Origin of the sequence: Arenibacter nanhaiticus (genome assembly GCF_900141935.1) — a bacterium.
In the GTDB taxonomy this organism is placed as follows: Bacteria; Bacteroidota; Bacteroidia; order Flavobacteriales; family Flavobacteriaceae; genus Arenibacter; species Arenibacter nanhaiticus.
Genome location: NZ_FQYX01000018.1, coordinates 1 through 57671 on the forward strand (window position 1 = coordinate 1; position 57671 = coordinate 57671).

At 41.0% G+C, this 57671-nt stretch carries 43 protein-coding genes and 1 pseudogene (1 of these 44 running past the window's edge); 29 read left to right on the top strand and 15 right to left on the bottom strand.

The window, feature by feature from the left end; all coding sequences use genetic code 11:
• From BUA16_RS11405 to uxaC, 4 genes and pseudogenes are all read left to right on the top strand, one after another.
• Positions 1-705, top strand: a pseudogene (locus BUA16_RS11405) (gfo/Idh/MocA family oxidoreductase); the annotation flags it as partial.
• A gap of 665 nt (positions 706-1370) precedes the next feature.
• On the top strand, positions 1371-2951 hold the full coding sequence (locus BUA16_RS11410) for an arylsulfatase (protein WP_072764882.1): 1581 nt from the start codon (positions 1371-1373) through the stop codon (positions 2949-2951).
• 296 nt (positions 2952-3247) lie between these two features.
• Positions 3248-5488 (top strand): DUF7133 domain-containing protein, encoded by a 2241-nt coding sequence (locus BUA16_RS11415; RefSeq protein WP_072764883.1) that lies wholly within the window; start codon positions 3248-3250, stop codon positions 5486-5488.
• 123 nt (positions 5489-5611) lie between these two features.
• On the top strand, positions 5612-7021 hold the full coding sequence (gene uxaC, locus BUA16_RS11420; RefSeq protein ID WP_072764884.1) for a glucuronate isomerase: 1410 nt from the start codon (positions 5612-5614) through the stop codon (positions 7019-7021).
• 102 nt (positions 7022-7123) lie between these two features.
• Here uxaC and BUA16_RS11425 read toward each other — a convergent pair whose 3' ends face one another.
• The gene (locus tag BUA16_RS11425; protein WP_072764885.1) at positions 7124-8044 is read right to left on the bottom strand and encodes a ThuA domain-containing protein; all 921 of its coding nucleotides are present in this window, start codon (positions 8042-8044) and stop codon (positions 7124-7126) included.
• A gap of 10 nt (positions 8045-8054) precedes the next feature.
• Entirely contained in the window at positions 8055-9074 is a 1020-nt protein-coding gene (locus BUA16_RS11430) for a LacI family DNA-binding transcriptional regulator (protein ID WP_072764886.1), read from the bottom strand.
• Positions 9075-9351: 277 nt separating this feature from the next.
• Between BUA16_RS11430 and BUA16_RS11435 the strand changes: the two genes are divergently transcribed.
• From BUA16_RS11435 to BUA16_RS11520, 18 genes are all read left to right on the top strand, one after another.
• Positions 9352-12462: a SusC/RagA family TonB-linked outer membrane protein gene (locus BUA16_RS11435; RefSeq protein ID WP_072764887.1), complete on the top strand. Its 3111-nt coding sequence runs from the start codon at positions 9352-9354 to the stop codon at positions 12460-12462.
• A 26-nt stretch (positions 12463-12488) separates the two neighbouring features.
• Positions 12489-14324: a RagB/SusD family nutrient uptake outer membrane protein gene (locus BUA16_RS11440; protein ID WP_072764888.1), complete on the top strand. Its 1836-nt coding sequence runs from the start codon at positions 12489-12491 to the stop codon at positions 14322-14324.
• Positions 14325-14375: 51 nt separating this feature from the next.
• Positions 14376-15602, top strand: coding sequence for a DUF6807 domain-containing protein (locus tag BUA16_RS11445; RefSeq protein ID WP_072764889.1), 1227 nt, complete (start codon positions 14376-14378; stop codon positions 15600-15602).
• A gap of 64 nt (positions 15603-15666) precedes the next feature.
• Positions 15667-17043 (top strand): Gfo/Idh/MocA family protein, encoded by a 1377-nt coding sequence (locus BUA16_RS11450; RefSeq protein WP_072764890.1) that lies wholly within the window; start codon positions 15667-15669, stop codon positions 17041-17043.
• Between the two features lie 24 nt (positions 17044-17067).
• Positions 17068-18456, top strand: coding sequence for a putative oxidoreductase C-terminal domain-containing protein (locus BUA16_RS11455; protein ID WP_072764891.1), 1389 nt, complete (start codon positions 17068-17070; stop codon positions 18454-18456).
• 121 nt (positions 18457-18577) lie between these two features.
• Positions 18578-19396 (top strand): SDR family oxidoreductase, encoded by an 819-nt coding sequence (locus BUA16_RS11460; protein ID WP_072764892.1) that lies wholly within the window; start codon positions 18578-18580, stop codon positions 19394-19396.
• A 3-nt stretch (positions 19397-19399) separates the two neighbouring features.
• On the top strand, positions 19400-20602 hold the full coding sequence (gene uxuA, locus BUA16_RS11465) for a mannonate dehydratase (RefSeq protein ID WP_072764893.1): 1203 nt from the start codon (positions 19400-19402) through the stop codon (positions 20600-20602).
• Positions 20603-20783: 181 nt separating this feature from the next.
• Positions 20784-21779, top strand: a complete 996-nt coding sequence (locus tag BUA16_RS11470) for a TRAP transporter substrate-binding protein (protein ID WP_072764941.1) — start codon at positions 20784-20786, stop codon at positions 21777-21779.
• Positions 21779-22267: a TRAP transporter small permease gene (locus tag BUA16_RS11475; RefSeq protein ID WP_072764894.1), complete on the top strand. Its 489-nt coding sequence runs from the start codon at positions 21779-21781 to the stop codon at positions 22265-22267. Before BUA16_RS11470 ends, BUA16_RS11475 begins: the two co-directional genes overlap by 1 nt.
• Positions 22257-23567, top strand: a complete 1311-nt coding sequence (locus BUA16_RS11480) for a TRAP transporter large permease (RefSeq protein WP_178338873.1) — start codon at positions 22257-22259, stop codon at positions 23565-23567. The genes BUA16_RS11475 and BUA16_RS11480 overlap by 11 nt, the downstream gene beginning before the upstream one ends.
• Positions 23568-24158: 591 nt before the next feature.
• Complete coding sequence (gene proC / locus BUA16_RS11485; protein WP_072764895.1) at positions 24159-24965, top strand: pyrroline-5-carboxylate reductase; 807 nt, start codon at positions 24159-24161, stop codon at positions 24963-24965.
• A gap of 3 nt (positions 24966-24968) precedes the next feature.
• A complete protein-coding gene (gene proB, locus BUA16_RS11490; protein WP_072764896.1) occupies positions 24969-25739 on the top strand; it encodes a glutamate 5-kinase in 771 nt (256 codons plus the stop codon).
• Positions 25740-25850: 111 nt separating this feature from the next.
• Positions 25851-27050 (top strand): glutamate-5-semialdehyde dehydrogenase, encoded by a 1200-nt coding sequence (locus BUA16_RS11495; RefSeq protein ID WP_072764897.1) that lies wholly within the window; start codon positions 25851-25853, stop codon positions 27048-27050.
• 264 nt (positions 27051-27314) lie between these two features.
• Entirely contained in the window at positions 27315-27899 is a 585-nt protein-coding gene (locus BUA16_RS11500; RefSeq protein WP_072764944.1) for a DUF4202 domain-containing protein, read from the top strand.
• An 18-nt stretch (positions 27900-27917) separates the two neighbouring features.
• Positions 27918-28502, top strand: a complete 585-nt coding sequence (locus BUA16_RS11505) for a precorrin-2 dehydrogenase/sirohydrochlorin ferrochelatase family protein (protein ID WP_072764943.1) — start codon at positions 27918-27920, stop codon at positions 28500-28502.
• Positions 28503-28876: 374 nt separating this feature from the next.
• Positions 28877-30358 carry a xylulokinase gene (locus tag BUA16_RS11510; protein ID WP_072764898.1) on the top strand — a complete coding sequence of 494 codons (1482 nt, stop codon included), beginning with the start codon at positions 28877-28879 and terminating at the stop codon, positions 30356-30358.
• 11 nt (positions 30359-30369) lie between these two features.
• Positions 30370-31695 carry a xylose isomerase gene (xylA, locus tag BUA16_RS11515; protein ID WP_072764899.1) on the top strand — a complete coding sequence of 442 codons (1326 nt, stop codon included), beginning with the start codon at positions 30370-30372 and terminating at the stop codon, positions 31693-31695.
• Positions 31696-31831: 136 nt separating this feature from the next.
• Positions 31832-32854, top strand: coding sequence for a LacI family DNA-binding transcriptional regulator (locus BUA16_RS11520; protein ID WP_072764900.1), 1023 nt, complete (start codon positions 31832-31834; stop codon positions 32852-32854).
• 64 nt (positions 32855-32918) lie between these two features.
• Here BUA16_RS11520 and BUA16_RS11525 read toward each other — a convergent pair whose 3' ends face one another.
• The gene (locus BUA16_RS11525) at positions 32919-33992 is read right to left on the bottom strand and encodes a phosphotransferase enzyme family protein (protein WP_245795555.1); all 1074 of its coding nucleotides are present in this window, start codon (positions 33990-33992) and stop codon (positions 32919-32921) included.
• 3 nt (positions 33993-33995) lie between these two features.
• The gene (locus BUA16_RS11530; RefSeq protein WP_072764901.1) at positions 33996-34895 is read right to left on the bottom strand and encodes a nucleotidyltransferase family protein; all 900 of its coding nucleotides are present in this window, start codon (positions 34893-34895) and stop codon (positions 33996-33998) included.
• 317 nt (positions 34896-35212) lie between these two features.
• On the opposite strand from BUA16_RS11530, the gene hemN reads away from it, so the two are divergent.
• Complete coding sequence (gene hemN, locus BUA16_RS11535; RefSeq protein ID WP_072764902.1) at positions 35213-36574, top strand: oxygen-independent coproporphyrinogen III oxidase; 1362 nt, start codon at positions 35213-35215, stop codon at positions 36572-36574.
• Positions 36575-36659: 85 nt separating this feature from the next.
• Positions 36660-37481: a universal stress protein gene (locus BUA16_RS11540; protein WP_072764903.1), complete on the top strand. Its 822-nt coding sequence runs from the start codon at positions 36660-36662 to the stop codon at positions 37479-37481.
• 134 nt (positions 37482-37615) lie between these two features.
• Here BUA16_RS11540 and BUA16_RS11545 read toward each other — a convergent pair whose 3' ends face one another.
• The 8 genes from BUA16_RS11545 to ccoS all read right to left on the bottom strand — a co-directional run bounded on the left by BUA16_RS11545 (position 37616) and on the right by ccoS (position 45445).
• The gene (locus tag BUA16_RS11545) at positions 37616-39091 is read right to left on the bottom strand and encodes a vanadium-dependent haloperoxidase (RefSeq protein WP_072764904.1); all 1476 of its coding nucleotides are present in this window, start codon (positions 39089-39091) and stop codon (positions 37616-37618) included.
• 83 nt (positions 39092-39174) lie between these two features.
• Entirely contained in the window at positions 39175-39879 is a 705-nt protein-coding gene (locus BUA16_RS11550; RefSeq protein WP_072764905.1) for a sulfite exporter TauE/SafE family protein, read from the bottom strand.
• 52 nt (positions 39880-39931) lie between these two features.
• Positions 39932-40378 (bottom strand): FixH family protein, encoded by a 447-nt coding sequence (locus BUA16_RS11555; protein ID WP_072764906.1) that lies wholly within the window; start codon positions 40376-40378, stop codon positions 39932-39934.
• Positions 40379-40494: 116 nt separating this feature from the next.
• Entirely contained in the window at positions 40495-41904 is a 1410-nt protein-coding gene (gene ccoG / locus BUA16_RS11560) for a cytochrome c oxidase accessory protein CcoG (RefSeq protein ID WP_072764907.1), read from the bottom strand.
• 47 nt (positions 41905-41951) lie between these two features.
• Entirely contained in the window at positions 41952-42830 is an 879-nt protein-coding gene (locus tag BUA16_RS11565) for a cbb3-type cytochrome c oxidase N-terminal domain-containing protein (RefSeq protein WP_072764908.1), read from the bottom strand.
• A 5-nt stretch (positions 42831-42835) separates the two neighbouring features.
• Entirely contained in the window at positions 42836-43021 is a 186-nt protein-coding gene (locus tag BUA16_RS11570; RefSeq protein ID WP_072764909.1) for a cytochrome C oxidase subunit IV, read from the bottom strand.
• A gap of 6 nt (positions 43022-43027) precedes the next feature.
• Positions 43028-45226 (bottom strand): cytochrome-c oxidase, cbb3-type subunit I, encoded by a 2199-nt coding sequence (gene ccoN / locus BUA16_RS11575; protein ID WP_072764910.1) that lies wholly within the window; start codon positions 45224-45226, stop codon positions 43028-43030.
• A 3-nt stretch (positions 45227-45229) separates the two neighbouring features.
• A complete protein-coding gene (gene ccoS / locus BUA16_RS11580) occupies positions 45230-45445 on the bottom strand; it encodes a cbb3-type cytochrome oxidase assembly protein CcoS (protein ID WP_072764911.1) in 216 nt (71 codons plus the stop codon).
• A gap of 388 nt (positions 45446-45833) precedes the next feature.
• Between ccoS and BUA16_RS11585 the strand changes: the two genes are divergently transcribed.
• Positions 45834-48485, top strand: a complete 2652-nt coding sequence (locus tag BUA16_RS11585) for a DUF7133 domain-containing protein (RefSeq protein ID WP_072764912.1) — start codon at positions 45834-45836, stop codon at positions 48483-48485.
• A 650-nt stretch (positions 48486-49135) separates the two neighbouring features.
• Here BUA16_RS11585 and BUA16_RS11590 read toward each other — a convergent pair.
• Positions 49136-51514 (bottom strand): heavy metal translocating P-type ATPase, encoded by a 2379-nt coding sequence (locus BUA16_RS11590; RefSeq protein ID WP_072764913.1) that lies wholly within the window; start codon positions 51512-51514, stop codon positions 49136-49138.
• Between the two features lie 117 nt (positions 51515-51631).
• Between BUA16_RS11590 and BUA16_RS11595 the strand changes: the two genes are divergently transcribed.
• From BUA16_RS11595 to BUA16_RS11610, 4 genes are all read left to right on the top strand, one after another.
• Positions 51632-52318: a Crp/Fnr family transcriptional regulator gene (locus tag BUA16_RS11595; protein ID WP_072764914.1), complete on the top strand. Its 687-nt coding sequence runs from the start codon at positions 51632-51634 to the stop codon at positions 52316-52318.
• 157 nt (positions 52319-52475) lie between these two features.
• Entirely contained in the window at positions 52476-53393 is a 918-nt protein-coding gene (locus tag BUA16_RS11600; protein ID WP_072764946.1) for a universal stress protein, read from the top strand.
• 147 nt (positions 53394-53540) lie between these two features.
• Positions 53541-54242, top strand: coding sequence for an NUDIX hydrolase (locus BUA16_RS11605; RefSeq protein ID WP_072764915.1), 702 nt, complete (start codon positions 53541-53543; stop codon positions 54240-54242).
• A gap of 515 nt (positions 54243-54757) precedes the next feature.
• A complete protein-coding gene (locus BUA16_RS11610; protein ID WP_072764916.1) occupies positions 54758-55915 on the top strand; it encodes a homogentisate 1,2-dioxygenase in 1158 nt (385 codons plus the stop codon).
• A 129-nt stretch (positions 55916-56044) separates the two neighbouring features.
• Here the strand turns inward: BUA16_RS11610 and hutG are convergent, their stop codons facing one another.
• Both hutG and tnpA read right to left on the bottom strand, forming a co-directional pair.
• Entirely contained in the window at positions 56045-57010 is a 966-nt protein-coding gene (gene hutG, locus BUA16_RS11615) for a formimidoylglutamase (protein ID WP_072764947.1), read from the bottom strand.
• Between the two features lie 264 nt (positions 57011-57274).
• A protein-coding gene (tnpA, locus tag BUA16_RS11620; protein ID WP_072764917.1) for an IS200/IS605 family transposase crosses the window boundary here: on the bottom strand, positions 57275-57671 show its 3' portion. The gene runs 38 nt beyond the window's last position; 397 of the gene's 435 nt are visible here — the last part of the coding sequence; the start codon falls outside the window, past its right edge — the gene reads right to left on this strand; it ends in the stop codon at positions 57275-57277.

The following is a 57671-nucleotide window of genomic DNA, read 5'->3' on the forward strand; positions in this document are numbered from 1 at the left end:
TCGGAAGCCAGGTGGCGTACCCAACATTCCTTGTTGCGAAATGCCGATGTATACCCTACCCATGGGTTGGGACCAATAGCCGTAATGGCCGATGTAAACCGAGGCAATAGATTTGTATCCCTTACCTCCCACGCTTCAAAACCATTGGGACTGCACAACTATATTGTGAACCACCCTAAAGGAGGGCCCGACCACCCTAATGCCAAAATTAAATGGAAACAGGGCGATGTGATTACCACTACTATTGAAACCGCAAAAGGTGAAACCATTATCGTAACCCACGATTGTAACCTGCCAAGACCTTATTCTTTAGGCTTTAGAGTACAAGGGGTAAGCGGAATTTCCGAATTTGACTACCATACCAAAAGGATTCATATCGAAGGAAAGACCGAAGGACATGGCTGGGAAGACATGGACTCCTATATCAAGGAATACGACCACCCACTTTGGAAGAAGCACGGAAGCGGCGCTACCGAAGCAGGCCATGGCGGAATTGACTTTTTCGTGATCAATGCCTTTGTGGAATCGGCCAAGGAAAATATAGCACCCCCGATGGATGCCTATGACGCGGCGGCATGGAGTGCAGTGACCCCATTGTCCGAGCTGTCTATTGAAAACAACGGGGCCCCACAGGATTTCCCGGATTTTACCAGAGGAAACTGGATCAAAAGAGCCCCCTATAATTGGATGAAAGAGACCTATTAGGAACAGGGCCTATTTTAAAATAATAGTGCAGAAGTATGTTTTCATATTGTTTTGGTTATAGTTAGTTTGCATGGGGATGTCTTTAATTAGGCATCCCTTTTTTCTAGAACGCGAAGGAATTAAAAGCTAACAATAAGTATTGTCTAGGAAATCTCGCCCGTTCCCTAAGCAGATAGGCCATGAATTGGCATGGGTAGTTGGGCGTTCCCTCCTTCGTCGGTCGGGCCCTTTGCTATATCCCTTGCGCTGCTGCGGGGATGCCGCATCGGTCCCTAACGCATAATAATGCACCGAATCCTACAGTAGATTTCTTTTTTCCAAAGTTCATCTAAGAAACCTGGTTGGGCCAGAATTATGGAAGGAGTTCTTTTAGTAGGAAGGGCGGATGGTTATTAAAAATAAGTATTTCAGGCTTGCTTAAAGTTGAAATCTGATGAAATAGATGCCGGTTTTTCTAAAAATGTGGAGGTTTCCGTATTTGGTTCTCCGTTACCATAGTTTTAGGGATAGCTATTTTATTTAACTTTATAAATTTTTTAAAAACGTTTTGGGCCAACCAAGTTATTTTCCAGGGACTCTAATAATTGAATGTCCATCAGGAACCATTATATAAAGTCGTTGGAAGGTCAGAAATAAAATATTTATTAAACATTAATTACATAAGAATGAATCGATTGTTGTCAAATTTTTATCTACTAGGGGCTTTTATAGTACTATTTTCTTCCTGTAAGGGGGAAAAAAAAGAGGTGTCTGTCCAAAACTTGGATCAAAAGCCTAATATCATTTATATTTTGGCCGATGATTTGGGGTATGCCGAATTGGGAGCGTACGGGCAGGAAAAAATAGAAACTCCCAATATAGATGCCCTAGCAAAGAACGGGATGCTTTTTACCCAGCATTATACCGGCGCGCCGGTATGTGCCCCGGCACGCTATAATTTACTGACCGGGAAACATTCTGGCCGCTCTTATGTTAGAGGAAACGATGAGTGGAGAGAACGTGGAGAAGTATGGAATTACGTGGCGGCCATAAAGGATTCTACCTTAGAAGGGCAACGCCCTATACCTATGAGTACCGTTACCGTTGCCCAAAAACTTAAAGAGGCGGGCTATGCCACGGGAATGGTCGGAAAATGGGGCTTGGGTGCACCGCATACGGAGTCGGTGCCTACGAATTTTGGCTTCGATTATTTCTTTGGATTCAACTGCCAGCGCCAAGCCCATACCTATTACCCGGTACACTTGTATGAGAACAATACCAGGGTGTATTTAAACAATGATACCATTGCTCCCAATACCAAATTGGAGAAAGGAGCCGATCCTTACAAAGAAGCTAGCTATGCCAAATACGATCTAAATGATTACGCCTCGGAGTTGATCTTCGATAAGATTACCCAATTTGTAGACGACCATAAAAAGGAACCCTTTTTTATGTATTGGGCAGATCCTATTCCGCATGCACCGCTACAGGCACCCAAGCGCTGGGTAGATTATTATATCGAAAAATTTGGGGACGAAGAACCTTATTTGGGCAACAAAAGTTATTTTCCACATAAGAATCCACGTGCTGCCTATGCGGCTATGGTTTCTTATTTAGACGAGAATGTCGGGAAACTAGTGGCGCAACTGAAAAAGGAAGGAATCTACGAAAATACCGTGATTATGTTTACTTCAGACAACGGACCTACCTATAATGGAGGAACAGACTCTCCTTGGTTTAAGAGTGCTGAACCTTTTAGAAGCGAGTATGGCTATGGAAAAGGATTTTTGTACGAAGGGGGAATCCGTATTCCTATGATTGCTTCATGGCCCGGAAAAATAAAGGCAGGCAGCACTACAGATCATATCTCGGCACATTATGATGTTATGGCCACATTAACGGAACTGACAGGACAGTCTGCGCCAGATGATACTGATGGAATTAGCTTTTTGCCAACACTTTTAGGAGCTGAGGAGAAACAAAAACAACATGAGTTTTTATTTTGGGAGTATCCAGAATACGGCGGACAAGTGGCTATCCGTATGGGCGATTGGAAAGTGCTTAGACGAAATCTGAAAAATAAAAATGAAACACCTACCCTAGAACTCTATAATCTTAAGGACGATGTGAGGGAAGAAAACAACTTGGCAGAACAACATCCGGAAATTTTGGAACAAGCTGCCGCCATATTTGCTAGGGAACACCAAAATGCAGAAGTCGAGAATTTCAGGATTCCCATGATCGAAAACGGATTGTTAGAACAATAGCAAGGAATAATTAAATATCGTACAAGCTTTGTTATATAGGGGCAACCTTAATCTTTTGGTTTAGTTACGGAAGAATAAGGTTGCCCTTAATATTTATGCGGCATTTATCGGTGATTATCCCTTAAAATTTATGTATCGTTTACATTTAACAGGGATTTTCATTTCCGTGAATGGTTTTAAAATTTTAACTTAGGGGCTGTCATTTTTCTTTCTACTTCATTAGATCGATTTGCCAATTTACTATTGAAAACCATCTTTTCTCTAGAATTATCCAATTATAAAAACCAGTATTTTTAATGAAATTACCTGCTTATTTTTTCTTTCTCCTATTAATATGTTCTTGTAAAACATCCTATGACGAACCCATTATTTCTTTGGAAGATTATAAGGTCGAAGAAGGATTTGAACTTCAAATGGTAGCCTCCGAACCCCTTTTGGTTGCTCCAGTGGCTATGGATTTTGATAGTAAGGGGCGAATTTGGGTGGCCGAAATGCCAGGGTTTATGAACAATATTGATGGTACAGGGGAAGAGCTTCCGACGGGATCTATAAAAATCCTGGAAGATTTGGATAATGATGGGCGCATGGACCATGTGAAAATATTTTTGGATAGCTTGGTGATGCCTAGGGCACTAGCACATGTATATGGGGGATTGTTGTATGCAGAACCTCCTTATTTGCGTTTTGTGGAGATCGAAAATGATCAGCCCGTCAATTCCATCGTAGTAGATTCCCTCTACGCAGCCGATGGAAACCCGGAGCACCAGCCAAATGGGCTGATGATGAATGTCGATAACTGGATTTACAACGCCAAATCGCATTTTAGGTACCAACGGAAAAATGGACAATGGATAAAAGAACCTACTACCTTTAGAGGACAATGGGGTATTAGCCATGATGATTTTGGTCGACTTTATTACAATGACAATTCCAGGCAGTTGTTGGGCGATTATATGTTGCCCAATAGGCTGATCCGAAACCAATATCATATTCCTACGGTAGGCCTAGGACATATGCTGACCAAGGACCAGCGGGTATATCCCCTACATGCCGCCTCGGTCAACAGGGGCTATGAAAAGGGAATTTTAGACAAGGACAGCTTATTGGTAAATGTAACGGCTGCCTGCGGTCCCTTGGTGTATCGCGGAGGACAGTTTCCTTCGGACTACCACCAAAATGTCTTTGTTTGTGCTCCCGAAGCAAACCTGATAAAAAGAAATATACTGTCCTTTAATGGCGACCGTATTTCCGCAGAACAGGCCTGGCAGGGAAAGGAGTTTGTGGCCTCATATGACGAGGGGTTTCGCCCGGTGAATTTAACCAACGGTCCCGATGGAAGCATGTATATTGTCGATATGCATAGGGGCGTCATTGGGCATCATGCCTATTTAAGCCCTTATTTAAAAGAAAAATCGCTAGAGAAACAATTAGATACCATTATAGACTTCGGAAGAATTTTAAAGGTTAAAAAACAAGGGGCCGAAACAACAAGCCTCCGTGATTTCGATAAATTATCAGCTTCGGAACTGCTAGCATTGTTAAAAAATAAAAATGGATGGATCCGTGATAGGGCACAACATTATCTGGTCTTTAAAAACAAAACAGAGGTTATAGCCGACCTAGAGAAGTTGGTCCTGGACCCCATTTTACCACTGGCGCAAATACATGCCCTCTATACCTTACAAGGCCTAGAGGCGTTGAAGTTGCCGACCCTTATAGAGGTTGCTAAGGACAGCGATCCCGATGTAAGCGCACATGCCTTGGTATTACTCGAAGATTTTGCGTCTGCGGAAAATGTGGCCGTGGCAAAAAATCTCTTTATAGACGTTTTGAAAAGAAAAGATGTAGCCTTAGATCTATACCTAAGCTCCTCCATAGGGGTATGGGCCGAGGTTTCCCAAGAAGAGTTCTTTCCCATTGTGTACCAATTGTCCAATACCTATAAAGAACATAAAATTGTTCAAGATGCCTTAATAAGTGGTATGTCGACGACAGCATCTGACTTTCAGCTGGCCATTGAAAGTGGTGGCGATCTGCTGCAAGATGATATCAAAACACTGCTTGCAAAAAGCTTAGAGCGAAAGAAGCAACAAAAACCGAATGCTATTTTCGTAAGAAAAAGTTTGTCCGAGGACACTAGAACCAAGGGCGCTAAGTTATTTCGTCAAATATGTGCGTCTTGCCACGGAGCAGGAGGAGAAGGAATGGATGGGTTGGCACCCCCCTTGTTAAATTCTGAATATGTCGCTAACCATATGGAAAGGTTAGGCCTTATTATTCTCCATGGATTAAAAGGACCAGTGACAGTCAATGGAGAAGTGTATGAATATAACCATACCATGCCCGGTTTGGCCAGTAATGAGGCTATTTCCGACAAGGATATTACAGATCTTGTTTCTTATATCACCAATGCGTTTTCTGATGTGCCAAGTCAATTGGCACCGGAAAAAGTGAAAGAACTTAGGGGTAAAAAGCCAAAAGAAGGGATGGAGTATACAGAGGGAGAATTGTTGGAGTATGTAAAACAATTGCAATAAGAAACTTTATTGGAGTTCTCTGAGCTGCTAAGGTCAGGGAGAAAATAGTCTTAAAGTACCAAATAAGACGACCAAAAATGAAGGACGATAAAGCCATAAATAATAAACTTACCAAATAGTAATATGAAGACTTTTATCAGCGACGATTTTCTGTTGCAAAACGATTTTTCCAAACGCCTATTTCACGATTATGCCAAGGAATTACCGATAATAGATTACCATAACCACCTGCCTGCCGAAGAAATTGCCAGAAATAGGGGTTTTGAGAACATCAGTCAGGCTTGGTTGGCAGGGGACCATTATAAGTGGCGGGCTATGCGTGCCTTAGGAATCAATGAGAAATACATCACTGGGAAGGCCTCCGATAAGGACAAGTTTTTAAAATGGGCGGAAACGGTGCCCTATACCTTAAGGAACCCTTTGTACCATTGGACACATTTGGAACTACAACGTTATTTTGGTATTCAGGAGTTGTTGGGACCAAATAATGCAGAGGACATTTATGAAAAAACCTCGGCAATGCTTCAGCAGCCTTCACATACCTCCATTGGTTTGTTACAACAGCAAAAGGTGGAGTCCTTGTGTACAACCGATGATCCTACAGATTCATTACAACATCATGCAAGTATAGGGCAGCAGGGCATTAGCCCAAAAACATTTCCCACTTTTAGACCGGACAAGGCCTTTGCCGTCGATGGGGGAGCTACCTATCTAAACTATTTAGAAAAGCTGTCAGAAGTGTCTAAGAAGGAGATCGGAACCTATGAAGACCTCCTGCAAGCATTAAAAGAACGAATAGCGTATTTTCACGACCACGGCTGTCGTTTGGCAGACCATGGATTGGAACAGTTATACCACTTTAAAGAAGGAGCCTACTCCATAACAAATATTTTTGCCAAGGCCAAGGAAGGGAAGCCCGTTACTACGGAAGAAGTACATTACTTTAAGGCTCAGGTGCTTTTGTTTTTAGGGAAATGCTACCATGAAAAAGGTTGGGTGCAACAATGGCATTTAGGGGCAATTCGCGATAATAACAAAAGGCTGTTGACACAATTAGGACCCGACACCGGATTCGATTCTATCGGCGACTTTTCGCAGGCAAGAGCATTAAGCGGATTTTTGAACGAATTGGATAGCAGTGATCAATTGGCAAAAACAATAGTTTATAATCTAAACCCGGCAGACAACGAAGTAATGGCAGCTATGGTGGGGAATTTTAATGACGGAAGCGTTAAAGGGAAGGTGCAATTTGGTTCTGGTTGGTGGTTTTTAGATCAAAAGGACGGGATGGAAAAACAAATGAATGCGCTTTCCAATATTGGACTTCTAAGTTGTTTTGTAGGGATGCTGACCGATTCTAGGAGCTTCTTGTCTTTTACAAGGCACGAATATTTTAGAAGGATACTATGTAACCTTATAGGGAAAGATGTGGCCAATGGGGAATTGCCGGCCGATGAAAAATGGTTGGGGAAAATTGTACAGGATATTTCCTATTACAATGCAAAAAATTATTTCGATTTTAATAAAGGGTAATACTATTTATAACGGCTCCTGTTATGGCATGAATGGAATTAAAAAAGCGCATCTTAAATGAGATGCGCTTTTTTATTCATCAAGTTTTTAAAAAGTTAAAGCTTATTGTATACCAATAGGGCTGTCGTCACATTCTAAATCCCCGACAACATATTGCATGCCGTCTAATAGAAACTGAAGGAATTGTGGGTTTTCTAAACTTTGGGCGTTATGGGAAGCCGAACTGTAGAATACCCTTCCCTTTCCATGGCGTTTGATCCAAGAAACGTAAATTTTATTGTTGCTAACTGCTTTTCTAACATCCTCCAATTGGTCTGCTTCTATATATAATAGTGGTCTGAAATTGTAGTCAAAATAGGCGTTGTTAAAAAAGTAAGGTTCGTCTACATGGGTAAATCCTTTTCCGCCAAAGGCCTGTACCAAGGGATGGTTGGCATCAACTTCTTTTAAATGCATTTGTTGTTGTTTAGGATGGTAGTCAAAGCTTCCTCCTACCATCTTGCTAAATTCAGAAGAATTGTTCTGAACGGTAATGGCGCCATGCAAGATCAGTAACCCTCCGCCCTTAGATACATAAGACATTAAGTTTTGTTGGTATTGGGCAGCTCGTTTAGCAATGGCTTCGTCGCTAAGACTGGTGTTCTTCTTTAAAAGATCCCAGAACAGATCCCGTTTTGGGCCGGCCGGATTAGAATTGTTTAAGATTACTGCATCGTATTGCTGCAAGTTTTTTTTATCAAAACTATCGATGTCGTAGGCTATAGTTACTTCAAAAGCGCCCGATTTTTTAGCCAGTATCTTAAGCATTTCAGCATTGTGGGGTATGGTCCAATGGTAAAAACCAGTGTGTTGGGAAAATACCAGAACCTTTTTGGTATCAGACTTCACCCTTGGAGCCGAGGGGGCCAAAGATTCTATTTTGGAAAGCCATTGGTGGGTAAGCTCAATAGGTTCTTTGTTTTGGCCTATAAGCGTTGATGAAAGGGCTAGAAAAAGGCATATAAGCCAATGTTGATTTTTCATGAGGTAATTTTTATTTAATGGTTGATGATTCTCTGATTATAAGCTCGTGTCGCAGGCTAATGGCATTTGTTGCTTGCATATCGATGTTCCCTTTTAGTTGGTTGATGACACTTTGGCCTGCCAATACTCCCATTTCGTAGCCAGGGTAATTGATGGTAGTCAGGGAAGGGCTGATAAGTTCTGATATAGGGTCGTTGTTAAAACCTACAACCTTTATGTCTTCAGGGATCTTAAAGGAGACTTTTTTTAATTCCTTTATACAGTGGGCAGCAAACGAATCACTGGCCACAAAAAGGCCATCTATGGGGGTAGGATGGTTTTTTATATAGGTGATGACTTCGTCAATGTTCCTTGGGTCTAGGTCAGTTTCCAAAAGTTCATCAAAACTATAGTCCAGACCGTGTTTTTTAAGAGCGGCCCTGTATCCTTTAAAACGTTCGAGGTATACATTTCGGTTTTGGTTTCCTCCTATATATAAAATGTTCTTGCACCCTTGTTCAATTAAATGCTCGGTAGCTTCAAAGCCCGCCAAATAGTTGTCAATGATAAGGGTTAAGCACTCGGGAAGATTAGGGACCCTGTCTAAAAAAATAAGTGGAATTTTATGTTTTATAAAGGGGGTGAAATGCTCGTAGTCAGTAGTGTCGTAGGCAAGAGAAACTAATATGGCATCAACGCCACTATTAAAAAGGGTCATGGAATTTATCTTTTCCTTTTCCATTGATTCTAAGGACTGGCTAATGATGAGGCTGTATCCCGCTTCATTGACTACCTTTTCTATGCCCGCTAAAATAGTGGACATGAAATTTGAATTTAGTTTGGGAACAATAACCCCTATGGTATTCGATTTCTGACTGCTTAGATTGGAGGCAAATTTATTGATCTTGTAGCCTAATTCATTCGCTTTTGCAATGACCCTTTGTTTTGTTTTATCGCTTATCGACGGATGATTGTTAAGGCTTCTGCTTACCGTTCCAGGGGAAACCTTGAGTGTTTTGGCTAAATCATATATAGTAATTCTTTTATTCATCCTGAGTTTTAATGCAAAAATATATCGCAATAATACGAAATATTAGTGCAACAATTAGTGTTGGTGTTTAAAAAGCTAGTAATATCTGTATATTAAGTAATATACGATGTGTTTGTCGTAAGTATTGTCAATAAAGTATATAAAATTTTGCACAATAAATATGCAATCGGTTGCGTAATTAGTTGTGTTTATATAGATTTGTGAAGACCAAAAGCTTAGGAGTAGAGCTCCTTGAGTAAAAAACAACTAAAACCAACCAAACTTTAAATCATGATGTATGAAAAATTCAATTAGCAAAAACAACAGCCCAATAGCTTTTCTTTTTGTGCTGTGGTGCTTGTTTCTTTCCACGGCCATCTATGGGCAAAATAATATTATGGTGTCGGGTACCGTAGTAGATGAAGAGGGGATTCCTTTGCCAGGAGCTTCGGTAATAGAAAAAGGTACCCTCAATGGTACGGTAGCCGATTTTGATGGGAAATTCAGTATATCCGTTGCCAATTCAAATATTGAATTGTTGGTCACCTTTATCGGGTTTCAGGAGCAACAAGTTTCACTCAATGGAAGGACTGCGGTCAATGTTATCATGCAAACTTCAACAGCAGCCCTAGATGAAGTGGTGGTCGTGGGCTATGGGACGACTAAAAAGTCCGATTTAACAGGTGCTGTGAGCCAGATCTCTACAAAGAATTTGGAAATTGAAAAACCTAATGACGTTTCCGATTTGCTCCGAGGGAATATCGCTGGATTATCAGTAGGGTTTAGCACCTCGGCCAAAGGAGTTAGCGGATTTCAGGTCAGAGGAAATACAACTTTAACCGCAGGGTCGAGTCCTTTGATAGTTTTGGACGGGACTATTTACAATGGGGATATATCCGATATCAACCCTATGGATATAGAATCTGTAAGTGTTCTCAAAGATGCCAGTTCTGCGGCAGTCTTTGGAGCCCGAGCTGCAAACGGAGTCATCACTATTACTACAAAAAAGGGAAGCGGGGGTAAGCCCACTATCAATATTAGTTCTAATCTCGGATTTACCTCATTGAGTAAAGATCAGCCTGTTTATGGGCCAGATGGATATATAAACTGGAGAAAAGATGTGGCAAGAAGTACAAATGTTAATTTCTCACCCGAAGAATATTCGGATCCAAGGAATTTGTCAGGAGTATCCGTGGAAGATTGGTTGGCATATGACGGTTCAACAGGTGATCCCGTAGAAGTATGGTTGAGAAGGTTAAACCTGCAGCCGGTGGAAATTCAAAATTACCTCGAAGGGAAGTCAATAGACTGGTATGATAAAACCTTCCAAACGGGCATACGACAAGATTATAACCTTAGTCTTTCGGGAAATTCTGAGGCTGTAAAGTATTATTGGTCCATCGGTTCAACCACCAATGAAGGAATAGTGGTCGGTGATAAGTTTACGACCATTAGAAGTCGCTTAAACCTTGAAGCCAAGGTGAACGATTTTATCACGGTAGGTTTAAATACACAGTTTGCCGAGCGTGATGAAGGTTCGGTCCCAGTGAGTCAAAACTTTACCGCGAATTCGCCGTGGGGTTCTTTTTACGAGGACGATGGAGTTACTATAAGGCTTAGCCCGCAGGATGACGCTGGTGCAGGAGGGGTTAACCCGTACCTAGGAAGAGTGTTTACCGATCGTGAAACAAAATACAATACCTTGAATGCCAATTTGTTTGCAAAGGTCAAACTGCCTTTAGGGATTAATTACCAGGTGAATTATACCAATAGATATACTTTCTTGGATGTATTTAACCACAGATCCAGTAAACATCCGGAATGGCAGTTTTTTGGGGGAGATGCCAGTAGGAGAAATGCTAAATCTTATGAATGGCAGCTCGATAATATTTTTACCTACAACACTACTATAGAGGAACATCATGCCATAGATCTTACCTTTTTGGTCAATGCCGAAAAGTATCAATCGTGGGATAATACCATGTCTAATAAAGGTTTTGATCCTAATGATAATTTGGGGTACCATAATATGGGGGCAGGAATTTTGCCCGTGATTTCCAGCAACGATCAATACAGTACTGGAGATGCTCTAATGGGAAGACTTAATTATTCTTACAAGGATAAATATTTGTTAACCTCTTCGGTGCGCCGTGATGGCTACTCTGCTTTCGGAGTCAATAACCCTAGGGCTACCTTTCCCTCGTTGGCACTGGCCTGGACACTTTCCAAAGAAGATTTTTTACATGATGTAAGTTGGTTGAGTTTTTTGAAACTTAGATATTCTTGGGGAGAAAATGGAAATAGGGATATAGGAAGGTACGCGGCTCTTTCCGATTTAAACACGGGGAAATACCAATTAGTAGATAACACAAACAGTGTTTATATCGTGTCCCAGTTATATGTGAACACCATGTCTAATCCTAATTTAAAATGGGAAAGAACAGAAGCCAATAATATAGGGTTGGACTTTGGGTTTATAAACAATAGAATCTCTGGCTCCCTGGAGTTCTATAAAGCTACCACCAAAGATCTGTTGGTAAGTAGATCCTTGCCCGATATTATCGGTTTTAACAGTATTCTCGATAACCTTGGAGAGGTAGAGAATAAAGGTTTTGAGTTTTCGCTGAACACAAAAAATATAACGAACGAGAATTTTAAATGGAGCTCTTCCTTTAATTTTTCCGTTAACAGAAACAAAATCTTGCATTTATATGGTGATTTGCAAGATGTATTGGATGATGAGGGCAACGTCATTGGCCAAAGAGAGGCCGATGATATCTCGAACGGCTGGTTCATAGGCCAATCTACGGACCGTTATTACGGTTTAAAAACAGACGGGGTCTATTCTACGGACGAGGCCGATGAAGCCAAAAAGTATGGCGTGCAGCCTGGCGATTTTAAGGTGGTCGATGTCAATGGGGACGAATTGTATACCAATGCAGATAAGCAGTTTTTAGGGTATTCTACGCCTAGGTTTAGATGGACCTTAAGAAACCAATTTGAGGTTTTCCAGAACTGGGACTTTTCATTCATGATGTACTCCTATTGGGGGCATGAAGGAAGTTATAACCAAGCAAAAAATCAAGGATTCGGAGATCGAACTAGTTCGTATGTTCTGCCATATTGGACTGTGGATAACCAAATTAATAACGCAGCCCGATTATTCTCTAGCAACGGTTCAGCGAGTTATAATGTTTATGTCGATAAGTCCTTTATTAGACTTCAAAACGTTTCCTTGGGATATACCTTGCCAAAACGTCTTACCGAAAAGTTTCAGATTTCTTCTCTTAGGTTATCCGGAAATATTAAAAACGCCGCCGTGTGGACCAAGGAATGGAATTTTTGGGACCCGGAAAATAGCGGCCCTACACCAAGAACCTTTACCCTAGGACTAAATATTACATTGTAAAAGCCTTACATAAAAACATTGGAATCATGAAAATACATAGCAATATAACCAAATCTATACTAGCGGGAGTGATAGCCGCAATGGGGGCAATTAGCTGTTCCGAAGATTTTTTAGAACCAAAACCCCTTTCCTTTTATGCCCCTGAAAATACATTTATCGATGAAGACGGTATGCGTGCGGCAAATATAACCAACCTTAGAAACTTAAGATATGAATGGTATGGGGATGGCGCCCCTATAATTACCCAACATATTTTCTCGGAGGTAGCCGTAGAAGGTACAACGGATAAGTCTGGTCCTGCCCAAGATCTTAATTTGATGATCCTACCGGATAAGAATTTGAACAGTGCGAATACCAATAGAATAGGATGGTACTGGTACGAAGGCTTTAAGGGAATAAAATATGCGAATACAGTGATCACAAGAATAGATGACGCTACCTATCCCTCCGAAGCCGTAAGAAATGAAATTTTAGGGACAGCCTATTTTCATAGGGCCTATAGATATTACAACCTAACGCAATGTTTTGGAGATGTTCCCTTTATTCCTGGAGAGGCTACAAAGCCGAAATTAGATTTTTATAGCAATTCAAGGGAAAGTATTTTGCTCGAACTTAAAAAGAATTTGGAATTTGCCGCCCAATGGGTGCCGGCAGTGAAGGATAAGGGCGAGGTCAATGTGGCCGCCGTTAACCATTTGTTGACCAAGGTGAATTTGGCCCTTGGCGAATTTGACGATGCCATAGCCTCGGCAAGCGCGGTTATTAATGGCGGTGTGCATACATTAATGACAGAAAGGTTTGGGGTCGATGCCAACGACCCGACCAAGAATGTAGTGTGGGATTTGCACCAAGCCGAAAATAAAAGTCTGCCACAAAATACAGAAGCTATTTTATTGGTCATAGATCGTATCGATATAGAAGGAAACATCGATGGGGGAACCAATGTACAAAGGAATGCCGTGCCGCTTTGGTGGGCAGGGTTTAATACCCCAGAAGGCAATAGAGGAACCTTTGATTCTCCTACGGACGACCCTTTTAAGTTGATTCAAAAATACGGAAGAGGAATAGGGCGCTGTAGGGGTACCTCCTATAGTACCAAACATATTTGGAAAGATGAGAACGATTTGCGACATGCTCCCGGGAACTGGGTGAACATGGAAGATATAGTGTATAACAATCCGGCATTGGTCGGGCAAGGTGATTCTTATTATGGTAAAAACTTACAGTTATATTCCAATGATGGGGTAAATATATTGTGCAACGATACCATTAGAAACTACTATGGATGGCCCCATTACAAATTTGCCATCGATGATCCGGATCGCCTAAAACCGCAAGGAGGCCATTCTGATTGGTATGTGTTTCGATTGGCCGAAACTTATTTGTTAAGGGCAGAGGCTTATTTTTGGAAAGGCCAGACGGGGTTAGCTGCAGACGATATCAATGCTGTAAGAAATAGGGCAGGAGCAGCCGATGTGGCCGAGGTTACTATAGCGACTATTTTGGATGAAAGGGCAAGAGAGCTTTATTATGAGGAGCCTAGAAAAGCAGAATTAAACCGTATTTCCTATCTTTTCGCTAAAACAGGGAAAGCTGCCTATAACGGTAAGGTATACAGTATGGATAATTTTAGCCAGGATAACTTCTTTTACGATCGGATAATGGAAACTACCGATTTCTATAACAAGAATGTTTTTACCCGCCATGGGGATGAATATACGATGAGTCCATATCATGTTTTATGGCCTATCCCTCAAGGAGCAATAGATTCCAATACAGGCGGGGTCATCAATCAAAACGAAGGATATCCAGGGGCTGAGAACAATGTACCGCCTTTAACGACCATTCCTGAAGAATTTTAGCTGAAAAGAGGTTGTTGTTTTTTTGTAAATTCCATCATTCAAGCCGTTTAAATGAAGTATATATTATTGAGTTTTATAATAGGTGTGTTTTTGTCGTGCAACGAGAAGGTACCATATAAGTTTAAAATTGTAACGGGTGATGGTGTTGCTGTTTCTCGGCCAATTTCCTTGAATATTGAAGCTTTAGGACTAGGAGAAATGGAAGACCTTGATAATTTGGTCCTAATAAATGACGGTAAACAGCTTCCCTTGCAAATTGATCATGACCAAAAAAACATTTGGTTTGTCCATGCCGCCATGAATAACAGTTCATATAAATTAGTAAAGAAAGAAGGTCGTGGCCATGCTTTGGAAAAAATTAGAATGATTAAGGACAATGGAAACCTTCAATTGGTGAAAGGTTCCACCCCCCTACTAACGTATAGGTATGGAATGAGCTTTCCTCCGAAAGGGGTGGATAGCATATATAAAAAATCAGGTTATATCCATCCGCTACTTTCTCCTTATGGAGATACGATTAGCCGTATACAGCCACCAGATCATTACCATCACTATGGTATTTGGGGGCCATGGACACATGTACAGATCGATGGTGAGCGAGTCGATTTTTGGAATCTTGTAAAAGGAGAAGGCACTGTTCTTTTTGACGATTTTAATTGGGCGAGTTCAGGAAAGGCGTATGGCGGGTTTAGTGTACGGCAAAAACATATTAACTTAAAGGCTGCTCAGGATAAGCAAATAGCCCTGAACGAAGATTTGGAAGTCAAAGTCTGGGATTTGGAGCGTGCCGATAGATATATGGTAGATTACACCACTAGCTTTAGTTCTCCTTTGGAAAATGGCGTTCTCTTTGAGGCCTATCGTTATGGCGGTGGACTTGGTATGCGTTTTACGGAACGCTGGAATAAAGATAATTGTTCGGTGCTTACCTCCGAGGGCAAGGATCGTCTCACTGCAGATGGTAGCAACGCTCGGTGGTGCATGGTAAGCGGAGAATCAGCCGATGGTAAGGGCACGAACGGTGTTTTGTTTCTAAGCAAGCCCGAAAATAAGTCCCATCCCGAGCCCATGCGCGTTTGGCCTATTGATGGTAACGAGGGAAGGGGAGATATGTTTTTTGAATTTTGCCCGATTCGCCACCAAGAGTGGCAAATAGAACCCTCTAAAGAGTATCGATTACGGTATAGAATGGTAGTTTTTGAGGGAAAGCTTAGCGTGGAAGAAGCCGAAACTTATTGGAAACACTTTGCTGAGACACCAGAAATAATAATAGAATAGATAATAGAGCATGTTCATTGGATATGCAGCCTAACAAATTAACAACATATAAAAAAACAGAAAGATGCAAAGAAGAAAGTTTATTAATAACTCCCTGTTGACCACGGCCGCTGTGGTAGGGTTCCCCAGCATTGTTCCCGCAAGTGTATTTGGGAAAAATGCCCCGAGCAATAAAATTAATATAGGACAAATTGGTTGTGGACGAATTGCCCGTGATCACGATATTCGGGATACCATTCGTTTTGATCAGGCTCGTGTTGTTGGAGTTTGCGATGTAGATTCTAACCGAGCTGCCGATGCAAAGATATTGGTAGATAAATACTATAAAGAAAAGACAGGGAAAAATAAGTACATGAACACCAAGGTGTACGATGATTACCGCGAAATGTTACTGAACAAAGACATAGATGCCGTAATGATTAGTACTCCAGATCACTGGCATTCCCAACCAGCTATGGAGGCGGCTTTGGCAGGAAAGGACATCTATCTGCAGAAACCTACATCGCTCACCGTAAGAGAAGGACAACAGTTGCGTGCAGCAATACAAAAAACAGGTGCTATTTTACAGGTGGGGACACAACAAAGGGCCATGCCTCAATTCAGAATCGCCGCGGAATTGGTAAGAAATGGTCGTATAGGGAAATTACACACAGTAAAAATCGGACTGCCGGGCGATCCTGCAGGTCCCGAAGCAACACCTATGCCCGTGCCTAGTAATTTGAATTTTGATATGTGGTTGGGATCAACACCAGAGGTACCGTATACCGAGATTGGAGTACATCCGCAAAAAGGATATAGCAGGCCCGGATGGTTGCGCTCTAGAAGCTATGGCGCCGGGATGATTACTGGTTGGGGACAACACCATTACGATTCTGCTGCTTGGGGAATGGATACGGAACATACAGGGCCGATCTCCGTAGAAGCATTGGCAGAGTTTCCCAAGGCTGGATTATGGAACGTGCATGGAGATTTCTTTGTGAAACACGAATATGAAAAGGGAATTACTGTTTATACAAGTGGTGGATACACTAATGGGATTAAATATATCGGGGAAGATGGATGGATATTCGTGTCCCGTGGTGCCTATACGGCTTCAGCTTCAGATCCGGTAGATAAAGAGAAAAGTAGTCAAGCTTTAAATGCCTCCGATCCTAAAATATTGGAATCGGTGATAGGAGCAAATGAGACACATTTATACAAAATAGACGATCAGCACGGAAATTGGCTAGATTGTATCAAGACTCGAAAAGAACCTATTTCGTCCATAGAAAAAGGACACAAGGCCTGTGTAACTTGTTTGATTAGTGACATTGCCATGCAATTTGACAGGAAGTTGGAGTGGGATAACGAAAAGGAAATGTTTGTAAACGACGATGAAGCAAACGCCTTGCTAAGTAGAAAACAACGCGCTCCTTACGGAACCAATTATGTAAATGTCTAATAGAAAACAAACCGTTAATTGGTGATGAGAAAAATAACAGCAGTACTATTGGTCTCTTTGGGTTTTGCCTGTGCCGAAGGGCCTGAAAAAAAGAAGATGACGCATAAGGATGACTCGGCCAAGGTCAAATTAATGACCTTGGACCCTGGGCATTTTCATGCAGCCTTAGTTCAAAAGACCATGTACGATCGGGTAGATTCTACCATCTATGTATTTGCTCCAGATGGACCAGAAGTAGCCGATTTTTTAGATAAAATAAAATCCTATAATAACAGAGAGGAAAAACCAACGGCTTGGAAGGTTGATAAATATTTGGGGGCAGATTATTTAGAGAAGATGATAGCCCAGAAACCAGGGAACGTCATGGTTGTGGCCGGAAAAAACTCCAAGAAAATAGATTATATTTTGGAAGCCGTAAAGGCCGGACTCAATGTTTATGCCGATAAGCCATTGGTGATAAATCCGGAAGGATACCAGAAATTGGTGGAGGCTTTTAAAATAGCAGAGGAAAAGGGGGTTATTATCTATGATATTATGACCGAGCGTTTCGAAGCGACTACGTCCATGCAGAAAAAGTTCTCTTCCTTGCCAAAAATATTTGGGGAGTTATTGGAAGGAACTCCAGAAGAGCCCGCAATCAGCAAAGAAAGTGTGCATCACTTTTTTAAGCAGGTCTCTGGAAAACCTCTGGTAAGACCAGATTGGTTTTTCGATGTCAATGAGGAAGGGGAAGGAATTGTGGACGTAACCACCCACTTGGTAGATTTGGTGCAATGGGGACTTTTTCCCGAACAAGTCGTGCATCCTTCCGATATAGAAATGCTTAGTGCCAAACGTTGGCCTACTGTGCTGAGCTTGGATCAATTTACAGATGTTACCAAAAAATCGGAATTCCCGGATTTTCTTCAAAAAGATGTGAAGGACAATCGACTTAATGTTTATTGTAATGGGGAAATGTTGTATAAGATTAAAGGCAAGTATGCCAAGGTTTCCGTGATATGGAATTATCAGGCACCCGAAGGTACTGGCGATACTCACTATAGTATAATGAGGGGGTCTAAAAGCGACCTAATAATAAAGCAAGGGGAAGCAGAGAACTATAAACCTGTACTCTATGTAAGATCCAAGAACAATACAGCTTTGGAACAAGCCTTGTCAAAAGCCTTGAAAAAAGAGGTTGCTGAGGTTTTTCCAGGGACAACAGCCGAACAAATTGCCGAGAATACATGGAAAATCAATATTCCTGAAGATTTCAAAATAGGACACGAGGCTCATTTTGCTCAAGTTACTAAAAACTATTTAAGGTATTTAGAAGCTGGGGAATTGCCAGCTTGGGAAGTGCCTAATATGCTCACCAAATATTATACAACTATGGAAGGGTATAAAATGGCTAAAGAAGAAGGAAGTAATTAAACGGGCAGGCTTAGACGATACCATACAATGTCACAATTAGTAAAATATTTGAAAACTCACGGTTTAGTGAATCATATGTTTTACCTTAATCTTTTAAAAATAATTAGCATAATTTATATAAATGAATTCACTTTTTTCCATAGTTAATAAAATATACGTTTTGTCTGGCGGTACTGGATCTTTGGGAGGTTCTATCGCAACCTATTTGGTAGATAATGGCGCTACGGTACTATTATTGGGTAGGTCCGAAGATAAACTGAAGGCCAAATGCCAAGAGTTAAATGATCTTCGTCCCGACAGTGCCCACTTCTTTGTGGTCGATGTCCTGAATAAAACGGAATTAAAATTAGTCAAAGAAGCAATACTTGCCAAGTTTGGCAAATTAGATGGAATAGTGAATCTGGCCGGGGGCAATATCCCTGGGGCTACCCTAAGTCCGGAGCAGACTATCTATGATATTGAACTAGAAGACACCCATAAAGTATTGGATATAAATTTGATGGGAACCGTTATCCCTACCATTGTATTGAGTGAGATAATGGCAGAACAAGGATACGGAAGCATTGTAAATATATCCTCCATGGCTGCCAAGCAAACTATTTCTAGGGTACTAGGGTATTCCATGGCCAAAGCTGGGGTTGATATTTTTACCAAATGGATGGCCAATGAACTAGCCTCAAAATTCAGCGATAAATTAAGGGTCAATGCAATAGCTCCAGGATTTTTTATTGGGAATCAAAACAGAAAATTGTTGACCAACGAGGATGGGTCTTATACCGATAGAGGTGAAAAAATTATAGCAAATACCCCAATGGATCGCTTTGGAGACACCTCGGAACTGAATGGGATGGTTCATTATCTACTTAGCGATGCCGCTTCTTTTGTAACCGGTAGTGTGTATGAAGTAGATGGTGGTTTTAGTTCTTTTTCAGGTGTTTAGAGAATGGAGTTATTAAAGAAAACATTCCGTTGGTTTGGTCCGTCTTTTGGCGTGCCCTTACAAAATATTAAAGAGTTAGGAATTAATGGGATTGTAACCGCTTGCCACCAAGTACCTACGGGAGAAGTGTGGCCTACGGAAACCATTGCCGCCCTAAAAGCTGAGATTGAATCTCATGATATGGAGTGGGTGGTTGTAGAAAGCGTAAACATTCACAAGGCTATAAAATATGGGCTTCCAGAAAGGGACGCCTATATTCAAAATTATATTGAAACCCTTAAAAATTTAGCTGAGAATAAAATCTATACGGTCTGTTATAATTTTATGCAGCTCATAGATTGGACAAGAACAGATCTTAATTATCAACTGCCTACCGGAGCTATAAGCTTATTGTACGATCCTTTGGCCATTGCGGCCTTTGATCTGTTTATATTAAAAAGAAACAATGCGAAGGCGGTTTATGATGCCGGAATTATAAAAAGGGCCGAAGTGTATTTTAATGGTATGGATGCTCAAGGACGTCTTGACTTGGAAAAGACTATTTTGGCCGGAATGCCCGGCTCTAAAGAACCTATATCCATGGAGGTTTTTAAAAGTACCTTGGAAGAGGTAAGCCAAATTGGAAGGGAACAACTCAAGGAAAATCTTGCTTATTTTTTAAGGGCAGTTATCCCAGAAGCCGAAAAATTAGGTGTTAAAATGGCGATACACCCAGATGACCCACCTTTTTCTGTTTTCGGTATCCCCCGTATTGCTTCAACCTACGAAGATCTCCAGTTTATTATAAATTCTTATCCATCACCTTGTAACGGATTAACCTTTTGCTCGGGTTCCTTAGGAGCCATAGCGAGCAATGATCTACCTAAAATTATACAAGATTTTGGAAAGCAAATCCATTTTATTCACCTAAGAAATATTACCAGGGAAAATGAGGGCCGCTTTTATGAAGCCGCACATTTGGATGGCTCTATTCCTATGGGGAGGGTAATGCTCCAAATACTAAAGGAGCAGCTTCGAAGACATGAAAATGGATTAGAGGGGGTCGCAATTCCTATACGACCAGATCATGGACATCTTTTGCTAGATGATAAAAAGAGAAAGGATCAATTTTACCCTGGCTATTCCCTCCTTGGAAGAGCAAAAGGGATGGCAGAACTCCATGGCTTAGAAATAGGACTAAGGGAAGTGTTGCTAAAGCAGCTATAAGTTATCCTATAGGAGTAGCTATTTACAAGGGGAGGGATCTTCCTAGGGAAGAATAAAAAAGAAAAGGGAGCAATTGGATGTTTAAAGAGGGGGTAACAGGTCTAATTGAGGGGGAGTGTGGTGAAGTGTAATGATTAATATGCTAGGGTTGTTATATTTAGCAAAGAAGAAAATGAACTATATGCAAAATTGTAAGGCCATAAAGAGAAAAATAATAGGTGTCCTTTTTGGGGTTTTTATATTGGGACTATCCGCTTGTTCGAATATAAAAGAGCATAAAACGCTCTTTTTTGCCCATTCCCTACCTGTTACCCATCCGGTACATAAGGGTATTTTGGAAATGCAAAAATTATTGAACGAAAAGTCGGGAGGGAAACTACAGATAAAAATATTTCCCGACGGGCAGTTGGGATCCGAACGAGAGATGTTAGAACTTTTGCAAATTGGCAGTGTGGCCATGACAAAAGTGAGTGCTGCTTCCATGTCTAATTTTGCCCCGGAATATCGCGTTTTTGGCGTTCCCTATTTGTTTCGCGATAGCGAACATTTATTCAGTGTCCTTGAAGGGGAATTGGGAAAAAAAATATTGGAGGGAGGAAGCGAGTTCTTATTGAGAGGACTATGTTTTTACGACGCCGGTAGTAGAAGCTTTTATACCTTGGATGGATTTGTAAAAACACCAGAGGATTTAAAAGGAAAAAAAATACGGGTGATGAACGATCAGATGTCCGTGCAAATGGTAAATACATTAGGAGGGTCGGCAACCCCCATGGCTTATGGCGAATTGTATACGGCCCTACAACAACGGGTGGTCGATGGGGCCGAAAATAATGTGCCCTCCTTTGTTACTTCCAACCATTACGAAATATGCAAGTATTATACCATAGACGAACACAGTATGATTCCTGATGTAGTGGTGGTAGGGACCAAATTTTGGGATACCCTAAGCGAAACCGAAAAAGGATGGCTGCAAGCTGCGGCAGACGAAAGTGTGGCCAAAGAAAAGGCCTATTGGAAAGAAACAGTGAAGGAAAATATGGAGGTGCTTAAAAAAGCAAATGTTCAAATTCATTACCCCGATAAATCCCTCTTTTCCGAGAAGAGCAAACCTATTATGGAAGAGCTGATGAAGGATCCTAAAATGAATACATTAATCCAAAAAATAAATACCTACTAATGCACATATTGTTTCGAATTATAAATAAGGCCATAGAGGCCCTGTTGGTGTTGATATTTGGTCTGTTGGTAATAGATGTTGTTTGGCAAGTGGTTTCAAGATACCTTATCGGCCAGTCTAGTTCTTTTACTGAAGAGTTTGCCCGTTTTGCGCTTATATGGTTGACGGTTTTGGGAGCTGCTTATATCAACGGTAGTAAGGAAGGACACCTGTCCATGGATTTTTTATTGGCGAAACTCAGTCCAGAAAAACAACGGAAAAGATTAAAAGTGATACAGGTGTTAATGGCCCTGTTTGCCTTGGTAGTGATGGTTATTGGTGGCGGTAATTTGATGTATACCGTTTTAAAGTTAGGGCAGATCTCACCAGCACTCTTGGTACCCCTTGGATATGTGTATGCGATTGTTCCCATAAGCGGATTACTGATCATATTTTTTTCTATTTATCACCTGACAATAACCCTAAATCCCAACCGAAATGAGCATTGAAACCCTAAGTATAATAGTGTTGTTTGTTAGCTTTATGGGCCTATTGGCCTATGGGGTGCCAGTGGCCTATGCCATTGGTATTTCTACGACCATCACCTTACTGATGAATATTTCTTATATGCCTGCTACGACGACCGTAAGTCAACGTATGACTACAGGGATCGATAATTTTGCCCTTTTGGCCATTCCCTTTTTTATTTTAGCAGGTGAAATCATGAATCGGGGAGGCATAGCAAACCGATTAATCGCCTTTGCCAAATCGCTTATTGGTAGTTTCCCAGGTGGACTGGCCTACGTTAATATTATTTCGGCCATGCTGTTCGGGGCTATTTCTGGTTCGGCCATTGCCGCGGCATCGGCCATAGGGAGTACACTGACCGATAAAATGGAAAAAGATGGGTATCCTAGAGAGTTCAGTGCGGCGGTAAATATTAGTTCCTCTACCACCGGACTGCTAATTCCTCCAAGTAATGTGCTAATTATTTTTGCCCTGGCAAGTGGCGGAACGGCTTCCGTGGCCGCATTGTTTATTGCCGGTTATATTCCAGGTCTGTTGGTAGGAATTACGCTGATGACAATGGTCTATTTTTATGCCAAAAAGAAAGGCTTGCCAAGAGAAGAAAAAGTGGGGCTTAAGCAGCTGCTGCTCGACTTTAAGAATGCTGTTTTAAGCCTTACCTTGTTAGTAATAGTGGTAGGAGGTATCGTAGCTGGTGTCTTTACGGCAACCGAAGCAGCAGCTATAGCAGTGGTATATGCCATATTGCTCGGTTTTATAAACAAAGAACTGTCGGTAAAAGATTTTCGACCTATAATATTAAGAAGTGCTAAAACGACGGCCATCGTGATGTTTTTGATTGCTACCTCTATGGCCATGTCTTGGTTGTTTTCCTTTGAATCTATCCCTCAATCCTTAACCGGATTTCTTATAGAGGTTGTTCACAATCCTTTTTTAGTGCTGTTGTTTATCAATATTACCCTGCTGGTAGTAGGGACTTTTATGGATATGACGCCAGCAGTGCTGATTTTTACCCCTATTTTTTTACCGGTAGTGATGACAATGGGGGTACATCCGGTGCAGTTTGGAATGATAATGGTTCTCAATTTATGTATTGGGGTCTGTACTCCGCCCGTTGGTACCCTTCTTTTTGTGGGTAGTGGCGTGGCCAAGGTACCCGTGACCAAAGTAATTAAACCATTATTGCCACTATTGGGGGGAATGGCCCTGGTATTGTTGCTCCTTACCTATATCCCAGAACTTTCCTTATGGCTTCCCAGAGTATTTGGATTGATAGATTAAGGGATAAAAATAAAAGGAAGGACTGCTTGGGGGCTTCTAGAAACCTACTTGTTCCAAGAAAGGCTAATGAGGTCTTGTTGTAGAATACTTTTCTGAAATAATACCTCATGAGCCTATTTTATTGCAGGTAAATTTTCTCCTGAAATGAGCATGACCATATTCCGGTCGCAAATGCGAATGAGGTTATACGGTTTACATCCGTCCTTGAAAAAAACAATAAATATCTTCCTATGAATTGCGGTTGCTCTATAGCCTTATATCTGTTACTTATTTCTATGACCGCAATAGAAAGTTCAATACTAGCTGTAATTCTTCGTCAAAAGTTGGTTTGTATTTATGGCAGTAATTCTGCCAATACTATGGTTGACTAGGAGAGATGGTTTCTGTATTGTTAAATTTTTAACATATTTAACAAATTAGTCTAAAAACACTAGAATCCCTCAGGGCAAGTATAATGGTCTCTAACACGGTTGTATTGGTTTTATCTATAGTAATAGCGTCTATACAGTTAAACTCTATGGGTATAATTTGGGATTCGCATCATTTTTGTGCATTATGGAGTGTAAATTAAGTATAAACTAAAAATTTTACATGAAAGTATTAGTAATAGGTGCAGGAAACATGGGCTTAACATATGCACAAGCAATGTCCAAATCAAAACTTTTAAAAAAGAGAAATTTAATGATATTGGACAGTTCCCATGAAAAAACCTTATCCTTAAAAAAGATTTCACATTTTGATGTTTATGAAAACCTGGAAGATTGTCTTCCTTTAGCAGATTTAATTTTCATCGCAGTAAAGCCTTATCACAGTGATGAATTGTTCAAAAAGATAAATGATTTGGGAAAACCAGGTCAGATTATCATCTCTATTATGGCCGGGGTAACTATTAAAACCATGCAGGAAGCTACCGGAATTCCAAAAGTAGTGCGGGCCATGCCTAATTTGCCGGCACAGATAGGAAAAGGGGTTACCTCCTATACCGCTGCCGATGAAGTAAGTCGGATTGAGTTATTGACCATAGAAAACTTATTGGACACCACGGGAAAATCCCTATTGGTTAGCAACGAAAATTTTATCGATGCCTCCACGGGAATCTCCGGTAGTGGACCGGCATACGTCTTTTATTTTATGCAAAGTATGATGGAAGCGGCTTTAAAAATGGGCTTCTCTCCAAACGATAGTAAGGTGTTGGTGAGCCATACCTTTGAAGGAGCTGTTGAATTGTTTAACCAATCCGATCTCTCACCAAACTCGTGGATGGAGAAAGTAGCTTCTAAAGGAGGTACTACCCGGGCCGCATTGGATTCTATGGAAGACAATAATGTAAAGGAGTTAATTAAAGAAGCTGCTTATTCAGCATTTAACAGGGCAGTTGAACTAGGTAAAGACAAATAAAACATGTACAAACAAAGAATAGTTATAAAGGTTGGTACCAATGTAATGACCAACAAGGACAACAGAATTGTAAAACCAGTTTTAGATCACCTCGTACAACAAATTGCCGAACTCTATGATAAGGATATTATGTCTATCCTGGTGTCTTCGGGTTCTGTGATCGCAGGAATGGAGGTCATGGGAGAAAGTACCCTTACCGATCAGGCAACACGGAGACAGGTGTATTCCGCCATAGGACAACCACGAATGATGCGTCATTATTACAATATATTCCAGGACTATGGAATGAAATGTGCTCAGGTACTGGCGACCAAGAGGGACTTTAATCCCGGAATTCACCGAGAAAATATGATCAATTGTTATGAAGGGCTACTGTCTCAAGGGGTAGTGCCTATTGTGAATGAGGACGATGCCGTTACGCTGACAAAATCTATGTTTTCTGATAACGATGAGCTGGCCAGTTTGGTAGCCGAGTTGACCAATGCCGATAAACTGATAATTTTAACGGATACTGACGGACTTTTTACCGGGCATCCAGATGATGCCGATACCGAAGTCATAAGCAACGTAACGGTGGATCAAAATGTAGAGAAGTATATTAAAACCATTGAAAAAGGAGAAGCCGAAGGAAGAGGCGGAATGGAATCTAAATTAAAGATCGCCAAGAAGACCGCTTCCAAAAATATTCCTACTTATATTGCGAATGGTAAATGGAAGAGAGTTATTCTCGATATTGTAGAAGGAAAAGACGTAGGAACTAAGGTTACGGTTTAATTATTAAATTAAAGAATGAAATGAACACTTCTCAAAATTTGTCGCAATGACAAATGAAGATGTATCCATTACATTTGACCGTTAAAAAACAATAATTATCCACATACACATATGAAATTAATAAGTACAGCAATAAAAAATAAAGTGTTGCAGTCTATGATCGATATCCTAGATCGCAGACGTGACGATATTATAAAAGCGAACAAAAAAGATTTGGAGCTTTTTGATAAGAGCGATCGTGCTATGTACGATAGGCTTATCGTCGATGATAAAAAAGTAGACGGAATGATCAAATCTGTCCAGGAAGTCATGCAACAAGAAGATCCGGTAGGGAAGGTCAAGTCCGAGAAAAACTTGGACAATGGCCTAAAAATCCAGAACAAGACAGCGCCTTTCGGAACTATCATGATCATTTATGAGTCCAGACCCGATGTGACCATAGAAGCTGCCGTGTTGGCCTTTAAAGCCAACAATAAAATTCTTTTAAAAGGAGGAAAAGAAGCCATTCACAGCAATATAATATTGGAAGAGTGCTGGCATCAGGCCTTGGAAGAAAATAATCTAGATAGCGATTGGATAAAGTTGCTTCACTTAAACAGGGAAGAAACCCAAGCGTTCTTAAAAAAACCTACAGAGAAATTAGACCTGATCGTACCCCGAGGAGGAGAACGTCTTATCGCATTTGTAAAGGAACACGCCCAATGTGCAGTACTCATCAGCGGTAGGGGGAATAATTTTTTATATGTAGCCAAAGATGCCAACTGGGAACAGAGCATCAAGGTAATCCTCAATGCTAAAACCGATAAAATATCGGCTTGTAATGCGCTCGATAAAATTTTGGTCGATACTAGGATTCCAGAATATGAAAACAAAATAAAGGAACTAGCAAGTATATTGAAAGACCAAGGGGTTTCCCTAGTAGTGGACGAAACCATAGGCCAAGTGTTGACCACTGAAGCTAAAATAGTAGAAGAATCCCTGTGGTACCAAGAGTTCTTGGAAATGAAATGCCTTATTGGGGCGGTAGCGAGTATTGAAGAGGCTATAGCCAAGATTAATCAGTATTCTGGTGGTCACTCTGCAACCATTATGACCCAAGATCAGGAGTTGGCCATGGAATTTATGGACCAAGTAGATAGTGCCGCTGTATATCACAATGCCTCTACAAGGTTTACCGATGGTGGACAAATGGGCGTGGGCGCAGAATTGGCCATTAGTACCGACAAATTACACCATAGAGGTCCCCTTGGCTTAGAGCAATTGGTGACCAATAAATACTATGTTTTTGGAGATGGACAAATAAGGGTGTAACCCAAACTTAGTGTCTTTAAAATTAACATACAGCATGGTACTAGTACCATATAAGAGCGGGGCCGTTGCCCCGCTTTTATTTTTTAGAAACTAAAGTTTTCAATGATTTTATCATTAATATGCTAGCAGTTGGTAAAATTTGCAGATAACATAACAATATCGAAGCTTATTTTTTACTTCGGTAACCTAGATTTTAGCGCTATTTTGTACCTTGCCATTGTATGGTTTGTATAGGATATACCATCAGAGATTTAACCAATGATTATGGAAAACGACAAATTAAAAAAGGCAATTCAACTTTTTGACCAGGCCAATGCATTAGACCCTAATAGCGAGACGTATCAGGGCAAGGAGTACCCCAAAGAACTCCTATATGCCATGCGTATGACCGATAGATTAAATGCCTTTGCTCCTAATGCCAGTGAGGCCCTGCAGCTAACTGCCCGTTGCCAGCATATTTGTCGTTGGGAAATTGCTAGAGAATCCTATGAAATGAACCGGGAAGGGTATTTGCGATGGAGACAGGATCTTAAAAAGTTTCACGCAAAAAAAGCCAGTGACATCTTAACAAAAGTAGGGTATGACCAGACAACCATAGATAAGGTTGTTTTCTTGCTAGAAAAGAAACAATTAAAGAAAAATGAAGACACCCAGACCCTGGAAGATGTGATTTGTCTGGTGTTTTTAGAGTTTTATTTTGATGCTTTCACCAAAAAACATCCAGAAGAAAAGTTAGTGGATATCCTTCAAAAAACATGGCGCAAAATGTCGGATCAAGGCCATGAGGCGGCAATGAAACTACCGCTTCCCGATACAAGTGTGAGGTTGATAAAGAAAGCATTGGCATAACCCCCAAAGACAATGAAGATGGAGCGGAACGAACTATACCCTATTTTTTTAAAAGTATCCCAATTGAATGTTTTAATTGTGGGAGGGGGCAATGTTGGATTAGAGAAACTTACCTTTATGCTTAAATCTAGTCCCCATGCCAAGGTAGAGATGGTGGCTCCGGATTATTTGGAAGAAACCTTGGAATTGGCAAGGAAACACGATGTCGTAATTACCAAGGACAGCTATTCTCCTGCCTATTTGGAAGGAAGGCATATGGTCATTGCTACTACCGATAAGGTAGAAATTAACGAACAGGTATACCACGATTGTAGGGCCAGGCATATATTGGTCAATGTCGCCGACAATCCTCCCTTATGCGATTTTTACATGGGGGGTATTGTAACCAAAGGTAACGTAAAAGTGGCCATTTCCACCAATGGAAAATCGCCTACTACCGCGAAACGTTTACGACAATTTTTTGAGGACGTTATTCCAGAGAATATTGACGACTTGGTTAAAAACCTGAATGAATTCCGAAAAACAATAAAAGGCGATTTTGAAGAAAAAGTAGAGACTTTGAATGAATTTACCAAAGGCTTGGTGAACAAGAAAAAAGAGTAAAGATAGTGGCCTCTTTTAATGGCCATATTCTAGGTGATCAAAGCCATTCTTCCCAAGACATTCTATTGTGTCAAACTATAGGCTAAGGTAAACGATGCTTGTATAGTCAAATAATTAGTGCCCTTTTCTTTCCTATAAAAAATGCTTTTACGAAAGCGTTTTCGTTACCCTTTCTTTATGGACGAGGCAGTTGTAATTGTCTTAAATACAGTATGGTAGCCCTGTTCTGTAGGATGCTGTTAATAATATAGAATACCGTCCCGAGCTTTTCTATTTATCCTAAAAGCGGTATATGAGCCGGATTGTAATATATTTGAGAGAGGGGTAACATTCTTTTTATTCCCACCAAATAGAGAGTTGTATAAAATAAGGGTATGTATTATTTAGGATTAGATATTGGGAGTTCTTCCATTAAAGTGGCTTTGGTAGCTATGGCTACTGGAAAACCCGTCGGGGTAATTCAACAACCTGAAGAAGAAATGGGCATGCTGGCCCTTAAAAGAGGCTGGGCAGAACAGGACCCTAAGGAATGGTGGCAACATTGTTGTAAGGGGATACAAAGAATAAAACAGCAATTTGGAATTTCCGAAACTCAAATTAAAGGAATCGGTATTGCGTATCAAATGCACGGTTTGGTCATGCTCGATAGCGAAGGAGAACCTTTGAGAAAATCCATTATTTGGTGCGATAGCAGGGCCGTTGAAATTGGTCATCAGGCCTATGCGGCACTAGGGGAAGATCGTTGCAAGACCCATTTGCTAAATTCGCCCGCAAATTTTACGGCTTCAAAATTAAAATGGGTTAAAGAAAATGAACCCGATATTTATAAGAAGACCCATAAAATAATGTTGCCGGGCGATTATATAGCCTATCGCTTTAGTCATATCATGAACACTACCATTTCCGGACTCTCCGAAGGTGTTTTTTGGGATTTTAAGGAGAATGATATTGCAGCTATGTTGATGGAGTACTTTGGAATTTCTTCCGATCTTATCCCCGACATCGTTCCGACCTTTGGATTACAGGCAAAGGTAGATGCCCAAGGCGCGCGGGAAAGCGGCTTGGAAATAGGGACCCCTATTTTTTATAGGGCCGGGGACCAACCCAATAATGCCCTGTCCTTAAATGTATTTAACCCTGGAGAAGTAGCGGCAAACGGAGGTACCTCGGGGGTTGTGTATGCCGTCAGTCAGGCGATAAGCGGAAAGGAAAGTACACGGGTAAATAATTTTGCCCATGTAAACTACAGTAAGGAAACCCCTAGAATTGGAAAATTGTTAAATATAAATGGCGCCGGAATTCAGTACCGTTGGTTGCTGAACAATTTGGATGTGGATTCTTATGAAGAGATGAATGCCCTGGCGGCCAAAGTTCCGGTAGGGGCCGAAGGTGTTTGTATGATCCCCTTTGGGAACGGCGCAGAACGGATGTTGAACAATAGGGAAGTGGGTACCCGATTGCTGAATGTAAACCTAAACATCCATAACAAGGCACATATCTGTAGGGCGGCATTAGAAGGGATAGCCTTTTCTTTTGCCTATGGGATGGAAATTTTAATGTCCGATGGTATATCGATCGATGTGATGCGTGCAGGAAATGATAATCTTTTCCGCTCAGAAATATTCGCCAATACCTTGGCAACCTTGGTGTCTCAAGACATTGAAATTTACAACACCACCGGAGCAATAGGAGCCGCTAGGGCAGCCGGAATTTACGAAGGCGGGTTTGAGGAGTTTAGTGCCTATACCCTCAAAAATGACCACGTAAAGACTTATGGGCCGCTAAAGGATAAGGGAACTTACCTAAAGGCCTATGACATTTGGAAGAGAGAATTGGAACTAATTATTAATAGTTAAAAAAAAGAAAGATGGCTTTACTAGGCGATAAGGAATACTTTAAAGGTATTGGCGAAATTAAGTACGAAGGGAAGGATTCGGACAACCCCTTGGCTTTTAAATACTACAATCCAGAGCAATTAGTGGCGGGGAAGACCATGCGGGAGCATTTTAAATTTGCCATTGCGTATTGGCATAGCTTCTGTGGACAAGGTTCGGATCCATTTGGACCTGGAACACAAAATTTTGAATGGGATCAATCTTCAGATCCAATTCAAGCGGCCAAGGATAAGGCAGATGCCGCCTTTGAATTTATTAGTAAAATGGGCTTCGATTATTTTTGTTTTCACGATTTCGACCTTATTCAAGAAGCAGCAAGTTTTGCCGAATCGGAAAAACGTTTGCTGACGATTACCGATTATATCAAGGAAAAAAAAGCGGCCTCGGGCATTAAGTTGCTTTGGGGAACCGCCAATTGTTTTTCCAATCCACGATATATGAACGGAGCAGCCACGAATCCGGATTTTAATGTAGTGGCCAGGGCAGGCGGACAAATTAAATTGGCCTTGGATGCCACCATGGCCCTGGGAGGGGAGAATTATGTCTTCTGGGGTGGCCGTGAAGGTTATATGTCCCTATTGAATACCGATATGGGCCGCGAACTAGACCATATGGGACAGTTTTTGGCAATGGCCAGGGATTATGCGAGGGCACAAGGGTTTAAAGGAACCTTCTTTATAGAACCTAAACCTATGGAGCCTTCCAAACACCAATACGATTTTGATACCGCAACGGCCATAGGATTCCTAAGGGAATATGGTTTGGAAAAGGATTTTAAGATCAATGTAGAAGTCAACCACGCTACGCTGGCACAACATACTTTTCAACACGAACTGGCCGTAGCGGCAAAAGCCGGAATGTTGGGAAGTATCGACGCCAATAGGGGCGATTATCAGAACGGATGGGATACCGACCAGTTTCCTAACAATATTCAGGAGACCACAGAAGCCATGCTAGTCTTTTTAAAGGCAGGTGGGTTACAGGGGGGAGGCGTTAATTTTGATGCCAAAATAAGAAGGAACTCTACCGATATGGACGATCTTTTTCATGCCCATATCGGAGGGGCAGATACCTTTGCCCGTGCTTTGATAACAGCAGATAAAATCATAAGCTCTTCGGCCTACGAGAGTATGCGTAAAAATAGATATAGCTCCTTTGATACGGGCAAAGGTAAAGATTTTGAGAATGGAGCCTTACAATTACAAGACCTTTATAAGATCGCACAGGAGAATGGCGAGTTAAAGCTACAAAGCGGAAAACAAGAATTATTCGAGAATATCATCAATCAATATATTTAGGTGGCGAAACTGTAATTTTCTTGTCAATGAGCCCTAATGCTTTTCAGGAAAATGGTAAATTAGTAGCGCTTTGATTCCATAGGAAGCTGTTTAAAAATCTTTTTTAAACAGCTTTTTGTTGTAAAGCGATGTTGATATGAGAAAAATTGCCTTAAAAGATATTGCCGAACATTTTAATGTTTCTGTTTCTACAGTTTCTAAGGCCATTAACGATAGCCACGAGGTGAGTAGGGACCTGAAAACAAAAATCCGTGCGTATGCTACGGAAAACAATTATAGGCCCAATAAGATAGCCCTAAGCTTATTGAACAAAAAGACCAAAACAATTGGGGTAGTCGTACCCAATATTTTAAATTATTTCTTCACCCAAGTGTTTTCGGGCATAGAAAAAATAGCCACAGAGAAAGGGTATAATTTGCTGAGTTGTATTAGTGACGAATCTTATGACAAAGAAGTAAGAACCCTAGAGTTTTTGGGTGCAGGGACCGTAGATGGATTGATCATTTCGATGGCCGAAGAAACCCAGTTTAAAAACGACCTGAGCCATTTTAAAGACCTGTTGGGAATGCAAATTCCGTTGGTAATGTTCGATAGGGTTTCAGAAGATATCTGCTGTGATAAGGTGGTGGTCGATGATTTTGAGGCGGGATATAAAACAACCAACTATTTTTTAAATACGGCCTGTAAAACCATAGCGGTGGTTTCTGCCATAGATCATTCTAGTGTTGGTCGCCTTAGGGTTGCAGGATATCGGAAAGCTTTGGAAGAGGCACATATTGATTATGACGATAAATTGGTGGTAAGGGTAGGGAAGAATGACGATCTGGACCTTCTAATGGCTTTTCTGCTTAATTATAAACCCGTTGACGGGATTATGGCCATGGATGAAATTACGGCCGTTGAGGTAATGAAATTATTGAAATCTAGGGGGTATAGGATTCCAGGGGATATTGCTATGATCGGGTTTACCAATGGCAAATTATCAAAGTATGTTAGCCCGGCATTAACTTCGGTCAGTCAGCATGGAGCCTATATTGGAGAAACAGCAGCGAAGATCCTGATCGATAGGATAGAAGCTTCTTCGCCCTCGGAAGCGTATACCACCAAAGTGATAAAAACAAGCCTAATTGTACGCGATTCTACTAAAAAGTTGGAATAAGAATATGAAAAAAGAGGCCGTTTTAAATAGTAAAACAGCCTCTTTTTCAATAAAATTTGTACAGTTACTGTATAGGAACTAGTTTGTTCTCAACAACTTCCTGCATATAATCAATTTGTAACAAGGCTTTTTTAGTGAAATCGAACAGGCTTAAACACCTGTCCAAGTTCTGGTTCTCGTAAGAAACCTTGTAATAGATATTATTGTTAAGGTAATCTGTAAGTGCCCTTAGACCGTGGATAAACGGCATAAAAACGGCTCCCCAGGGTAAAAGAGATATTTCATCCTTAGTTAAAAAAGCACCATTTACGGACAAACCTTCCACAAAGGCCTCGAACAAGTTTTTCTCAAAAGTTATTTTTGAATGGTCTTGTTCATCCTCATTGGCAGTATTTGCGATAGTCCTAATGGCATCACCAAAATCATAGTAAAAATACCCCTTCATCACCGTATCCAAATCAATAAGGCAAAGGGCCTTGTTTTCTTCTTTTGAAAAAAGAATATTATTTAATTTGGTATCGTTATGACAAACTCTTAAAGGCAATTCGGCACTGTTAAGGGCTTTTAGTTTTTCCAAGGTATTCTTGGCAAAAACAATAGCATCCTTTGAGATGTCGAGTTTTTTAGGATCGGCATTTCCCAAAGCCTCCTCAAACTGTTGCTGTCTAAGAGACAGGTCGTGAAAACGAGGAATGGTATCTACATAGTTTTCTATACTGGCATCGGCCAACAATTGATGAAACTTCCCAACAATACGTCCTGCCTCTTGGGCAATTTTCGTATCTGTGGTCGTGTTGTGGGCCGTTGAGTTGCCTATATAGGTCATTAACCTCCAATAGCCTCCTTCTTCCTCATTAAAATAGGTAGCGCCCGATTTGGTTTTTACCAATTCTATAGTGCTATAGCTAGGATCGACTAAATAAGAAAAGGCATCTTCTATATTATCCATAATGCCTTTCACATCCTGAAAAACATTTTGGTTTATTCGTTGAAAGATATACAAAGGGGTAGTGCCGTCCATCACCAAATAGGTGTCGTTGATATACCCTTGGTTAATGGTTTGTAATTGATATTCTTTTGGTTCAATTCTAAAATTGCCCAAAACCCCATTTATAGTGTCGTTTTTTGTAGCCATCATTGCTTATACCTTCTGAGCAGCTTCCCAAATCGGTGATGGGTAACCATTAGTGTCGGTCATTTTCTGTAATTCGCTTACCGCCATATCTTTATCGTTAGCATAAGTAACTCCAAACCACTTACTGTCCGATGGAATAACAGCTGCATCGATCATATCGCGACTGATCATTTCCTTTATGGCAAAAGGAAGGTAAATCTCGCCCTTGGCAATATTTTTTTCGTCGGCAATAAATTCTTTAAGGTATTCCGTAGTGAAATCGAAAATAGAAGGATGGCATACCCAGAAGTTCATACTTACCAATTCTTCGCCTGTAAACTCTACATTGGCATCAGTATCTATAATCGTTCCGTCATTGATTTCTATTTTTGTGTGCTCGTTGATAGAAGTCAGTTTTCCATTCTCTGCCGTACAAACCCCTCTAGAAACCGATCCGTGTTCGGATAAAGTGTTCTTAAGGGTATAGGCTACCAATCCAAAAGTCTTATCAGTGGTATTCGATTTCATAAAATCGGCAGCACTTTTAAAGGCTTCCTTACCGTAGTAATCATCGGCATTGATAATGGCAAATGGCCCTTTAACCACGTTTCTGGCGGTCCAAACGGCATGGGCAGTTCCCCATGGTTTAGCACGCTCCCCACTAAAGGTAACTCCTTCTGGAAGGTCGGAAACTTCTTGGGCAACTACATCCAACTGAATGTTTTCTGGTAATCTAGCGGAAAGGTAATCTTGTAAAAAAGTTACATTTTCTTTTTTGGTAACGGCAACAATATGGTTAAACCCGTTATTTAGTGCATCATGAAGACTAAATTCCATTAAGAATTCGCCCTTAGGACCAAGTTCATCAAATTGTTTTAGTTTTCCATATCGGCTTCCATTTCCGGCTGCCATTAAAAGTAATGTCATAATTGCTAGTTTTTATTTTGCAAAAATATGGTTTTTATGGTAAAGGTCTCCTGAAATCACATGATTTCCAAATTTTTATCATTATCTAAGATTTGTTTTAGGAATTGTGAATATTTTAAAATAAGCCGATTTTATAGATTCAAATCCTTAGAAAGCACTCAAGATGCCATGGTAAATACATGAAATTTAATGGGCTGCAATAGGTAATTTGGCCTTTTACTTTTAATGCTGCAATTATAATCGAGACGGTAACCTGACAGTTGTCATGTTTTATCCCCAACTGCTGCGGTAAATTTGTTGGGAACTAAAAATAAGATATGCGCAACCTAGTACAAAAGTATAATGTTCCCGGACCTCGTTACACCAGTTACCCTACCGTTCCCTATTGGAATTTGAATACTTTCTCCGGTCAAGATTGGAAAACGAGCGTACGAGAAAGTTTTAATGAAACCAACGAAAAAGAGGGGATTAGTCTTTACATCCATTTGCCTTTCTGTGAAAGCCTGTGTACTTTTTGTGGTTGCCATAAACGGATAACGAAGCGGCACGAAGTAGAAAACCCATATATATCCCATGTGTTAAAAGAATGGGAACTGTACTGTAATCTATTCCCTAACAAACCAAAAATAAAGGAACTGCATTTAGGAGGCGGTACCCCGACCTTCTTTTCGCCAGAAAATTTAACGCGATTGATCAAAGGAATTTTTAAGGGTGCCGAAAGGGCAGAGGGCTATGAGTTTAGTTTTGAAGGACATCCTAATAATACGACTAAGGAGCATTTACAGACCTTATTCGATCTGGGCTTTAGGCGCGTGAGTTATGGGGTGCAAGATTATAATGGGAAAGTGCAAAAGGCCATTCACAGGATTCAGCCTTTTGAAAATGTGCAAAAAGTGACGCAATGGGCACGAGAAATTGGCTATACTTCGGTAAGCCATGATATTATTTTCGGTTTGCCATTCCAAAATGTAGCAGATGTAGCCCACACCATATTAAAAACAAAGGAATTAAAACCAGACCGATTGGCCTTCTATAGCTATGCCCATGTGCCTTGGTTAAAGGGGAATGGTCAAAGAGGATACCAGGATGCAGATTTGCCAACAGCAGAAGAGAAACGCATCCAATATGAAAAAGGGAAAGAATTACTGGTGGAAGTAGGATATCGGGAAATAGGAATGGATCACTTTGCAGTAACAGAAGACAGCCTTTATAAGGCCATGGAAAAAGGTAGCTTACACCGGAACTTTATGGGGTATACGGCTTCAAAAACTCAATTGATGTTGGGCTTAGGCGTATCTGCCATTAGCGATAGCTGGTCTGGGTTTGCCCAAAATGTAAAAAGCTTGGAAGAGTATGGCCACCTGATCGATAATAATATTATACCTATTTATAGAGGACACATGTTGTCGGAGGAGGATAAAATCATCAGAAAACATATTTTGGATATAATGTGTACCTTCAAAACAAACTGGGGCAGGGAACCCGAAATTTTAGCTGAATTGCCACTGATAAAGGAAAAACTTAGGGAAATGTCTCTGGATGGTTTGGTGACTCTGTCAGATACAGGGGTGTCGGTAACGGATAAAGGAAGGCCGTTTGTACGGAATATAGCCATGGCCTTCGATCTTTTATTGCATAGAAAGGAACCCAATACCAGATTGTTTTCCATGACTATTTAATTCTCGGAGCTGAGAAAAACAACATAATAGCAAGGGGCAGCGTTTTATAAGAGATGGATAGTAGTAAACGTAAAAATATAATAAGATGAAAAAAATTATTGTACCGGTAGATTTTTCAAAACAATCAGAAATTGCGTTAAAAGCGGCAGCTTCCTTAGCTAGAAAAAAAGGTTCGGAAATCTTTGTGCTGCACATGTTAGAATTGTCGGCCGCCCTGATGACTTATAATGAACATGCCCAATACGAGCATGCTACTTTTTTAATTAAATTGGCAGAAAAGAAGTTTGCTGCTTTTTTAAACAAACCATATTTGAAGGGACTAAAAATCACCCCTATCGTCAAGCATCACAAAGTGTATAGTGAGGTCAATGAAGTAGTCGAAAAGCATAATGTCGATTTAATAGTAATGGGGTCTCATGGGACCGACGGAATTAAGGAAATATTTGTAGGTTCTAACGCTGAAAAAATGGTTAGAAACTCCGAAATTCCCGTATTGGTCATTAAGGACGAAATTGAGGACTTTGACGTAAAGCGTGTTGTTTTTGCCTGTGATTTCAAGGAAGAAAATATAGAGGCCTTCCAAAAGGCAATAGAATTCACCGATAAACTTTCTGCAAGCCTGTTTTTGGTGTTTATAAATACCCCGGGAGACAATTTTTTAAGCACATCCGATGCCTATACCAGAATATCTAAGTTTTTACAAAAGGCCTCGTCTGGACTAAAAGTAGAGATTTATAATGATTATAGTGTAGAAAGGGGAATTCATAACTTCAGTAATAGCATCAATGCAGATCTAATAGGAATGCCTACCCATGGGAGAAAAGGGTTAACCCACTTCTTTATGGGCAGTATTGGTGAAGATGTTGTGAACCATTCAAAAATACCGGTAATCACTTTTAAAATATAGCAAAATAACCGCTAATGAAAGCAGGGTTTAATCCTGATAAGATAAAAAGCCTCCTTAGGAAAACAACTTCCTGACGAGGCTTTTTTTGTGATGTATAAAACCAAAAAATAATTGGCTTTTATTTTTTGAACAAATTAAAGAGGGTTTTTGGGGTCGGTTTTTCCAATATGGTTTAGGTAAAACTTCCAGGCTTGATGGGCTACATCCCTTCCGAGTTGCAGGCCGGCCACATTGTCTGCCTGAATATGGTAACCTCCCATCACTCTCGATATACCCGCCAAATTAGCGGTTTCGGTAAAACTAGGGAATTTAATGGTTACGGTATCTCCGACATTTTCGGGTTCGGTAAGTGCCCCAGGAACTAGCTGTACTTCTTCTCCGAAGAAATCGTCCCCCGTAAATAATCGTAAGGCTTCTGCACACCCGCCGCTAATAGTACTATGACCGGAGACATAACTGGGAAAGGGAGGACAAAGAAATTCTTCGGGCGAATAGGGCTGCCATTCGCTTCCCTTAAGTTCTCCCCACCCTTGCTCGCGGCCTTTCCAGCCATTAATGACCATATCGGGGTAATACGCATGTACCAAGGCATATGGCCTGGCCGAATCATAATACATTTTAGCGTCCCAAGAAGCAATAAAGGCATCCATGGCCGTTATTTGTGTCAGGAAATACATTTTTACGTCCATGTCCAAAGTGTTGGCGTCCCTTCTAGAAACGTCTTGGGCAAACTTAAGCCAATGTCCCGCTTGTTGAACAGATTGGGGACCGTCTCTCATAAACTCTACCAGGGCTTTTTCTTCTGGACTTAGGTTTGTCTGAAGGCTGATGACTTCTTTCACCTCTTTTTCCATTTGTTCAGAACCCACTAGTGGTGGTGGGCCAGGTCTAAACTGATCCGCTGATTGAAGGGCAATTGGTTGTACCTTGTTCCAAAAGGGAGTTAAACAACTAGGGGCAAATTTACCGCCCTTGCCATCGGAGAAATATTTTGGCTGCCAGCGATCTATATCCACATTAACATCTGGGCTGTTTATAGGTTGGTAGTTCGAATAATCGTAATAAGGGGTGCCATCAGACCCTGGCTCTTCTCCATGTTGGTTGGATCCATCAAATTTTCGAGCCTCTATTACTGCTTTCGCGGCAAGGTTGCCAATACCTTCGGGTGTTTTGGGGTCTAAGGAAGTATTATCGGGGTCCAGCCCTAATTCTACCATAAAGCTTCGGAATAAATCCTGGTCCGAATAGTAGTATTCGCTCAAAGTTCGGAAAGCGGCATAACTGATTGCTATTTCCTTTTGTTTTAAAGTCCGCTCAGATTCAGCCTGCCTTTTTACGTCCTTTAAGTATACGGGAACCGCAGTATCGTCATAGACAGACCAAGCGTCGAAAATAGAAATAAAAATAAGTCCCAAATAACGCGAAGTTACTGTAGGTCTTGGCTTAAATCTTTCCGTATCATTGGCGGTGGCCGTTAGAGCTATTTCTCCCCATTTATAGGCAAGGTTTTCGGCCCCTACAGGTTCAAGGGAACTTTCCGTTTTTGGGTAGTTTTTGCAGCTCAACATAATAAATAGTGCACTGCAGAGTACTAATAATTTATTTGTCATTGGTTATATAAAGAATAAATGTTAACAAAATGTAAATATATGGGATTGTGCAAAACTGGAAAAGAAGGTTTTTGTGAAATATTTTAAGTGTGGCATTCCAGAGTACTGGAAATTATTTGTCGCACTGGTTCGGGAGAAATATAGGGGATCCCCAACCCTAGGCCTCTTAGAATAAAAAGGATGCCGACAAGGACGACAAATACAGGAATTAATCGCTGTATATTTCTTTTGGCACTCCCCTTTAGTAGGTTGCTAAAATAGATGGCTGCCGTCATTAAGGGAATGGTTCCCACGCCAAAAAGGAACATAAAAAGCGTCCCCAGCCATGGGTTTCCCATCCCAATAGCACCGAATATAGCCATGTATACCATGCCACAAGGAAGAAAGCCATTTAAGAAACCTATGGTAAAAAAGGTGTCTAGGGTTTTCTTTTTTAGCGCTTGGCCTAGGTTGGTTTTTAAGTTGGCCAAAAGCCCGTAGATCGGTTTGGAAAAATTATACTTATTGAAGGTCTTGTAGGGGAGTAGTACCACAATTATCATTAACACACCTATGATAATCGATAGCTTTTGTTGTTGCCCAAAAATATAGACACCTTTTCCCAATAGCCCAAAGACCAATCCTAAAAAGCTATAGGCAGTTAGTCTTCCAAAGTGGTATAAAAATACTTGAAGGAATTTTTTAAAGGGGTCTTGGCGATCTACCGGAAGCATAAAAGCAATGGGGCCACACATTCCGACACAGTGGAAACTCCCCATTAAGCCCAGTATGAAAGCAGGTAATAACATAGTTGTAATTAAAAGAGACGGGAAAAACCCAAAATAAATAGCGTTTTAAACATCAGTAGGTTATTTTTTCCTTGTGCATAAATACTTCTCCTTTATGCTCCCAAGCAATTTTAATATCCCACCGTCCCTCTACCATTCGCTTGTTGGGGATGAGTACTTTTGCCTCGGATAAACGTAAAGGGAAATTATAATCTAAATGCTTGTTAGAAGGCCGGTACAGAAAAACCTTTCCCGTGACCTCCGAAGGGTTTATAGTGTTGGGGAATTGTAACAAAAGACCTTCGGTCGTTTTTACAATTCTTATGGTTTGTTTATGCTTATTGGCATTGTTTTCGGCATCGATCTCTTTTTGGAACCCAAGTTCGGTCTTGTAATATTCCTCGGTGACCAAATCGTGGTTGGTCCTATCGTCCATGCTCATGCGTACTACAAAAAATAAGATGAAACTTATAAATGCTATAAATGCCAGTACTATGGATGTTCCCCAATTAATTTTCATCGTCTTTGTTTTATTGGGAGGTTTTAAATACTCCCTGTGTTTGTTTTATGTTGCTATATTATTTGTCACCTCTTTATGCGATCCTTTAAATAGGGGGGCTAAGATGTGTCAAAACATTACTTATAACTTCTCGGTGCCAAAAACCGGGCCGTGGTAGTTTCAATTAAATCCTCACCACTGTACACGCCTATCCTAAGCTTGTCCTTGTCGCCATTTAAGGCCGAATTGTTTATTTCTATAAATAGGGTTCCTTCAGAAAGCCCTTGGGCCGGTACATTAAAATTTTCATGGGTAACCACTTCTATCTTTCCATTGTGGGAAAGTAGTTTAAAACTAACATCGTCAATAGTTCTGGTGGTTTTATTCAGTAATTTATAGGTGAACACATTACTGATAATGTTATTTTCTTTATGCTCGTACAATTGGCCTGGTAGGCGAAGAATATTAGCTTCCAGATCGTTCCTTAAAAAAAGCATTCCCGCTAAAATTCCTGTCAGTATAAGCAGTACAGCACTGTATCCTTTTAATCTAGGGGTAAATGTAAAGGGCGTTTTCTTCTCTATGTTTTCCTCACTGGCGTACCTAATTAACCCTTTTGGTAAATGAACGTTCTCCATGATGGTATCACATTCATCTATACAAGCGGTGCAGTTAACACACTCTAATTGAGTTCCGTTTCTAATATCAATCCCGGTAGGACATACGTTGACACATTGGAAACAATCGATACAATCGCCATGGCCAAGGGCCTGTCTGTCTTCTCCTTTTTTAAATTTCTTGCGACCATTCTTACCTTCTCCACGTTTGTGGTCATAGGCAACGACGATAGATTTGTTGTCGAGCAATACTCCTTGCATTCTTCCATAGGGACAGGCAATGATACAGACCTGTTCGCGAAACCAGGCAAAAACAAAAAAGAATACTGCGGTAAATATCAATAGGGACACCAAGGTGCTTATATGCTGAAACGGTCCCTGGCTTATATATAGTAACAACCTATCGCTTCCAATAAGGTACGCTAGGAAAACATTGGCTATTAGGAACGAAATGAAAAAGAAAACGGTCCATTTTAGGGCTCTTTTTTTGATTTTTTCGGCATTCCACCCCTGTCTATCCAATCGTTTTTGTGCTCCTCGGTCGCCATCTATCCAATATTCAACACGTCTAAAGACCATCTCCATAAAGATGGTTTGAGGACATAGCCATCCGCAAAAAATTCTTCCAAAAGCTACGGTGAACAGCGCTATAAAAACAACCCCTATGATCATAGAAAGCACAAAGAGGTAGAAGTCCTGTGGCCAAAACGGCAGGCCAAAGATGTTAAAACGTCTTTCTAAAACGTTGAACATTAAAAATTGATTGCCATTTATTTTTATAAACGGAGAGGCCAGTAGAAAAAGCAATAACGCATAACTAACATATTTTCGATACTCGTACAGTGGGCCGCTTGGCTTTTTGGGAAAAACCCAAGCTCTTTTTCCCTCCTTATTGATCGTTCCTATTGAGTCCCTAAAATTTTCTTCCATGGCTAGTTGTTATCGCGCTGCTAAACGTGCTTTTAAATACTCTTTATTTATGGTTCTTCGGTCCAAATTTCTCCTTCTGGATCTTTGGGGTTTGCCGGCGTTTGACCATGAAGGGCGTATACATAACTCGCTACTTGTGCTATTTCCAATGGTTTTAAGCTCTGTTTCCAGGCGATCATTCCTTTTCCGGCCCTACCGCCTTCGGAAATAGTGCTAAAAATATTTTTGATTCCGCCCCCTATAATCCAATGGTCATCGGTAAGGTTAGGACCTATTCCACCACCGCCATCGGCCATATGGCAGGCCACGCAATTCGATTGGTAGATAGCCTCTCCAGCCTTAAGATCCGAAGCTTCGGTTAATACTTCTACGGTAGAAGCGTCGACCAACCCCTTGGCATTTTTCTTGTACTCGGCGATATCGATTTGGGCAGCAGCGACTTCTTTTTCGTATTCTACGTCCTGATTGTCACCGTTGAAGATGTGATACCTGGCCATATAAACAATACCAAAAATGATGGAGGCATAGAACATATATACCCACCATGGCGGAAGGTTGTTGTCCAATTCTTTAATACCGTCGTAATTATGGTCTAAAATTATCTCTGCTTCTTCTTCCACTGGTTTGTTACCGGTCATTTTAGCCAATAAACGTTTTGCCCAGCCCCATTGGTAGGGTTTGGAACTATTGGCCAAATACCGTTGCTGAGCCTCTTTAGAGAGGGTGTGGTACATGACATTCTCTATGGATCGTAGGATTAATTCTATCGCGATGAGAAGAAATAATACGAACAATAAAAAAAACAAGGTTATTGGATAGGCGATAAAGGCAGGTTGGTCTCCAGATTCAATCGCGAATTCCATCAGTCCAAAGATGAGGAAGAAGATTACGGGAATTCTAATCCACCATGGCATATTATTTTTCATCTGTATTAGTTTAATGGGTTATTATCATCTTCTAGTGGAATGGCACTTACTTCAGAAATATGCTGTTTAGAAGCAGTAAACACCCACCAAAAAAGGACTGTAAAAAAAACAAAGAAGATTAATAATGAGATCATCGGATAGGTTGCTATCCCTTCAATGCTCTCCATATGATTTTTAATGAACTTTAGCATAGTCTGTTAGTTTTGTGAGATTATTTCGTCGGTTTCTTTTATTTTGATATCCGTTCCCAAACGCTGTAGGTAGGCGATCAGGGATACGATCTCCCTATTTCTCATTTCTACAAATTCCTCCCCGTTCTCAAGGGCATATTTTTTGTCGGCCTCGTATGTTTTGGCAAAATCTGGATCGGCATACAGGTTCTTTTCGATCTGGGTAGCCTGTTCGTCCATCCAATTTTCGGCATTGGCAATTTCTTCTTCGGTATAAGGAACCCCAAGGTTAACCATGGCTTCCATTTTTCCTTGAATATTACTGCGGTCGTGTTCGTTGTGCACCAACCATTGGTAGGCCGGCATTATAGATCCAGAGGAGGTACTCTGTGGGTCGTACATATGGTTTAGGTGCCAGTTGTCCGAATACTTTCCGCCGACCCTTAATAAATCGGGACCTGTACGTTTGCTACCCCATAAAAAAGGATGGTCGTATACAAATTCTCCGGCCTTGGAGTACTCTCCGTAACGTTCTACCTCGCTTCTAAAAGGTCTAACCATTTGTGAGTGACAACCAACACAACCCTCACGGATATATAAATCCCTGCCCTCTAATTCTAATGGAGTATATGGCTTTACACTGGTAATGGTCGGAATGTTCGATTTTACCAAGATGGTCGGAACAATTTGTATGACCCCGCCTATTAATATAGCAATGGTTGCAAAAATGGTCAATTGAATAGGCTTACGTTCTATCCAAGTATGCCAAGTTTCTCCGGCCGTTCTTTTCTTGGATACCCTGGTCAAGGCAGGAGCTTCTGCCAATTCGTCCGCTACTTTAGTCCCCTTTTTTATGGTCAGGGCCACGTTATAGATCATCACGATAGCCCCAAGAATATACATGCTTCCTCCAATGGCACGCATCCAGTACATAGGTATTATTTCGGTAACGGTTTCTAAAAAGTTTCCATAAACCAAGGTGCCGTCCGGATTAAATTCCTTCCACATAAGAGCCTGCATAAACCCGGCAACGTACATAGGCAAGGCGTATAAAATAATCCCTAGGGTGCCTATCCAAAAGTGAAAATTGGAAAGTGCGGTAGAATACATTTTTGTCTTAAACATTTTCGGAACCAACCAATAGATCATTCCAAAGGTCATAAAGCCGTTCCATGCCAAAGCCCCAACGTGTACGTGGGCAATAATCCAATCACTGAAATGCGCAATCGCGTTCACGTTTTTAAGAGAAAGCATAGGGCCTTCAAAAGTGGCCATTCCATAACCGGTAATCGCAACTACCATAAATTTTAAAACAGGATCGGTCCGCACTTTGTCCCATGCGCCCCGCAGGGTCAATAAACCGTTGATCATCCCTCCCCAAGACGGAGCAAGCAGCATAATAGAAAACGCTACGCCTAAGTTTTGCGCCCAATCCGGTAAAGAAGAATACAATAAATGATGCGGTCCGGCCCAGATATAAATAAAAATCAAGGACCAAAAGTGTACAATAGATAAACGATAAGAATATATAGGTCTGTTGGCCGCTTTAGGAACAAAATAGTACATCAGGCCCAAGAACGGCGTGGTAAGGAAAAATGCGACCGCATTATGGCCGTACCACCATTGTACCAAAGCATCTTGTACCCCGGCATACACAGAGTAACTTTTAAAAGCACTTACCGGTAAGGACAAGCTATTAAAGATGTGAAGTACCGCTACCGTGACAAAAGTAGCCAGGTAAAACCAAATGGCGACATATAAATGTCGCTGTCTCCTCCTTAACATGGTACCAATAAGGTTCCAGCCAAAGGCTACCCAAACCACAGTAATAGCAATGTCTATAGGCCATTCTAGTTCTGCGTACTCCTTGGAAGAGGTATAACCAAGAGGTAGGGTAATGGCCGCGGCAACAATAATGGCCTGCCAGCCCCAAAAATTAAAGTTGCTCAGGGCATCACTGAACATTCTTGCCTTTAACAAGCGCTGAGTAGAATAATATACCCCGGCAAAAATGGCATTTCCGATGAAAGCAAAAATTACGGCATTGGTATGCAAGGGCCTAAGACGACCAAAACTTAACCATGAAATACCATCGGTGATATTTGGAAATAGAAACATAAAGGCAAGCAGCAAGCCTACCGACATTCCTATAATTCCCCAGAACATTGTTGCATAGAGGAACTTTTTTACGATCTTATTATCGTAATAAAACTGCTGTACTTCCATAAATTACAATTTTTGACTTTCTTTTATTTGGATTGATTTGTTTTTGGGTGTTGGTAGCTTTTTGTCGGGATTAACAACTAATTCATCTTCAAAAAGCATGCGGACCGATGGAGTGTAGGCGTCATCGTATTGTCCGTTTTTTACGGAGAGCAAAAAAGCGGCAAAAAAAACTATGGCCACAATAATACTTAAGGTCAATAATAAATAAATAGCACTCATCCTTTTTTTTATTTCGGGGTAAAACTACCATGGCCATTTCTAGGAAAATATGACATTTGTCAGGTTTCGATTTTTGGATCAAAAAAAAGGAGGCACCCCTTGGAGATAATGCAATGCTAAAACCACCAATATTCTCCTGATAACAGCATTTTTTGGATCGCAGAAAAAAAATAAATCCGTTTATAAACGTATTTTTTACGTGTTTTATCGCGATTTCAAGGGGGGTATGTCTAAAACACTGTTAATTTGGGGGGTAGAATGTTAATTTTATCAATAATTTATTAGAATTATTATTAGATTTGTCTCTTTTGACAAAAAAATCAACCTAGTAGGTTGGCTTTTTTTATCGTTTTGCCAATTAAATTAAATTCACAAATTGCAATAAAAAATGTTTAGAAAAACCGGTTATTTATTTTTGACAAGTTTGTTGTTGGCCAGTTGCCAGCAGAAAAAAGAAGTGGTGTGTACTCCAAGTGATACTGCTATCAATTATCCTTCGGGCGATTCCCTTGCCAATGTCCTTAAGTGGCCCGATGATTTAAAAATAACCGGTTTTTCTGGTCCCGATGTGAACCCTAGTCCAGCATGTATGGCAGTATCGCCTACAGGAGAAGTGTTTGTTGGGGTAGATATGATGGGGTCCCTAGGAAAAGATATGGGAAAAGGATTCATTAAGCGTTTGGTAGATTGTAACCATGACGGAATTATGGATTCATATACTGAGTTTGCCCGCGTAGATAACCCTCGTGGTATTTTGGCTATTGGGAACCAGGTGTTTGTGCTTCATACTACGTTTACCGAAGAAACTAAAAAAGCCAACAATATGGATTTGATTGTTTTTGAGGATGTCGATAACGATGGGGTGGCCGATGGACCAGCGAAAGTACTGATCAAAAACATCAGTAACTCCAAATACCTACAGGAAAGAGGTACAGACCATGCTACCAATGGTATCCAAATGGGTATTGATGGGTGGATTTATATCGCTGTGGGCGATTTTGGTTTCCACAATGCAACCGATGCAGAAGGAACACAGTTGACCATGTTAGGTGGTGGAATCGTACGAGTACGCCCCGATGGAACAGGAATGGAAGTGTATACCCACGGTCTTCGTAATATTTACGATGTGGCTATCGACCCGTTCATGAACATGTTCGTTAGAGGGAACACCAATGATGGTGGAGGATGGAATATCCGTTTCTCCCACCAAATTCAATCGGCAGAATATGGGTATCCTATGTTGTTCAAGCACTTTACGGAAGAAATTATTCCCGCTTTGGCCGATTTGGGTGGAGGGTCTGGAACAGGGGCTCTTTACATGAACGATGACCGTTGGCCAGAGAATTACAACAATGTGCCAATGATGGCCGATTGGGGAAGAAGCTATTTATATTTCCACAGAGTGACCAAAGACAAGGCTAGCTTTACCCAGGAAGTAGAAGATTTTATACAATTGCCACAAATTACCGATGTCGATGTCGATGGTGGTGGTGCCATGTACCTTTCTGCTTGGGATGGTGCCGGATATTCTGGTAGTCCTGACAAGGGGTATGTAGTGAGGGTAACCCCTAAAGATTTCAATTATGAGCCACTAGAAAATGTAGCCGATATTTACTGGACCAATGATGTGGTTGCCTTGTTAAAATCCGGGAATGCCAAGACTAGACAAAGCGCCCAATACGAATTGTTAAGAAGAGGGAAAGGTGCCGATGCCGTTTATAAATTGGCTAAGAATGCCGACCTGTCCCTAGAAGTACGTACAGCAAGTATCTTTACTTTTGCACAACTTACCGGAGTAGAAGGGATAGAGCGTTTGGTAGCGCTGACCGAAGATGCGGCCGTTCAGGAATTTGCCCTTAGAGCTTTGGCAGACCGAAAAGAAAATATAGCGAATGTTCCAGTAGAACCATTCTTAAAAGCACTTAAATCTGGTTCGGACCGTGTAAAAGCTGCCGCTATCGTAGGATTGGGCAGATTGGGAAGACAAGAAGCTGTCAATGACTTATTAGAAGTTGCCGTTCCCGATTCTTTTGTGGCACCTGAATTAAATACAGAAGGTCCGCATGCCACCCCGAATTCTGATATCGTGCTACCTCATTTGGCAGTAAAAGCCTTGGTAAGCTTAAACGCTGTAGATGCTGCTGTGAAGGCCTTGGATACGGATAGGAAAGATTTGGCCCTATGGACACTTAGATACATGCATAGCCCTGTAGCTGTCGATGGCTTGATAAACGCCTACGAAAACACTACAAATCCAACGTATAAAAGAGCGTTGTTGAATACGCTTGCGCGACTTTATTTCCAAGAAGCTGATTATGATACTTCATGGTGGTGGAGTACCCGTCCAGATACCCATGGTCCATACTACAAAACTGTAGAATGGGATGAGACGGCTAAAATCCGCGATTTTATGATGGCCGAGTGGGAGAAGGCTAGTGATAACGAAAAATTATTCTATTCTGAGCTAAACGTTAAATATCGTTTGGGAATCGATGATTTTGGAACGATTGAACAGTCAGCGCCAAAAGTAGATTTACCGGTGATGGATCTTGAGAAAATCAAGAACAAAAAAGGCCAGGTAGGAGAATCTTCTATCGAAGATATTATGTTAGCCCTTCAAGAGGTGAAAGGCGATGCCTCTAAAGGAGAAGCCATATTTAAATCTCAAGCTTGTTTTACTTGCCACAGCTTAAAGAGTAGCGAGACAATGAAAGGGCCGTTTATGGGACAGATTGGTTCTATTATGAACAGAGAGCAGATAGCCGAATCGATAATTAAACCTAATGCGTCTATTTCTCAAGGCTTCTCTACCGTACAGATAGAGACCAAGGCAGACGACTTCTATGTAGGGTTTATTACCCAGGAATCTGCCAGCGATCTAACGATCACGAATATCGCTGGAGTGCCAACCAAATTAAAGAAATCGGACATCGCTTCTAGGAAGGAATTGGAAACTTCCATGATGCCTGCCGGATTGGTGAATGCCTTGAGCTTCGAAGAATTAGCCTCTTTAATTGCCTTCTTGGAAAATCAGAAATAGGACTTTCCTAAGCCAATACATTTTATAAAATCACCCGCTTTTCTTAGGTTAGAAAGGCGGGTGATTTTTTTTGTCCTATCTGTTCTAATTTATAAATCTGCGAAGCCTTATCATTATAATAAGGGCGTTCCCTCCTTCGTCGGGCGGGCTATTGGCTATATCCCTTGCTCCGCTGCGGGGATGCCGCCGCTATCCCTAACGCTGTTTCAGTGAACCATTAGCAACTAACCATAAAAAAGTTGAATTTTCCTGACGAGCCTTGTCCGGTTTGAGCCATTAATTTCAGTATTGACGAACAGTTTTTATGAATTATTGTTTAAAGACACCCCTCCTAAAGGGGTGTTCTTAACCACAACCACAATACAGTCCTGCCTGCCTTCTAAGAAGTTTTTTATTGGTTTTTAGTAGCTGTTAAATATTGTTTTCGGTCTCCATCGCTAGCGGGAGTGTCGCGCTCGTGCCCGTTTTAAAAAGAATAGGAAGACAGCAATAATTTTGAAAGCTCCTATCTTTTAAATACCGGCAAGTGGCTTTGTGCAGTGCGTTTACTTTCCGAATAGGACGGCAATAGAGGTTTAGTCATAGGATCGCGAAGTACTTTGTCTATCCATTCGCAACCACCACGATTTTTTCTAGCCCTAGGGAGCCTTTTACGAGGGTAGTTTTTTGGCCAACAAATTGGTGGCTACCGTGGTAAACAAGACAATGCTGATAGAGCTTAGGGGCATTAATATCGCCGCTATAACAGCTTCTAACTGTCCGGTTACCGCAAAGTATAGGCCAACGGCATTGTACATGAGCGAAAGCATAAAACTAAGTCGTATAATACGAATGGCTTTTTTAGAAGCGGTAATATATTGGTACAAGTGCCTTAAGTTTTTGGCGTCTAAAATTCCGTCACAGGCAGGCGAAAAAACGTTAACATTTTCGGAAATGGCAATGCCTACATCACTTTGTGCCAAGGCCCCGGCATCGTTTAATCCGTCGCCTAGCATCAGCACCTTTTTACGGTTGTCCTGTAGCCCGCGGATAAATTCCATCTTATCATCGGGTTTTTGGTTAAAATAAAGTGGGGTGCCTTTTGGGGTTAGTTGTTCTAACCGAGCTCTTTCCCCGGCATTATCGCCCGATAAAATGGAAATATCCAAGGTTCGGGACATCTCCTTAAAGAGCTCTGAAATTCCTTTTCTATACTCATTGTGGAAAAGAAAACTTCCCTTATACCTGTCGTTGGCACTGATATGTACCGAGGTGGTCTCTAAGGAGTTGGTTGCCGTATGCCCCACATAATGGGCAGAACCTATTTTAATACGGTCCTGAGCCTTGGTGCCCATAAGGCCCTGGCCAATGTTTTCTTCATAATCGTCCAAGGTTATAATATCATGGGCATCGAGCAAATCATACAGAGAGCGGCTCAAGGGATGGTTTGACGACCGGAGGGTGTTTTTTAAAAGGGATTCTTCCGCTGCTGTTAGGGCTATGCCTTCGTAACAAATATTACTTTTTTTAGGAGCGGTGATCGTTCCGGTTTTGTCAAAAATAACAGTATCTATTTTTGCCAATTCCTCAATGGCTCGAGTGTCCTTTAAATAAAATTTCTTGCGTCCAAATATACGGAGCATGTTCCCCAGGGTAAAAGGTGCTGCCAAGGCAATGGCACAGGGACAGGCAATAATAAGGACCGCCGTAAAAACATTGATGGCCTTACTGGGGTCTTTAACCAACCAAAAGGAGGTAGCTATAACAGCAATACTTAAAACAGTAATCGTAAAGCGCTTGCCTATGCTATCGGTAATGTTCTCAAAGCCGGTCGATTTGTCCTTATCAAAAATGGCATTGCTCCACAATTGCGTCAGGTAACTTTGGGAAACAGATTTTAACGCTTCCATCTCAATGGCGCTTTGTAACTGTTTGCCTCCGGCATATACCTTATCGCCCGAAAACTTATGTACCGGGTCCGATTCTCCCGTGACAAAACTGTAATCGATTCTAGCATTTCCAGAAAGTACAACCCCATCGACCGGAATTAATTCCTCATTTCGGATAAGAAGTCGGTCGCCTTTCTTAATATCGTATACCTGTACACTTACTTCTTTGTTGTTTTTGGTTATTTTGGTGACGGCTATTGGGAAGTAGGATTTGTAATCGCGTTCAAAAGAAAGGTAGGAATAGGTTTTCTGTTGAAAAAACTTCCCCAATAATAGAAAGAACACCAGACCGGTAAGGCTATCAAAAAAACCCGCGCCCAAATCAAAGATAATTTCCATGGTACTGCGCAAAAACAAGACTATAATCCCCAAAGCTATTGGGACGTCCATATTTAAGATTCTAGAGCGCAGGCCCTTGTAGGCAGCCTTAAAATAACCCTGGGCGGCATAGAAGACCACAGGCAAAGAAAAGGCAAACATCAACCAGCGAAAAAAGCCCTTATATTGTTCAAGCCAAAATTCGCCTACTTCAAAATACTCGGGAAAAGAAAGGAACATAACATTGCCAAAGGCAAAGCCAGAAATTCCCAATTTGTATAGTAAACTACGGTCGACGCCCTTCTTTTGAGGCTCCATGTCATCTAAGGAAATATAGGGTTCATACCCTATTCTCGAGAGCAAAACCACCAGTTCTTTCAGACTTGCCTTGGTTTTATTAAAGCTAATGCGAACCGTTTTCTTGGGGAAATCGACCTGAGAACTGTTAATGGCAGGGTGTAGTTTGTTTAAATTTTCCAAGATCCAAATACAGGAACTACAATGAATGTGGGGGATGTAAAGGTTTATAATCTGTAGGGTGCCATCATTGAACTCCAATAGCTTTTCCAGGATGGGCTGGGACTCCAAAAAATCGTATTTCCCTGCTATTTCCTTTGGGGTAGCCCCCGCAGCGGATTGCAATTCGTAGTAGTAGGATAGGTCATTGGTAGCGAAAATATCATAGACCGTTTTACAACCATTACAACAAAAATGTTTGTCCTCCTGCGCAATTGGACTGTTGCCGCAATCGTCCCCGCAATGAAAACACAAAGTCTTAGCCATACCATATAAATTTAAAGTAGCAAAGATGTCATCAAAGGTTTTTAGAAAACATGACAACCGTCAGGTTTTAAAGAAAGCGCTTCCTTTAATTTTGTCCCATCAGCGAAATTTATAGCTATGAGTAGATGTGAAAATTGTATCATTCGCCAGTTTAATTCCCTACGTGCAATGAGCAAGGAAGAATTAAAAAAGGTGTCCGATACAAAAACAACCAAATTGTTTAAAAAGGGAGAAACCATTTTTGAGGAGAACGAGAAACTCAACGGAGTGTTTTGTGTGCGCAATGGGGTATCCAAACTTTCCAAATTAAGTCCTAACGGCAAAGACCAAATTGTAAAGTTGGCCTCTAAAGGGGCGGTCTTGGGGCAGCGCTCGGTGATCGTTGAAGAAATATCCAACCTTAGTGCCGTGGCCTTAAACGATATGGAAGCTTGCTTTATTCCCAAAAATGCTATTGTTAATACCCTTAATGCCAATCCTAATTTTGCAGTGGAAGTCCTTAGGCATATGGCACACGATTTAAAGGAAGCAGACGATGTAATCGTCAATATGTCCCAAAAAACCGTAAAACAACGGGTCGCAGAGGCCTTTATTTATCTTAAAAACAATTTCGGCGAGGATAAGAACGGCTATCTGGCCCTCACCTTATCGCGTGAGGATATCGCCAATGTCGTTGGCACCGCTTCCGAATCGGTCATCAGGATTATTTCGGAATTCAAAAAAAAGGGACTGATAAAAACCTTTGGAAAAAAAGTAGCGATTGTAGACCCCCAATCCTTAAACAATTTGGCCGAAGCCATATAGTACTTTTTTACCGTTGTATGGCAAGCTCTTAATTCATGTGAAATATGCCCTGGCCGGGGAGTAAAACCTGACTAAAGTCATAGTTTCAGGACCCAACTTCTTCTAGTTTTACAGCATTATTAGAGTCAAGTCTAAACATTTGCTAAAACAATATATTTTGAAAAACATATTACTGCCCACAGATTTTTCTGATAATTCTTGGAATGCCATAAAATATGCAATCTCGCTCTATAAGGAAGAAAAGTGTGTCTTCTATATCCTTAATACCTATACGCCCACCATTGCCCATAGTAGGTTTATGGCCATATCAGACCATGAAAAAATGAGTAAGGACATTGTGCGTGCCAATTCTGAAAAAGGATTGATGAATTTGGTGTGGAAAATAAAAAGTAAGTACAACAATGAGCACCATAGTTTCGTGACCATTTCTTCTTTTAATTTATTGGTCGATGAGGTAAAAAATATCATTGAAACCAAGAAGATCGATTTGGTTATAGCAGGAACCAAGGGAGCTAGCCAACTCGAAGAGGTTTTTATGGGAAGTAATATTGTACGGATGATAAAATCTATCAAAAACTGTCCGGTCTTGGCCATTCCCAGCAATTTTAAATTTATAAGACCTTCGGAAATAGCCTTTGCTACAGATTTTAATAGGTTTTATACCGAGTCGGAGCTACGGCCATTGATAGAAATGGCAAGGTCTTTCCAGGCAACGATTAGGATCGTTCATGTACAGTACGAAATAAAAGCCCTTACCGAAGTACAGCAGTTTAATTTGGGCATGTTACGGAAGTATTTGGGAGAGCTGCCTCATTATGTACACACCGTTTCCGAACTGAACTCGGTTTCCAAAACCTTGGAGGTCTTTGCCAATGAACTCGATATTCATTTATTGGCCATGCTTCATTATCCGCATAGCTATATGGAAAAAATGACCCGCGAACCTATTGTAAACAGATTGGCCTTTCATACCCAAATTCCCCTTTTGGTGATTCCAGAATTGGGAATGAATGCCAGTTGCTTTTCTGTTAATAAAGAAGCCTCCGAAAATCCTTCCCGAACCCTTAAAAATTAGGAGCGTTTAAAATTTAAAACAGAATTCTACGAGCGTCCTATAAATTCGTTTACAGGGTACGTTTAAAAAAATCATGCCTATTTATGGGGTTCTGTAAAGCTTGTGATATTATTTTTTGATACATTAGTAGTATCAACCCTTTAAAGAATAGCATTGGAAGTAAATAGGACATATACGGAACAGCATAAAATATTAGTGGCCACTGATTGTATTGTTTTTGGTTTTGATGAAGGGGTATTAAAACTTTTGGTTTTTAAGCGAAGAATAAATCCTTTTATGGGCGAGTGGTCATTGATAGGGAGTTTTGTAGATGAAGAAGAAAGTGTTACCGAAGCGGCAAGACGCGTTTTATTACAGTTTACGGGATTGGAGAATATCTTTTTAAAGGAATTAAAGGCTTATAGCGATGTAGACCGCGATCCAGGGGCACGTTGTATATCTATAGGGCAATATGCCCTGATCCGTATTAACGAATATGATAAGGAACAAGTAGAGCGGCATGGTGCCAAATGGTTTGCCGTAGACGAGCTTCCCGAGATGGTTTTAGACCATAATAAAATGATTTCCGATGCCTTGGACAGGCTAAAGGAAAAAGCAAGACGGAAACCCTTGGGCTTTGAACTGTTGCCCGAAAAATTTACCATTCCCCAATTACAAAACCTTTACGAGGCCATTTACCAAAGAAAATTGGACGATCGGAATTTTAGAAAAAAACTACTGTCCTTTGGATTGCTCATTAAATTGGATGAAAAAGATAAAACATCTTCCAAAAAGGGAGCTTTCTTATACCGTTTTGATCATGATAAATACAAAAACTTAGAGGAGTCCGGATTTAATTTTGTCCTTTAAGCCATTGGTGATAAACTTGTGGGTAAATAATTTAAATAAGCAACTTTAAAGGGGGGATATCCCAAAAGCTTTTTTATCTTTGTCGTGTTGTGTTGTGTCTTAATGCAAATTAAGGCAAGGTTGTATTGTCGTAAGAAGCCAATTGTAGTTGGTGCGACATAAACCAGTGAAAGGCTTTCCATAATGGAAGGCTTTTTTTGTTTTTAGACGATTCACATACATCCGCAACTCTAACCAACACCCACCTGTCCCCTAATTTCGAACTTAAATTGCTGCATTTCCCGCTATGTTAATTGAAACCCCGCGTTAGGGACCGCGGCGGCATCCCCGCAGCGAAGCAAGGGATATAGCCAAGGGCCCGCCCGACGCAGGAGGGAACGCCCAAATAACCTTCCTTCAACATAAACAAGCTCTAACCTTTTTTATCATTATTATATTCTCAATTTTATAGTAATGTTTTATCAAAACCTTATTTTATCGTACATTTATTGAAGAAGCAATAAAGGAAGCCAGCTATGCCTGTATATCATAAATTAGGACAGATTCCGTCTAAAAGACATACTATTTTTAAAAAGAAGGATGGGAGCCTTCATTACGAACAGCTGTTTGGTACCATTGGTTTTGATGGTATGTCTTCGCTCATGTACCATTTGCACCGTCCTACCATGGTAAAGGCGGTGGGGGAGAGCGAAGATGTTAGGTCCAGGGCGGCGGTAACCCATAATATAAAATCTAGATTGCTCAAAGGGTTCCATATACAGCCAGAAGCGGATTTTTTGGAGAGCCGCAAAACGGTTTTGTTCAACAACGACGTGCATATTGTGTTGGCCGCCCCACAGGAGTCTATGACCGATTATTTTTATAAAAATGCCGATGCCGATGAGCTTCTTTTTGTGCATAAGGGGAGCGGTGTCCTAAAGACAATGCTTGGGGAAATACGGTTTGAATACGGCGATTACCTTTTAATTCCAAGAGGTATGATTTATCAGATAAGCTTTGATACCGATGAAAATCGGCTTTTTATAACAGAATCCTATCACCCTATTTACACCCCAAAACGCTATAGGAATTGGTTTGGGCAGCATTTGGAGCATTCCCCTTTTTGTGAGCGCGATTTTAAGCTCCCGCAAAATTTGCAGACCCATGATGAGCAGGGCGATTTTGTCATAAAAGTGAAAAAACAAGGGCAATTGCACCATCTGGTCTATGCGTCCCATCCCTTTGATGTGGTAGGCTGGGACGGGTATAACTATCCCTACGGATTTTCGATACACAATTTTGAACCTATAACGGGAAGGGTGCATCAACCGCCACCGGTACATCAAACTTTTGAGACCTCGGCTTTTGTGGTATGTTCCTTTGTTCCTCGTATGTATGACTATCACCCGCAATCAATTCCCGCGCCCTATAACCATTCTAATATAGATTCTGATGAGGTGCTCTATTATGTGGATGGCGATTTTATGAGCCGGAAAAATATAGATCAAGGCTATATTTCCCTGCACCCGGCGGGAATTCCCCACGGGCCGCATCCGGGGACCTATGAGGCCAGTATAGGAAAGACCAAAACCGAAGAATTGGCGGTGATGGTAGATACTTTTAAACCCCTACAGCTTACCCAAACGGCCATGGATATAGACGATGGTAAATATTACCAGTCTTGGCTAGAGTAGGCAAAGTTGCCTTTATGCCCTTGTTCATAGCCCTGTCCTAGATTAGGCGGAGGTATGAACAGGGCTGCTTATAGGTTTTTCTAAAAGATTTTTATGATTAGAGTGACGGCCTAGGATTATGCCTGGCTGTTATTGATGCATTACAAAATGGATTAATGAAGCGGCTAATTTTGCTGTTTGATGGTCTGGGTCGTATTTCGGATTCATTTCTGCAATATCCAAACTGATCATTTTTTTGGAATCGATAATATTTTCCAAGCACTCCAGGACCATATCGGGAGAAAATCCCATGGGCGATGCCGCACTCACTCCGGGCGCGTAGGCCGATGCGAATCCGTCTAGATCAATGGTTGTGTAAATATAATCGACCCCTCTGATAAATCGTTCTAGTTTGTTTTTGGTATTGCTGAGGTGGTGTAGGTTAAAATGCTGCTGCTCTATATAGGACACATTAAGCTCCTTGGCCGTATCGAATAGGGCTTTTATATTGGCATCTTTTCGAATGCCTAGGCAGATATATTTGAATTTGGTATTGTCTCGTTTACAATCTCTTGAAATTTGATAAAATGGGGTACCCGAATTATTGCCATTTTCGTTGGAGCGAAGATCAAAATGGGCGTCAAAATTGATAATGCCCAAGGTGGTTTTCTTGCCTTTTGCGGCCAAGAATTTTTTGATACCGTTATAATGACCATAGGCAATATCATGACCACCGCCCAAAAGAATGGGGAAGGTGTTTTTGGCTAGTAATTGGGACACCATTTTAGCAAGGGACGATTGGGCCTCTTCCATATTACCATCTGGGCAACCAATGGTCCCTACATCTAACAGGGCAATTTCTTCCCCTAAATGGTTAGACATCTTTGCTAATTGTTGGCGGATGGCATCTGGGCCTTTGACAGCTCCTGTTCTTCCCTGGTTTCTGCCAACGCCTTCATCACAGGCGTATCCTAAAATGGCAAAGGTTTGGTCGGCATCAGGGAAGTTGGCCTCTTTTTCCAGATTGCAGAGCGCTACCTTTTCATGAAGATATTGTGCTTGGTCCGATGCTCTTCCGGTCCATCTTTCAGGATTTGTGGGGGTATAGTGTTTCATTTTTAAATATTTATTGTTATTAGCGGCCATACTTCGGCTGTGTTCAGTACAAGCATGTAATTCGCATAGCTGGAATGGTATTTGGGACCAGTTCTTGGTGATGCTCATTTTATAAAAAAGTGGCTGCTATTAGGGCGTTGAATTTTTAATTGAATATAAGCAATAATCGCCTACGCTTAGGGCAAATAATATTGAAATCCCCCTAGATTTAATATTTTAATGGAATTCTGGAATTGAATGTTAATTGGCTACAGATTCATCCGATTAGCCGCTAGATTTATCTGGAGGACTTTGTATTAATTCCGAATATTCTTTCTGAAAGGATTTTGTTCTATGGTGTTCTTCCTGATTTTTGATGTAATTCCGGACCCTGTTGGGCATAGAATGCGAAACTGAGGCCGCATAATATTCCTCTTGCCACTCAAATTTTGTTTTGCACAAATTATTTTTATTTATCCAAAAGGAGGATTCTCCTTTTATCAGTTGCATCACTTTTCTAATTGTTTGATCGGTCCCAAGGGATATTAGGATATGACAATGATCGGGATAGCCATTGATAAAGTCGATACATATATTTTTTTCTATGGCATTTTTCCTAATATGATTCCATACCTGCTTTCTCAGATCATGGGAGTGGAGAAAAGACTCCCTGTTTTTAGTG

Coding starts and splice junctions, on each gene's coding strand:
- BUA16_RS11410 (WP_072764882.1), top strand. CDS start 1,371: ATGAATCGATTGTTGTCAAATTTTTATCTACTAGGGGCTTTTATAGTA.
- BUA16_RS11415 (WP_072764883.1), top strand. CDS start 3,248: ATGAAATTACCTGCTTATTTTTTCTTTCTCCTATTAATATGTTCTTGT.
- uxaC (WP_072764884.1), top strand. CDS start 5,612: ATGAAGACTTTTATCAGCGACGATTTTCTGTTGCAAAACGATTTTTCC.
- BUA16_RS11425 (WP_072764885.1), bottom strand. CDS start 8,044: ATGAAAAATCAACATTGGCTTATATGCCTTTTTCTAGCCCTTTCATCA.
- BUA16_RS11430 (WP_072764886.1), bottom strand. CDS start 9,074: ATGAATAAAAGAATTACTATATATGATTTAGCCAAAACACTCAAGGTT.
- BUA16_RS11435 (WP_072764887.1), top strand. CDS start 9,352: ATGAAAAATTCAATTAGCAAAAACAACAGCCCAATAGCTTTTCTTTTT.
- BUA16_RS11440 (WP_072764888.1), top strand. CDS start 12,489: ATGAAAATACATAGCAATATAACCAAATCTATACTAGCGGGAGTGATA.
- BUA16_RS11445 (WP_072764889.1), top strand. CDS start 14,376: ATGAAGTATATATTATTGAGTTTTATAATAGGTGTGTTTTTGTCGTGC.
- BUA16_RS11450 (WP_072764890.1), top strand. CDS start 15,667: ATGCAAAGAAGAAAGTTTATTAATAACTCCCTGTTGACCACGGCCGCT.
- BUA16_RS11455 (WP_072764891.1), top strand. CDS start 17,068: ATGAGAAAAATAACAGCAGTACTATTGGTCTCTTTGGGTTTTGCCTGT.
- BUA16_RS11460 (WP_072764892.1), top strand. CDS start 18,578: ATGAATTCACTTTTTTCCATAGTTAATAAAATATACGTTTTGTCTGGC.
- uxuA (WP_072764893.1), top strand. CDS start 19,400: ATGGAGTTATTAAAGAAAACATTCCGTTGGTTTGGTCCGTCTTTTGGC.
- BUA16_RS11470 (WP_072764941.1), top strand. CDS start 20,784: ATGCAAAATTGTAAGGCCATAAAGAGAAAAATAATAGGTGTCCTTTTT.
- BUA16_RS11475 (WP_072764894.1), top strand. CDS start 21,779: ATGCACATATTGTTTCGAATTATAAATAAGGCCATAGAGGCCCTGTTG.
- BUA16_RS11480 (WP_178338873.1), top strand. CDS start 22,257: ATGAGCATTGAAACCCTAAGTATAATAGTGTTGTTTGTTAGCTTTATG.
- proC (WP_072764895.1), top strand. CDS start 24,159: ATGAAAGTATTAGTAATAGGTGCAGGAAACATGGGCTTAACATATGCA.
- proB (WP_072764896.1), top strand. CDS start 24,969: ATGTACAAACAAAGAATAGTTATAAAGGTTGGTACCAATGTAATGACC.
- BUA16_RS11495 (WP_072764897.1), top strand. CDS start 25,851: ATGAAATTAATAAGTACAGCAATAAAAAATAAAGTGTTGCAGTCTATG.
- BUA16_RS11500 (WP_072764944.1), top strand. CDS start 27,315: ATGGAAAACGACAAATTAAAAAAGGCAATTCAACTTTTTGACCAGGCC.
- BUA16_RS11505 (WP_072764943.1), top strand. CDS start 27,918: ATGGAGCGGAACGAACTATACCCTATTTTTTTAAAAGTATCCCAATTG.
- BUA16_RS11510 (WP_072764898.1), top strand. CDS start 28,877: ATGTATTATTTAGGATTAGATATTGGGAGTTCTTCCATTAAAGTGGCT.
- xylA (WP_072764899.1), top strand. CDS start 30,370: ATGGCTTTACTAGGCGATAAGGAATACTTTAAAGGTATTGGCGAAATT.
- BUA16_RS11520 (WP_072764900.1), top strand. CDS start 31,832: ATGAGAAAAATTGCCTTAAAAGATATTGCCGAACATTTTAATGTTTCT.
- BUA16_RS11525 (WP_245795555.1), bottom strand. CDS start 33,992: ATGATGGCTACAAAAAACGACACTATAAATGGGGTTTTGGGCAATTTT.
- BUA16_RS11530 (WP_072764901.1), bottom strand. CDS start 34,895: ATGACATTACTTTTAATGGCAGCCGGAAATGGAAGCCGATATGGAAAA.
- hemN (WP_072764902.1), top strand. CDS start 35,213: ATGCGCAACCTAGTACAAAAGTATAATGTTCCCGGACCTCGTTACACC.
- BUA16_RS11540 (WP_072764903.1), top strand. CDS start 36,660: ATGAAAAAAATTATTGTACCGGTAGATTTTTCAAAACAATCAGAAATT.
- BUA16_RS11545 (WP_072764904.1), bottom strand. CDS start 39,091: ATGACAAATAAATTATTAGTACTCTGCAGTGCACTATTTATTATGTTG.
- BUA16_RS11550 (WP_072764905.1), bottom strand. CDS start 39,879: ATGTTATTACCTGCTTTCATACTGGGCTTAATGGGGAGTTTCCACTGT.
- BUA16_RS11555 (WP_072764906.1), bottom strand. CDS start 40,378: ATGAAAATTAATTGGGGAACATCCATAGTACTGGCATTTATAGCATTT.
- ccoG (WP_072764907.1), bottom strand. CDS start 41,904: ATGGAAGAAAATTTTAGGGACTCAATAGGAACGATCAATAAGGAGGGA.
- BUA16_RS11565 (WP_072764908.1), bottom strand. CDS start 42,830: ATGAAAAATAATATGCCATGGTGGATTAGAATTCCCGTAATCTTCTTC.
- BUA16_RS11570 (WP_072764909.1), bottom strand. CDS start 43,021: ATGCTAAAGTTCATTAAAAATCATATGGAGAGCATTGAAGGGATAGCA.
- ccoN (WP_072764910.1), bottom strand. CDS start 45,226: ATGGAAGTACAGCAGTTTTATTACGATAATAAGATCGTAAAAAAGTTC.
- ccoS (WP_072764911.1), bottom strand. CDS start 45,445: ATGAGTGCTATTTATTTATTATTGACCTTAAGTATTATTGTGGCCATA.
- BUA16_RS11585 (WP_072764912.1), top strand. CDS start 45,834: ATGTTTAGAAAAACCGGTTATTTATTTTTGACAAGTTTGTTGTTGGCC.
- BUA16_RS11590 (WP_072764913.1), bottom strand. CDS start 51,514: ATGGCTAAGACTTTGTGTTTTCATTGCGGGGACGATTGCGGCAACAGT.
- BUA16_RS11595 (WP_072764914.1), top strand. CDS start 51,632: ATGAGTAGATGTGAAAATTGTATCATTCGCCAGTTTAATTCCCTACGT.
- BUA16_RS11610 (WP_072764916.1), top strand. CDS start 54,758: ATGCCTGTATATCATAAATTAGGACAGATTCCGTCTAAAAGACATACT.
- hutG (WP_072764947.1), bottom strand. CDS start 57,010: ATGAAACACTATACCCCCACAAATCCTGAAAGATGGACCGGAAGAGCA.